General features: G+C 52.6%; 55 protein-coding genes, 1 pseudogene and 1 riboswitch (2 of these 57 cut by a window edge). Of the genes and pseudogenes, 20 read left to right on the forward strand and 36 right to left on the reverse strand.

Features of this window, described 5'->3' with window-relative positions:
* Together ftsI and rlmA are read left to right on the forward strand one after the other, a co-directional pair.
* A protein-coding gene (gene ftsI / locus QMN38_RS11195) for a peptidoglycan glycosyltransferase FtsI (RefSeq protein ID WP_271449216.1) crosses the window boundary here: on the forward strand, positions 1–71 show its 3' portion. 1675 nt of this gene lie to the left of the window's left edge; 71 of the gene's 1746 nt are visible here — the last part of the coding sequence; its start codon lies beyond the left edge, outside the window; it ends in the stop codon at positions 69–71.
* A gap of 63 nt (positions 72–134) precedes the next feature.
* On the forward strand, positions 135–944 hold the full coding sequence (rlmA, locus tag QMN38_RS11200) for a 23S rRNA (guanine(745)-N(1))-methyltransferase (protein WP_323605077.1): 810 nt from the start codon (positions 135–137) through the stop codon (positions 942–944).
* Here the strand turns inward: rlmA and mntP are convergent.
* The 5 genes from mntP to manX form a co-directional block, all read right to left on the reverse strand.
* Positions 941–1507, reverse strand: coding sequence for a manganese efflux pump MntP (mntP, locus tag QMN38_RS11205; protein WP_271455812.1), 567 nt, complete (start codon positions 1505–1507; stop codon positions 941–943). The two genes, rlmA and mntP, sit on opposite strands and share 4 nt — an antisense overlap.
* A gap of 131 nt (positions 1508–1638) precedes the next feature.
* A riboswitch (yybP-ykoY riboswitch) is annotated at positions 1639–1742 on the reverse strand.
* 197 nt (positions 1743–1939) lie between these two features.
* Positions 1940–2398 carry a DUF986 family protein gene (locus QMN38_RS11210; protein ID WP_271455104.1) on the reverse strand — a complete coding sequence of 153 codons (459 nt, stop codon included), beginning with the start codon at positions 2396–2398 and terminating at the stop codon, positions 1940–1942.
* 60 nt (positions 2399–2458) lie between these two features.
* Positions 2459–3310, reverse strand: a complete 852-nt coding sequence (locus tag QMN38_RS11215) for a PTS mannose transporter subunit IID (RefSeq protein ID WP_006684184.1) — start codon at positions 3308–3310, stop codon at positions 2459–2461.
* Between the two features lie 12 nt (positions 3311–3322).
* Positions 3323–4123, reverse strand: a complete 801-nt coding sequence (locus tag QMN38_RS11220; protein ID WP_005122174.1) for a PTS mannose/fructose/sorbose transporter subunit IIC — start codon at positions 4121–4123, stop codon at positions 3323–3325.
* 58 nt (positions 4124–4181) lie between these two features.
* Entirely contained in the window at positions 4182–5144 is a 963-nt protein-coding gene (manX, locus tag QMN38_RS11225; RefSeq protein WP_005122176.1) for a PTS mannose transporter subunit IIAB, read from the reverse strand.
* Between the two features lie 315 nt (positions 5145–5459).
* Here manX and QMN38_RS26990 point away from each other — a divergent pair, with 315 nt between their 5' ends.
* Both QMN38_RS26990 and yoaE read left to right on the forward strand, forming a co-directional pair.
* Positions 5460–5618 (forward strand): protein YoaL, encoded by a 159-nt coding sequence (locus tag QMN38_RS26990; protein ID WP_416348261.1) that lies wholly within the window; start codon positions 5460–5462, stop codon positions 5616–5618.
* The gene (gene yoaE, locus QMN38_RS11230; RefSeq protein ID WP_048211405.1) at positions 5606–7165 is read left to right on the forward strand and encodes a CNNM family cation transport protein YoaE; all 1560 of its coding nucleotides are present in this window, start codon (positions 5606–5608) and stop codon (positions 7163–7165) included. The genes QMN38_RS26990 and yoaE overlap by 13 nt, the downstream gene beginning before the upstream one ends.
* Before the next feature lie 6 nt (positions 7166–7171).
* On the opposite strand, the gene QMN38_RS11235 is transcribed toward yoaE, so the two are convergent.
* The 4 genes from QMN38_RS11235 to pabB all read right to left on the reverse strand — a co-directional run bounded on the left by QMN38_RS11235 (position 7172) and on the right by pabB (position 12395).
* Positions 7172–8773 carry an EAL domain-containing protein gene (locus QMN38_RS11235; RefSeq protein ID WP_323605078.1) on the reverse strand — a complete coding sequence of 534 codons (1602 nt, stop codon included), beginning with the start codon at positions 8771–8773 and terminating at the stop codon, positions 7172–7174.
* Between the two features lie 130 nt (positions 8774–8903).
* Positions 8904–10268 carry an L-serine ammonia-lyase gene (sdaA, locus tag QMN38_RS11240; RefSeq protein ID WP_271441525.1) on the reverse strand — a complete coding sequence of 455 codons (1365 nt, stop codon included), beginning with the start codon at positions 10266–10268 and terminating at the stop codon, positions 8904–8906.
* Between the two features lie 183 nt (positions 10269–10451).
* Positions 10452–11030 (reverse strand): CoA pyrophosphatase, encoded by a 579-nt coding sequence (locus QMN38_RS11245; RefSeq protein WP_137381634.1) that lies wholly within the window; start codon positions 11028–11030, stop codon positions 10452–10454.
* Positions 11031–11033: 3 nt separating this feature from the next.
* Complete coding sequence (gene pabB, locus QMN38_RS11250; RefSeq protein ID WP_323605079.1) at positions 11034–12395, reverse strand: aminodeoxychorismate synthase component 1; 1362 nt, start codon at positions 12393–12395, stop codon at positions 11034–11036.
* A gap of 83 nt (positions 12396–12478) precedes the next feature.
* On the opposite strand from pabB, the gene QMN38_RS11255 reads away from it, so the two are divergent.
* Positions 12479–12658 carry a YoaH family protein gene (locus QMN38_RS11255; protein ID WP_003020986.1) on the forward strand — a complete coding sequence of 60 codons (180 nt, stop codon included), beginning with the start codon at positions 12479–12481 and terminating at the stop codon, positions 12656–12658.
* A gap of 6 nt (positions 12659–12664) precedes the next feature.
* Here QMN38_RS11255 and QMN38_RS11260 read toward each other — a convergent pair whose 3' ends face one another.
* Positions 12665–13009 (reverse strand): RidA family protein, encoded by a 345-nt coding sequence (locus QMN38_RS11260; protein ID WP_042307863.1) that lies wholly within the window; start codon positions 13007–13009, stop codon positions 12665–12667.
* Positions 13010–13150: 141 nt separating this feature from the next.
* On the opposite strand from QMN38_RS11260, the gene QMN38_RS11265 reads away from it, so the two are divergent.
* The 5 genes from QMN38_RS11265 to rnd all read left to right on the forward strand — a co-directional run bounded on the left by QMN38_RS11265 (position 13151) and on the right by rnd (position 19585).
* Positions 13151–15061, forward strand: coding sequence for a DNA repair helicase YoaA (locus QMN38_RS11265; RefSeq protein ID WP_202038440.1), 1911 nt, complete (start codon positions 13151–13153; stop codon positions 15059–15061).
* Between the two features lie 58 nt (positions 15062–15119).
* Complete coding sequence (gene tsaB / locus QMN38_RS11270; protein WP_271449220.1) at positions 15120–15815, forward strand: tRNA (adenosine(37)-N6)-threonylcarbamoyltransferase complex dimerization subunit type 1 TsaB; 696 nt, start codon at positions 15120–15122, stop codon at positions 15813–15815.
* Between the two features lie 95 nt (positions 15816–15910).
* A complete protein-coding gene (locus QMN38_RS11275) occupies positions 15911–16495 on the forward strand; it encodes a Slp family lipoprotein (RefSeq protein WP_137381866.1) in 585 nt (194 codons plus the stop codon).
* 204 nt (positions 16496–16699) lie between these two features.
* Positions 16700–18385 carry a long-chain-fatty-acid--CoA ligase FadD gene (gene fadD, locus QMN38_RS11280; RefSeq protein ID WP_323605080.1) on the forward strand — a complete coding sequence of 562 codons (1686 nt, stop codon included), beginning with the start codon at positions 16700–16702 and terminating at the stop codon, positions 18383–18385.
* A gap of 84 nt (positions 18386–18469) precedes the next feature.
* Entirely contained in the window at positions 18470–19585 is a 1116-nt protein-coding gene (gene rnd, locus QMN38_RS11285) for a ribonuclease D (RefSeq protein ID WP_137381639.1), read from the forward strand.
* 48 nt (positions 19586–19633) lie between these two features.
* Here the strand turns inward: rnd and QMN38_RS11290 are convergent, their stop codons facing one another.
* The 5 genes from QMN38_RS11290 to QMN38_RS11310 form a co-directional block, all read right to left on the reverse strand.
* A complete protein-coding gene (locus tag QMN38_RS11290) occupies positions 19634–20599 on the reverse strand; it encodes a PDR/VanB family oxidoreductase (protein ID WP_271449222.1) in 966 nt (321 codons plus the stop codon).
* 59 nt (positions 20600–20658) lie between these two features.
* Complete coding sequence (locus tag QMN38_RS11295) at positions 20659–22107, reverse strand: NAD-dependent succinate-semialdehyde dehydrogenase (protein WP_323605081.1); 1449 nt, start codon at positions 22105–22107, stop codon at positions 20659–20661.
* Positions 22108–22125: 18 nt separating this feature from the next.
* A complete protein-coding gene (gene yeaW / locus QMN38_RS11300) occupies positions 22126–23250 on the reverse strand; it encodes a carnitine monooxygenase, oxygenase subunit YeaW (protein WP_271441520.1) in 1125 nt (374 codons plus the stop codon).
* A gap of 43 nt (positions 23251–23293) precedes the next feature.
* Positions 23294–24895, reverse strand: coding sequence for a BCCT family transporter (locus QMN38_RS11305; RefSeq protein ID WP_323605082.1), 1602 nt, complete (start codon positions 24893–24895; stop codon positions 23294–23296).
* Between the two features lie 257 nt (positions 24896–25152).
* Positions 25153–26235 carry a tartrate dehydrogenase gene (locus QMN38_RS11310; RefSeq protein ID WP_323605083.1) on the reverse strand — a complete coding sequence of 361 codons (1083 nt, stop codon included), beginning with the start codon at positions 26233–26235 and terminating at the stop codon, positions 25153–25155.
* 103 nt (positions 26236–26338) lie between these two features.
* Here QMN38_RS11310 and QMN38_RS11315 point away from each other — a divergent pair, with 103 nt between their 5' ends.
* Positions 26339–27256 carry a LysR family transcriptional regulator gene (locus tag QMN38_RS11315; RefSeq protein WP_137345949.1) on the forward strand — a complete coding sequence of 306 codons (918 nt, stop codon included), beginning with the start codon at positions 26339–26341 and terminating at the stop codon, positions 27254–27256.
* Between the two features lie 85 nt (positions 27257–27341).
* On the opposite strand, the gene minE is transcribed toward QMN38_RS11315, so the two are convergent.
* The 3 genes from minE to minC are packed head-to-tail and all read right to left on the reverse strand — an operon-like array spanning position 27342 to position 29155.
* Entirely contained in the window at positions 27342–27608 is a 267-nt protein-coding gene (minE, locus tag QMN38_RS11320) for a cell division topological specificity factor MinE (RefSeq protein WP_003833739.1), read from the reverse strand.
* Positions 27609–27611: 3 nt separating this feature from the next.
* On the reverse strand, positions 27612–28424 hold the full coding sequence (gene minD / locus QMN38_RS11325) for a septum site-determining protein MinD (RefSeq protein WP_005122235.1): 813 nt from the start codon (positions 28422–28424) through the stop codon (positions 27612–27614).
* 23 nt (positions 28425–28447) lie between these two features.
* Positions 28448–29155, reverse strand: a complete 708-nt coding sequence (gene minC, locus QMN38_RS11330; protein WP_323605084.1) for a septum site-determining protein MinC — start codon at positions 29153–29155, stop codon at positions 28448–28450.
* Positions 29156–29281: 126 nt separating this feature from the next.
* On the opposite strand from minC, the gene QMN38_RS11335 reads away from it, so the two are divergent.
* The 3 genes from QMN38_RS11335 to QMN38_RS11345 all read left to right on the forward strand — a co-directional run bounded on the left by QMN38_RS11335 (position 29282) and on the right by QMN38_RS11345 (position 30844).
* The gene (locus tag QMN38_RS11335) at positions 29282–29575 is read left to right on the forward strand and encodes a YcgL domain-containing protein (RefSeq protein ID WP_137381645.1); all 294 of its coding nucleotides are present in this window, start codon (positions 29282–29284) and stop codon (positions 29573–29575) included.
* Between the two features lie 69 nt (positions 29576–29644).
* On the forward strand, positions 29645–30304 hold the full coding sequence (locus QMN38_RS11340; RefSeq protein WP_271449225.1) for a fumarylacetoacetate hydrolase family protein: 660 nt from the start codon (positions 29645–29647) through the stop codon (positions 30302–30304).
* A gap of 93 nt (positions 30305–30397) precedes the next feature.
* The gene (locus QMN38_RS11345; protein WP_005122244.1) at positions 30398–30844 is read left to right on the forward strand and encodes a YcgN family cysteine cluster protein; all 447 of its coding nucleotides are present in this window, start codon (positions 30398–30400) and stop codon (positions 30842–30844) included.
* 29 nt (positions 30845–30873) lie between these two features.
* Here the strand turns inward: QMN38_RS11345 and QMN38_RS11350 are convergent, their stop codons facing one another.
* The 3 genes from QMN38_RS11350 to nhaB all read right to left on the reverse strand — a co-directional run bounded on the left by QMN38_RS11350 (position 30874) and on the right by nhaB (position 33542).
* Positions 30874–31215 (reverse strand): TehB family protein, encoded by a 342-nt coding sequence (locus tag QMN38_RS11350; RefSeq protein ID WP_016153372.1) that lies wholly within the window; start codon positions 31213–31215, stop codon positions 30874–30876.
* A gap of 110 nt (positions 31216–31325) precedes the next feature.
* Positions 31326–31856, reverse strand: coding sequence for a disulfide bond formation protein DsbB (dsbB, locus tag QMN38_RS11355; RefSeq protein ID WP_271441516.1), 531 nt, complete (start codon positions 31854–31856; stop codon positions 31326–31328).
* Between the two features lie 141 nt (positions 31857–31997).
* Positions 31998–33542, reverse strand: coding sequence for a Na(+)/H(+) antiporter NhaB (gene nhaB, locus QMN38_RS11360; RefSeq protein WP_271455575.1), 1545 nt, complete (start codon positions 33540–33542; stop codon positions 31998–32000).
* A 237-nt stretch (positions 33543–33779) separates the two neighbouring features.
* Here nhaB and fadR point away from each other — a divergent pair, with 237 nt between their 5' ends.
* A complete protein-coding gene (gene fadR / locus QMN38_RS11365) occupies positions 33780–34499 on the forward strand; it encodes a fatty acid metabolism transcriptional regulator FadR (protein ID WP_005122254.1) in 720 nt (239 codons plus the stop codon).
* A 103-nt stretch (positions 34500–34602) separates the two neighbouring features.
* Here fadR and QMN38_RS11370 read toward each other — a convergent pair whose 3' ends face one another.
* A complete protein-coding gene (locus tag QMN38_RS11370; RefSeq protein WP_271441514.1) occupies positions 34603–36135 on the reverse strand; it encodes a SpoVR family protein in 1533 nt (510 codons plus the stop codon).
* Between the two features lie 322 nt (positions 36136–36457).
* Between QMN38_RS11370 and QMN38_RS11375 the strand changes: the two genes are divergently transcribed.
* From QMN38_RS11375 to QMN38_RS27200, 3 genes and pseudogenes are all read left to right on the forward strand, one after another.
* Positions 36458–37756, forward strand: coding sequence for a D-amino acid dehydrogenase (locus QMN38_RS11375; RefSeq protein ID WP_271441513.1), 1299 nt, complete (start codon positions 36458–36460; stop codon positions 37754–37756).
* A 12-nt stretch (positions 37757–37768) separates the two neighbouring features.
* The gene (gene dadX, locus QMN38_RS11380) at positions 37769–38839 is read left to right on the forward strand and encodes a catabolic alanine racemase DadX (RefSeq protein WP_271441512.1); all 1071 of its coding nucleotides are present in this window, start codon (positions 37769–37771) and stop codon (positions 38837–38839) included.
* A gap of 15 nt (positions 38840–38854) precedes the next feature.
* A pseudogene (locus tag QMN38_RS27200) lies at positions 38855–39001 on the forward strand (hypothetical protein); the annotation flags it as partial.
* Here the strand turns inward: QMN38_RS27200 and QMN38_RS11385 are convergent.
* The gene (locus tag QMN38_RS11385; RefSeq protein WP_271441511.1) at positions 38942–40675 is read right to left on the reverse strand and encodes a potassium/proton antiporter; all 1734 of its coding nucleotides are present in this window, start codon (positions 40673–40675) and stop codon (positions 38942–38944) included. The pseudogene QMN38_RS27200 and the gene QMN38_RS11385 overlap by 60 nt on opposite strands.
* Positions 40676–40772: 97 nt before the next feature.
* Positions 40773–41687 (reverse strand): muramoyltetrapeptide carboxypeptidase, encoded by a 915-nt coding sequence (ldcA, locus tag QMN38_RS11390; RefSeq protein WP_323605085.1) that lies wholly within the window; start codon positions 41685–41687, stop codon positions 40773–40775.
* Positions 41688–41785: 98 nt separating this feature from the next.
* Between ldcA and emtA the strand changes: the two genes are divergently transcribed.
* Positions 41786–42397 carry a membrane-bound lytic murein transglycosylase EmtA gene (gene emtA, locus QMN38_RS11395; protein WP_040232326.1) on the forward strand — a complete coding sequence of 204 codons (612 nt, stop codon included), beginning with the start codon at positions 41786–41788 and terminating at the stop codon, positions 42395–42397.
* Positions 42398–42408: 11 nt separating this feature from the next.
* Here emtA and ycgR read toward each other — a convergent pair whose 3' ends face one another.
* Positions 42409–43143, reverse strand: a complete 735-nt coding sequence (gene ycgR / locus QMN38_RS11400; RefSeq protein ID WP_323605086.1) for a flagellar brake protein YcgR — start codon at positions 43141–43143, stop codon at positions 42409–42411.
* 201 nt (positions 43144–43344) lie between these two features.
* Here ycgR and QMN38_RS11405 point away from each other — a divergent pair, with 201 nt between their 5' ends.
* Positions 43345–43599: a GlsB/YeaQ/YmgE family stress response membrane protein gene (locus QMN38_RS11405; RefSeq protein ID WP_048212573.1), complete on the forward strand. Its 255-nt coding sequence runs from the start codon at positions 43345–43347 to the stop codon at positions 43597–43599.
* Positions 43600–43974: 375 nt separating this feature from the next.
* Here the strand turns inward: QMN38_RS11405 and QMN38_RS11410 are convergent, their stop codons facing one another.
* From QMN38_RS11410 to QMN38_RS11460, 11 genes are all read right to left on the reverse strand, one after another.
* Complete coding sequence (locus QMN38_RS11410; protein WP_271449229.1) at positions 43975–45945, reverse strand: TonB-dependent receptor plug domain-containing protein; 1971 nt, start codon at positions 45943–45945, stop codon at positions 43975–43977.
* A gap of 23 nt (positions 45946–45968) precedes the next feature.
* Positions 45969–46826, reverse strand: coding sequence for a ModD protein (gene modD, locus QMN38_RS11415; RefSeq protein ID WP_323605087.1), 858 nt, complete (start codon positions 46824–46826; stop codon positions 45969–45971).
* Positions 46823–47635, reverse strand: coding sequence for a class I SAM-dependent methyltransferase (locus QMN38_RS11420; protein WP_323605088.1), 813 nt, complete (start codon positions 47633–47635; stop codon positions 46823–46825). Before QMN38_RS11420 ends, modD begins: the two co-directional genes overlap by 4 nt.
* Before the next feature lie 9 nt (positions 47636–47644).
* On the reverse strand, positions 47645–48406 hold the full coding sequence (locus QMN38_RS11425; RefSeq protein ID WP_271456329.1) for an ABC transporter ATP-binding protein: 762 nt from the start codon (positions 48404–48406) through the stop codon (positions 47645–47647).
* On the reverse strand, positions 48403–49389 hold the full coding sequence (locus QMN38_RS11430) for a FecCD family ABC transporter permease (protein WP_271449264.1): 987 nt from the start codon (positions 49387–49389) through the stop codon (positions 48403–48405). The genes QMN38_RS11425 and QMN38_RS11430 overlap by 4 nt, the downstream gene beginning before the upstream one ends.
* Complete coding sequence (locus tag QMN38_RS11435; RefSeq protein WP_271449232.1) at positions 49389–50411, reverse strand: ABC transporter substrate-binding protein; 1023 nt, start codon at positions 50409–50411, stop codon at positions 49389–49391. The genes QMN38_RS11430 and QMN38_RS11435 overlap by 1 nt, the downstream gene beginning before the upstream one ends.
* A gap of 207 nt (positions 50412–50618) precedes the next feature.
* Entirely contained in the window at positions 50619–52331 is a 1713-nt protein-coding gene (locus QMN38_RS11440) for an alpha,alpha-trehalase (protein WP_323605089.1), read from the reverse strand.
* Between the two features lie 172 nt (positions 52332–52503).
* Entirely contained in the window at positions 52504–53934 is a 1431-nt protein-coding gene (gene dhaM, locus QMN38_RS11445) for a dihydroxyacetone kinase phosphoryl donor subunit DhaM (protein ID WP_323605090.1), read from the reverse strand.
* 10 nt (positions 53935–53944) lie between these two features.
* Complete coding sequence (dhaL, locus tag QMN38_RS11450) at positions 53945–54577, reverse strand: dihydroxyacetone kinase subunit DhaL (protein ID WP_271449265.1); 633 nt, start codon at positions 54575–54577, stop codon at positions 53945–53947.
* Positions 54578–54588: 11 nt separating this feature from the next.
* Entirely contained in the window at positions 54589–55659 is a 1071-nt protein-coding gene (gene dhaK, locus QMN38_RS11455; RefSeq protein ID WP_048211439.1) for a dihydroxyacetone kinase subunit DhaK, read from the reverse strand.
* 275 nt (positions 55660–55934) lie between these two features.
* On the reverse strand, positions 55935–57671 hold the 3' portion of the coding sequence (locus QMN38_RS11460) for a hypothetical protein (protein ID WP_323605091.1). It continues 375 nt past the right edge of the window; the window shows 1737 of its 2112 coding nt (coding positions 376–2112); its start codon lies beyond the right edge, outside the window; the stop codon is at positions 55935–55937.

A 57671-nucleotide genomic window follows, 5' to 3' on the forward strand; every position in this document is an offset into this window, starting at 1 on the left:
ACGGGATGCCAGCCGATTCTGACCATCTGCTGGTGATGCATGGTAGTAGCCTGGCCTCACCGTCGCTGTAAGTTATTTTCGCGGGGCGCGAATCGCGTTACACTTGCGCCCTTAAATCACCAGCCGGAGTTGTCATGTCGTTTTCCTGTCCCCTTTGTCATCAGCCTCTTACTCAAGCGAATAACAGTTTTGTGTGCCCTGGACGGCATCAGTTTGACGTGGCAAAAGAGGGGTATGTCAACCTGATGCCGGTTCAGCATAAGCGGTCGCGCGATCCGGGTGACAGTGCGGAAATGATGCAGGCTCGCCGGGCATTTCTGGATGCCGGGCACTATCAACCGCTGCGCGATGCGATTGTGAACGCGCTCAGCGAGAGGCTGGGAACAAGTCATGTGTCGATTCTGGATATCGGCTGTGGGGAAGGGTACTACACCCGCGCTTTCGCGGATGCGATAGCGAATGGCTCGACCTTTGGTCTGGACGTTTCGAAGGTGGCGATTAAGGCTGCAGCCCGGCGCTATCCACAAGTGACTTTTTGCGTTGCCTCAAGCCATCGTCTGCCGTTTGCCAATGCGTCAATGGACGCCATCATCAGGATCTACGCACCCTGCAAAGCGCAAGAGTTGGCTCGTGTGGTTAAACCGGGTGGGTGGGTGATTACGGCAACGCCAGGCCCACGGCATTTAATGGAGCTTAAGGGGCTGATTTATGATGAGGTGCGTCTGCATGCGCCTCATACAGAGCAGCTTGACGGCTTTGTCCTGCAACAGAGTATTGCACTGGGGTATCCGATGCAGCTCAATGGTAGTGAGGCGGTCGCATTACTGCAAATGACGCCGTTTGCCTGGCGAGCAAAACCGGAAGTCTGGGAGGCGTTGGCGGAGAAATCGGTATTTGACTGCCAGACAGACTTTAGTATTCATATCTGGCAACGTGTAGATTAACCGTGAAAGTGTGCCCAGAGAATCTGGGCACCGATACCAATCAGGACTACCCCACCCAGAATTTCCGCGCGTTTGCCCAACATCGGGCCAATAAAACGCCCGATCATCATCCCGAGAGTAGACATAATTAATGTGGCGCAGCCGATAGCAAGCGCAGTCGCGATGATGTTCACCTGAAGAAAGGCCAGACCTACGCCGACGGCCATTGCATCGAGACTGGTGGCGATTGCGGTGGTAACCAGTAGCCAAAAACCGTGGCGGCGCTGTGGCTCTTCGTCTTCATCGCCATTGTCGCGGAAACCTTCGATTATCATTCGGCCACCTAAAAAGATCAGCAGGATGAAGGCGATCCAGTGGTTCCACTCCAACACGAATTTGCTGGCAAGCATGCCCATTCCCCAGCCAATCAGCGGCGTAAGGGTCTCGACTGCGCCAAAAATAAGGCCGGTACGCAGGGCTTCAGAGAATTTAGGTTTATGTAAGGTGGCGCCTTTGCCAATTGATGCCGCGAAAGCATCCATCGACATGCCGAAAGCGAGAAAAACAGTTGCGGTGATATTCATAACAGCGTCCTGACCGGGGTATTCCATAAAACACATCACTGCCCCCAGTAACCATGCACACTGAGCGGACCCACTGTCTATACAGAGCCATTCAAATATGCATTGCAGTTGATGTGCCTATGGTCTCGCCTGACTAAACGTGATGTTCAGTCCGTACGTGCCACGTTTTTCAACGAGTATGTTGACACGTACATTTCCGGAGTCTGGAAATCGGCTACTCCCCAACGACGGGCGCAACCTTAACATATTTTTGGAATATAAAACAAGAAACGCAGAAATATTATTTGACTTCTAAATGAAAACAATTTTCATTTAGGTTTATTTATAGATAAAACGTTAAGTTAAATAACATATGGGCGGGGGGGATATAGCCTTAGCTATGTTTGTTTTTCACTGAGATATAAAAAACATAGTTCAGGCTATATTTGTAAGTTATTGGTTTGAAATGAGAAGTTTATATATCTTCTCCAGGTCGTCTATATTTCGTACGCGGATAAGCAATCGTCTCTGCTCTAATTGCATCACCAGTACACCATCTTCTGATAAATTCATCTCTTTAATCCGGTTATATTCAATCCAGACATTGGCGAAGAAAAAACCTTTTGGTTTGAAAATAATTTTGGGCGTACGGATCCAGAACAGATACAACCCCATTAACACCAGTGCACATAATAACCATGTGGTGAATTGTGCTCCGTGGCTGGTGATGTTGTTGTAGATCAGAATAACAATCAAGCCTATGAAGATAACGCTGTCGACTCGACTGCGTGGAAGCAGGGCAACAGTAAGTAGAGTGGGGCCATTACGGCGGGGCATGATGAACTGATCGTAAATGGCATACGCCAGCAGCGATAAGATAAAAAGAACCAGCACCAGGTCCGTGATAGTCATGAATCCTCAACCCTCTAAATAGAAAAACCGGGGGCAAGCCCCCGGTGATTTACAACAGTCTTACAGGCCGAGCAGGCCGACAGCGTAGCCCGCAATACCGATGATGAAGAAACCAACGATGATCCACAGCGGGTTTACTTTCTTACGCAGAAGCCACATACAGGCGAAGGTCAGCAGCAGAGGAACCAGGCCCGGCATCAGCTGGTCAAGGATTGTCTGCACGGTGGTCACACGCGTCTGGCCATCCTGACCGGTGATAGTGGAAACCACCAGTGGGATATTCACATGTGTCCACTTGTTAACCAAGGCCCCCATAACAAACAGACCGAGGATTGACGCCCCCTCAGTCAATTTCTGCAGGAAGCCGCCGCCCATATCTTTAACGATATCTACGCCTTTACGATAGCCGTATGCCACGCCGTAGTAACGGGTTGCCAGACGTACCAGGTTGAACAGGATAAAGAACAGCAGTGGCCCAAGCAGGCTACCGCTCATTGCGATGCCCGCGCCGAGTGCGGCGAATACCGGACGCACTGTACCCCAGAAAATCGGGTCACCTACGCCTGCCAGTGGCCCCATCAGACCAACTTTGATACCGTTGATAGCACCATCATCAATCTCTGCGCCATTCGCACGCTGTTCTTCCATTGCCAGTGTAACGCCCAAAACCGGTGCCGCTACATAAGGATGGGTGTTAAAGAATTCCAGGTGACGCTTAATAGCCTGCTTACGTGCGTCGTTGTTTTCCGGGTACAAGCGACGGATAGCCGGTACCATGGAGAAACAGAAGCCCAGCGCCTGCATACGTTCGAAGTTCCATGAACCCTGAAACAGGTTAGAACGAATGAACACGCCACGAATGTCACTCGGAGTGAGTTTTTTCTCGGTGGTAGTTTTAGTCATATCAACCATTTCGCTCACCTGCTAGTCCAGTTCGTTATCAAGATCGTTGTTACCCGCCGCCTGTACTGGCGCACCGGCTACGCGGTTATATTTCGGGCTCAGCTGAATGTAGAGGATGGCCATTACGGCACCAATCACACCCAGAGCAACCAGGTTGAAGTTAGTAAATGCCGCGGTGACGAAGCCAAGGTAGAAGAACGGCATCAGGTAGCCTGCGCGCATCATGTTGATGACCATCGCATAACCCACTACGACGATCATGCCACCAGCAATATTCAGGCCGCCGGTAACGACTTCCGGAATCGCGTTCAGCATGCTCTGAACTTCACTGGTACCGACAGAAATCGCTACGATTACCGCCGGGATAGCGATACGCATAGCCTGCAGGAACAGGGAGGAAACGTGCAGCCAGGAGAGCGCCGTCAGGTTGCCGTTTTCGGCCGCCTTATCCGCCGCGTGCTGGAAGGCTACGGTGATGGTACGAACGATAATGGTCAGAACCTGGCCTGCAGCTGCCAGCGGGATGGCCAGCGCGATACCTGCACCGATACTTTGGTGACCCGCAATAACCAGAACGGTAGAGATAATGGAAGCCAGTGCGGCATCAGGTGCAACCGCAGCACCGATGTTCATCCAGCCCAGAGCGATCATTTCCAGGGTACCACCGATGATAATACCGGTTTTCATATCCCCGAGAACGGCACCAATCAGCGTACAGGCCACCAATGGACGGTGGAACTGAAATTCATCGAGTACCGACTCCATACCCGCGATACATGCGACGATGAACACCAGCACAATCTGAAGAGTGGTAATCTCCATTGTACTTCTCCTATTGCTATACAGACTTAAGTGTGAAAACTAAGTAAATGCCAGGTGGTTATTTCGCCTTGGCAATCAAATCCATCATTTTCAGTTTCTGATCGGTAGAAACCTTACGGGCTTCGAGCTCAATACCGCGTTCGTTGAGTTTCTTGAAGGCTTCGATGTCTTTTTCATCCACCGAAATCGCGTTGTTTACCTGCGTTTTACCCTGGCGGAATGCCATGCCGCCAATGTTAACAGAGGTAATTTTTACGCCACCTTCGACGATGCGTTCTACATCGGTAGGGTTGGTGAACAGCAGCATTACACGCTCACCAGCGTATTTCGGGTTGTTATAGACGCGGATCATTTTCGCGACATCAACCACGTGTGCTGTAACACCTGGCGGTGCGACCTGAGTCAGCAACGTCTTACGCACGGTATCAGCAGCGACTTCATCGCTGACGACAATAATGCGCGTTACGTTTGTTTCTTTGGTCCAGCGGGTTGCCACCTGACCGTGGATTAAACGGTCATCAATACGCGCGAGGCCGATCTGCATATAGTCGTTCGGGCCCATCGGTTTCGCGGGTGCCGCTGCTTTAGGTGCTGCGACGGGGGCAGGTGCGGCTTTTTCAACAGGTTTTGCTTTCAGCGCTTTTACGCCTTCGCTACCCGTTTCAACCGCCAGTGCGACTAATTCGTCGAAGCTGGGGTTGTCATCACGCGCCATGAAGGTTTCTACCAGCATGGGAATGTTCACGCCTGCGATAACTTCGTAATGCTCTTTATCGACGACAATGCGGCTCGCAGCGTTAAACGGGCTGCCTCCCCATGTGTCAACGAGAAACAGCACGCCTTTACTGGTATCCAGTTTTGCTAACTGAGCGTTATACTTTTCAATCAGCGTTTCGGCATTTTCGCCTGGAACGAAATCGATCCAGCCGACGTTTTCCTGCTCGCCTAACAACATCTCTGCTGTTTTAAGTAACTGCTCTGCAGCCCAACCATGTGTGCCTATTACAATAGCAATGGTCACTTGCTACCTCCTTTATTATCGTTAACACATCAACGTGAAGATGCATTTTGAATCGCTCGTCCGCAATCGAATCGATTCAGATAAGGGTTACAAAGAAAAACCTATGATTTTCGTGAATTATTTTAGATATCGAAAAAAATATTTTATGTGATGAAGATCCGTAATTTAACTTCCGATCATAAGAAATTTCGAAGGGTGAAATATCTCCGAAACAACTTATTGCAAAGGAAGGTAAATCTTTGCTAAAAACCAGTTGTCTCTGTTATGTTTAGCATCTGTTTAATTACTCAGGAGTATAGGGCAGTAGCCCACCATATGGATCGTCACCGACGTCATTTCACCTTTAGGCTGTATCAAGCCTGTCAGTTTGGCACTTTTTGCCACAAACTTTATCTGCATATTGCTTTAACGCCTGAGATGTTCAGGGCGCAGTTTGATCATTCCTTAAGCAGGAGCTTGTCATGGAACTCTTAATGGACCCGCAGATTTGGGTGGGTTTGCTCACGCTTGTTGTTCTCGAAATTGTTCTGGGTATCGATAACCTGGTCTTCATTGCAATTCTTGCCGATAAGCTGCCACCGAAACAGCGAGATAAAGCGCGTCTCATTGGTTTGTCACTGGCGCTGATTATGCGTCTGGGCCTGCTGTCTGTTATTTCGTGGATGGTGACGCTGACAAAACCGCTGTTTACGGTCATGGACTACGCGTTTTCCGGGCGAGATTTGATTATGCTGCTGGGGGGTATCTTCCTCTTGTTCAAGGCTACGACAGAGCTGCATGAGCGGCTGGAAAACCGTGAACATGATACCGGGCAGTCAAAAGGCTATGCGAGTTTCTGGGTCGTGGTGACGCAGATTGTTATCCTGGATGCGGTGTTCTCACTGGATGCGGTCATTACTGCTGTCGGTATGGTCAACCATCTGCCGGTGATGATGGCGGCGGTGGTTATTGCGATGGCGGTGATGCTGCTGGCGTCGAAGCCGCTGACGCGATTTGTAAACCAACATCCGACGGTTGTGGTGCTGTGTCTGAGCTTCCTGCTGATGATCGGTTTGAGCCTGGTTGCCGAAGGGTTTGGCTTCCATATTCCGAAAGGTTATCTGTACGCGGCGATTGGCTTCTCAATTATTATCGAACTGTTTAACCAGATTGCCCGTCGTAACTTTATTCGCCACCAGTCGACACTGCCGCTTCGTGCGCGTACTGCGGATGCAATCTTGCGTCTGATGGGGGGTAAACGTCAGGCCAGCGTGCAGATGGAATCCGACAATCCGGTGCCCGTTCCGGTCCCGGAAGGCGCGTTTGTGGAAGAAGAACGCTATATGATCAACGGTGTTCTCTCACTGGCATCCCGTTCATTACGCGGCATCATGACACCTCGTGGTGAAATTAGTTGGGTCGACGCCGATCTGAGCGTAGCGGAAATTCGCGAACAGTTGCTTTCTTCTCCACACAGCCTGTTCCCGGTGTGTCGTGGCGAGCTTGATGAAATTATCGGTATCGTGCGTGCTAAAGAGCTGCTGGTGGCGCTGGAAGATGGTGTGGATGTTGCAGCGATTGCGTCTGCCTCGCCGGCAATTGTCGTCCCGGAAACGCTGGACCCGATTAATCTGCTAGGCGTGCTGCGTCGTGCCCGCGGTAGCTTTGTCATCGTTACTAACGAATTTGGTGTGGTGCAGGGGCTGGTAACACCGCTGGACGTATTAGAAGCGATCGCTGGTGAGTTCCCGGATGCTGATGAAACCCCTGAAATCATTGCTGACGCCGGTGGCTGGTTGGTGAAAGGGGGAACCGATCTGCACGCGCTGCAACAGGCGCTGGATGTGGATACGCTGGTGGATGAGGACGAAGACATCGCCACCGTAGCGGGGCTGGTGATTGCGGCTAACGGTCACATCCCGCGTGTCGGTGATGTTATTGAGGTCGCACCGCTGAGCATTACGATTGTCGAAGCCAATGACTATCGTGTGGATTTAGTTCGCATTGTTAAAGAACAACCCGCTCACGACGAAGACGAGTAAACGGAGTTAGCGAAACGGCATAATGGGCATGGTATGGCGCCCGTTATGTCTGGCGGGTGGTGGTGTACTGCCCGCCAGCCATTTGGGAAAATCACGAAGTGGCATCGGTTTCGCATACAAAAAACCCTGCAAGATATGTACACCATGACGGCGTAAATGCTGCGCCTGTGCCTGCGTTTCTACGCCTTCAGCCACCAGTTCGATATTCAGCCTTTTTCCCAGCGCGATAATGATGTCTGTGACGGTTGAATTCACGGCGTCGGTTCCAATCGCCGAAGTAAATGATTTATCAATTTTCAGCACATCCGGGCGCAATTTTTCCAGCCAGGAGAGCGAACTGTTTCCGGTACCAAAATCGTCAATCGCCAGCTTAACGCCGAGGCGATTCAACTCGCGCACGATCCGATAATCCACATCCAGTAAGGCATCGCGTTCGGTCAATTCAATAACCAGTTGCTGGATGGGATGCTGGCTGAACCAGTACTGATTGAGGTCTTTTAACAGCGTACCGTGGCGGAAATGGCTGGCGGCAACATTGATACCGATATGAAACTGACTACTCATCGGAAAAACGTGTCGTTGCTGAATGGTTTCTGCGATGACATGACGGGTAAGAGGGACGATCAGGTTGTGCTCTTCGGCGATAGGAATAAACACTTCCGGCGAAATCCAGCCCTGGCGCGGGTTGTTCCAGCGTAACAGAATTTCTACACCCATACATTGCTGAGTCTGTGCGTTCAGCAGTGGCTGACAAAACAACTCGAACTCGTGCGCCGCGAGAGCCAGATTAATCTCCCAGGAAAAACTCATCCTGCTGGCGGTTGCCAGCCAGGCAAGATATCCCACCAACAGGCTCAGGATCACTGCCAGCGGTAGTTGTGTCGGCAGATGTTTGATCGCCAATTCACTGGCACCTGGGCCGGTGACGCTGATCGTGAAGGGAAAATGTTGCGATGAAAGCTGATAACGTTTTTCATCGTTCAGTGCAGGCAAGGTCTCGACAACACCTTGTCCGTAGAGCAGGTGGCGGTTACCGACGGTTAAACTGGCGTTGGTGATTTGCGGTGGTTGGGGTTCCAGCAACATGGTCGACAATAAATCAATATTGACGATTTCCACCACTCCATTTTCGCCATCCGCGGAGGCCGGATACCACTGCGTCAGAATAGGACTACCTTTAATTAGCGAATGGTCGGTGGACAACAGCAGTTGTGCCTCCCGGCTTGGTAATTCAGGTTGAATTTGTCGGATAGGCACATTGCGATAGCCAAAGATACTGGAGCAATAAAGAATCCCCCCCTGAATCAGACTGATGGAGCGCACTGTTTGTAGTCTGGCAGCATGCTTGCTCAAGGGTAAACGCGCCACAGAACAGGGAAGACCAATCAACGGGAGCAGCATATCGCGCCCGGCCTGCAGTGGGAGCAGCACATCATCCAGTGCTTCAACGGCATGATTAGCAAAAGTGACGGTGTAACGGTGATTTATATTACGCTCCGAAATAAATCGGACCGTTAATGTGAGTATGAGCGTCAGTAGTGCACATATTGTGCAGACGATTAAGCGATTACGGCGATAGTTTTGAATGATCCGTTGTGCTGTTTGCATGCGGGCCGCCCGATAAGCCGTTGGTCCCAGAAGCCAACAGCAACAGAGCAAGTGTAGTGGGGAAAATTACAGTAGACGAGCGAGAAGGGGTAAATTCGCCCATCCGTCGCAGATGGGCGAAAATTAAGTATTAGTCACACTGGACTTTGATTGCCAGGCCACCGCGTGATGTTTCGCGGTATTTGGCATTCATATCTTTGCCTGTTTCGTACATTGTTTCGATGACTTTATCCAGCGAGACGCGCGGTGCGCTGGTACGACGCATTGCCATACGTGCGGCGTTAATCGCCTTCACGGACGCAATAGCGTTACGTTCAATGCACGGAACCTGCACCTGTCCGGCAACCGGATCGCAGGTTAAGCCCAGGTTGTGCTCCATACCAATCTCGGCAGCCACACAAACTTGTTCCGGACTCGCGCCCAGTAGCTCAGCCAGACCAGCAGCAGCCATGGAACATGCCACACCGACTTCACCCTGACAGCCTACTTCGGCGCCAGAGATAGAGGCGTTCATCTTGTACAACGCACCAATTGCCCCCGCCGCCAGGAAATAACGGGTGTAGATATCCGGGCTGACAGATTCAATAAAGTGATCGTAGTAAGCCAGAACGGCAGGCACGATCCCGCAGGCACCGTTAGTGGGTGCTGTTACTACGCGGCCACCCGCAGCGTTTTCTTCGTTAACGGCCAGCGCAAACATGTTCACCCAGTCGATCACGTTCATCGGATCGTTGGAGAGCTTGTCGCTGGAGACCAACATACGACGCAGGGCGGAGGCACGACGAGGAACGCGCAGCGGTCCAGGCAGAACGCCTTCGGTGTTCATCCCACGATCGATACAGGCCTGCATGGTTTGCCAGACGTTGCCGAAGTAATCTTCAATCTCTTTCTTGCTGTGCAGTGCGAGTTCGTTCTGCATCACCATGCCAGAGAGAGACAGACCGGTGCTGTTGCAGTATTCCAGCATTTCGGTCGCGGATTTGAACGGATAAGGTACGCTGACCTCATTCGCTGCATCCTGGCCAAAATGTTCTTCATCAACGATGAACCCACCGCCAATGGAATAGTACGTTTTGCTGTAAATGACGGTTTCGCCGTTGTACGCATGGATCTGCATTCCGTTTTCATGCAACGGCAAATTGCCGTTGTGAAAACGCATGCCGTCATTCTGTGGGAAATCCACTTCGTGTTGACCCTGCGCAAGCAGCAGGCGTCCACGCGCTTCTACATCGCGGATAAATCCGGGGATGCTGTCAATGTCAACGGTAGCAGGCTCATTGCCCGCCAGACCCATAATAATGGCGATATCGGTGTGGTGACCTTTACCCGTGAGCGACAGTGAACCATACACGTCGACGGCAACACGGGTAACGCTGTCCAGTAATCCTTTTTCGACCAGGTCATCGACGAACTGTTTACCCGCCTTCATAGGCCCTACGGTATGGGAAGATGAGGGACCAATCCCCACCTTAAACATGTCGAATAGACTAATCACGATAATACTCCTACAGGGCGACTGGGCTTTCCAGTAACGATGTTATAACTGCGCATAGTGTAAGAGGGAACGCGGCGATCGGCTTAACTATTCACATGAATTAAACTAATAGATAACCGCGGTTTTACTAATGTTGTGACTTGAGTTTCAAGTTGTCTATGGCGTGAGTAAAGATAAGTATAGTCAGGGCTTCACGCCAATTTGCAGCGCCAGCTCACGAATTATTCCGGCGGTCATTCCCCAGACGAAATAGTGTTCATACCAGGAAAGCCACACACGATGTGAATCGCCACGACGGTAGATATCGAGGGGATGGTAACGACCTAAATGCAGGGCTTGCGCCAACGGCATTTCAAACACCGCTGAAACCTCATCTTCACTGGCTCGATACGGTAAATTGGGAGGGATGATGCCCACCACCGGTGTGACCTGGAACCCGGTCACACTATCAACCGGCGGTAGTACGCCAATGACCTCAACGGATGAAGGCGGAATTGCCACTTCTTCCTGGGCTTCACGCAGTGCGGCGGCAATCAGCGAAGCATCGCTGCTGTCCACCGCGCCCCCAGGAAAGGCGACCTGCCCGGCATGTTTTCGCAAATGAACGGAGCGCTGGGTCAATAGCAACCCCGGCTGTGGGCGACGGACGATAGGGATCAGTACGGCGGCCTGGCGTTGGTTTAGCGCATCATGATTTACCTGCGGGCGCAGGAGTTGAAAACGTGATAAAAAATCATCAAGCGTCAGGCTGCTGTTTTCCACGTGTCAGTTCTCCAGTTGATGCAAAATACGATTCACTTTATCAAATGTTTCCTGATATTCCGCGTCTTCCTGACTGTCCGCTACAATGCCGCCGCCAGCTGAACAGTACAACTGCCCGCCGGTCGCTGTCAGGGTGCGAATGGTGATACTGGTATCCATATTGCCGCAAAAGCTCAGATAACCGATGCTACCGCACCAGGCGTTACGACGTTGTGGCTCCAGCTCATCAATAATTTCCATTGCCCGCACTTTTGGTGCGCCTGTAATGGAGCCACCAGGGAAGGCTGCACGTAATAGATCGGTCGCGTGCAGCGTCTGTGGCAAACGTGCGGTGATGGTACTGACCAGATGATGTACGGCCGGGAAGGGTTCAACCACAAACAGTTCCGGAACCTTAACCGAGCCTGGAACGGCGACGCGTCCGATATCGTTACGCATCAAATCGACGATCATCAGGTTTTCCGCCCGATCCTTTGGCGAATTTGCCAGCTTGTCGGCTTGCTGGCGATCGGCATCAGGATCGTCCAGTCTGGGTAGCGTGCCTTTGATGGGGCGCGTCTGGATATGCTGATTTTCCAGTTGGATAAAGCGCTCCGGTGACAGGCTGAGGATCGCCCCGTCTTCCAGGCGTATAAACGCACTGAATGGCGCGCGGTTGGCGCGATTGAGCTGCACAAACGCTTGCCATTCATCGCCCTGATACTGCGCCTGAAAACGTTGGGCCAGGTTGACCTGATAGCAGTCGCCGCTGTGCAGATAGTGCTGCACCTGACGAAACTTTTCGCCGTATTGCGCACGGCTCATATTCGAGCGCCATACCGACGTTAATGTAAAGGGCTCGCGTACCGGCGGCAGTTGATTTTCAAGCCAGGCCAGACGGGCATGTACATCGCTATGGCTAAGCAGTGATACAGTTTGTAGCTGGTGATCGACAATCAACGCCCAGTCATAGATACCGACGGCCATATCCGGCAGGGCGATATCGCATTCGGCGATATTCGGCAGCGATTCAAAGCGGCGGCCCAGATCGTAGCCAAACAGACCCAGTGCGCCGCCCTGGAACGGTAAGTCGGGATGATATTCAGGCTGAATAGCCAGGGCGGTTAGCGTTGAATGTAATACTGTCATCGGGTCATCAGGCGTGCGCAAAATGCCTTGCCTGTCCTTGACCACAGTCTCCTGAGCACGCGTGACCAGCGTCGCTAAGGGGTCGGCGACCAGAATATCAAAACGGTTATGCGGATGATCGGCATGACCTGAATGTAACAGCATCGCCCACGGATGCTGGCTTAAGGTCGAAAAATAGCGTTCAGCGGCGTCCTGACACCAGGGTAATGTGATTACTGCGGGAGATAACGTCTTCATCAGTCCTGACTCGTTGCTACTCTACTGGCTAACTGCCCGGTAGCATGAAATAATTAGCGCAGACAATTTAGCAGGAGTTAACAATGTTTGCAGGTTTACCTTCACTCAGTCATGAGCAGCAGCAAAAAGCAGTAGAGCGTATTCAGGAACTGATGTCGCAGGGGATGAGCAGCGGACAAGCGATTGCTCTGGTTGCTGAAGAGCTACGCGCCAGCCATACCGGTGAACGGATCGTGGCGCGTTTTGAAGATGAAGACGAGTAACGCTGCTTAAACCGCAGCGATAATCTTGATCTCGACTTTGTATTTCGGGTTCATCAACCCGGCCTGTACCGTACAACGTACCGGCGCGTGACCGGCAACGACCCACGCATCCCAGGCTTTATTCATTGCGGCAAAATCACTTTTGTCTGCCAGAAAAAGGGTGGCATCAAGGATTCGTGACTTGTTGCTACCCTGTTTTTCCAGCACTGCATCAATTTGTGCCAGCGTATTTGCAGTTTGTTCAAAGGCATCTGCATCCAGGTTCTCCGGTACGCCGGTGTAGTACAACGTGTTGTTATGGATAACCACGTCAGACCAACGTGCTTCGGCATCAATGCGCACAATCGTCATAAATCATTCCTTATTTACATTTTTCTTCATGGGCTTCAGATTGCGCCAAGACTGCCATAATGTTGCGCCCGCGTCACCTCTTCAACTGGCGAAAGACCCGCCGGCCTGACATAATCCCTGTTCAAATGAACAGGGGGCAGTGTGACGGACGATTTTGCAGCAGACGGTCAATTGGCTAAAGCGATACCGGGTTTTAAACCGCGTGAACCACAGCGACAGATGGCGATTGCTGTCAGTCATGCCATTGAAAAATCACAACCGCTTGTTGTAGAAGCCGGCACTGGCACAGGTAAAACATACGCTTATCTCGCCCCGGCGCTTCGCGCTGGAAAGAAAGTGATCGTGTCGACGGGATCGAAAGCGTTGCAGGATCAGCTCTACAGTCGCGATCTTCCCACCGTTGCCAAAGCACTGAAATTCACCGGTAAGCTGGCGTTGCTAAAAGGGCGCTCCAACTACCTGTGTCTGGAACGCCTCGAACAGCAGGCGCTGGCGGGGGGTGATCTGCCGGTACAAACGTTAAGCGATGTCATACTGCTGCGCTCATGGTCAAATCAAACGCTTGATGGGGATATCAGCACCTGTGTCAGCGTGGCGGAAGATTCACAGGCCTGGCCACTGGTGACCAGCACTAACGATAACTGCCTTGGCAGCGACTGCCCGCTGTATAAAGAGTGCTTCGTCGTCAAAGCCCGTAAAAAAGCAATGGATGCAGATGTGGTGGTGGTCAACCACCATCTGTTTCTCGCCGATATGGTGGTGAAAGAGAGTGGATTTGGTGAATTAATCCCCGAGGCAGATGTGATGATCTTCGATGAAGCCCATCAGCTACCGGATATCGCCAGCCAGTACTTTGGTCAATCACTTTCCAGCCGGCAACTACTCGACCTGGCGAAAGACATTACGATTGCGTATCGCACAGAATTGAAAGACACACAACAGCTACAAAAATGCGCCGATCGTCTGGCGCAAAGCGCGCAGGACTTTCGCTTACAGCTCGGCGAGCCCGGCTATCGCGGAAACCTCCGAGAGCTGTTGGCTGACCAACGTGTGCAACGGGCGTTTCTACTTCTTGATGACACCCTTGAGCTGTGCTACGACGTGGCGAAATTGTCCCTCGGGCGCTCTGCGCTGCTGGATGCCGCGTTTGAGCGCGCCACGCTGTACCGTGCCCGATTAAAACGCCTGAAAGAGATCAATCAGCCAGGATTCAGTTACTGGTATGAATGTACGTCCCGGCATTTTACGCTCGCATTGACGCCGCTTACTGTGGCCGACAAATTCAAAGAAGTGATGGAACAAAAGCCGGGGTGCTGGATATTCACCTCCGCGACATTGTCGGTAAACGACGATCTTCACCATTTTACGGCGCGGTTAGGCATTGATGAAGCAGAGTCGATGTTGTTGCCGAGCCCCTTTGATTACACGCGTCAGGCACTGCTGTGCGTACCACGCAATCTGCCGCAAACCAACCAGCCTGGCGCGGCGCGTCAACTGGCTGCTATGTTGCGCCCTATTATTGAAGCGAACAACGGGCGCTGCTTTATGCTGTGTACCTCGCATGCAATGATGCGCGATCTGGCGGAGCAATTCCGTGCCACCATGACGCTTCCCGTACTTTTACAGGGCGAAACCAGTAAAGGGCAACTGCTGCAACAGTTTGTCAGCGCAGGGAATGCCTTGCTGGTTGCCACCAGTAGTTTCTGGGAAGGGGTAGACGTGCGTGGCGATACGCTGTCGCTGGTGATTATCGATAAATTGCCGTTTACCTCCCCGGACGATCCGCTGTTAAAAGCACGGATGGAAGACTGCCGCCTGCGCGGCGGCGATCCTTTCGAAGAGGTTCAGCTCCCGGATGCGGTGATCACGCTGAAACAGGGGGTAGGGCGACTGATCCGTGATGCTGACGATCGCGGTGTGCTGGTGATTTGTGATAACCGCCTGGTGATGCGACCTTATGGCGCGACCTTCCTGGCAAGCCTTCCGCCTGCGCCACGCACGCGTGATATTGCGCGTGCTGTTCGCTTTCTTGCGATACCATCGGCTGAGTAATTTGTTACGGAGTGTGGTAAGATGCGCGCCAAATTTATTGATCTGATCACAAATACCCATGCGAATTCTGGCTATCGATACCGCCACAGAGGCGTGCTCTGTTGCCCTGTGGAATGACGGTACTATCAAGGCTCACTTCGAGCTTTGCCCACGAGAACATACCCAACGAATTTTGCCGATGGTCCAGGATATCCTGGCCGCTGGCGATTTAACGCTCACCGATATTGATGCCCTGGCATTTGGTCGCGGCCCCGGCAGTTTCACTGGTGTACGCATCGGTATTGGTATCGCTCAGGGGCTGGCGCTAGGGGCGAATTTACCGATGATCGGGGTTTCTACTCTGATGACAATGGCACAGGGTGCCTGGCGTAAATCCGGTGCGACACGCGTGCTGGCAGCGATTGATGCTCGTATGGGTGAAGTTTACTGGGCTGAATACCAGCGTGATGATGATGGCATCTGGCACGGCGAAGAGACAGAAGCGGTGCTAACGCCGGAGCAGGTACACGATCGCCTGCTGCAGCTTTCTGGCGACTGGCTAACCGTTGGCACGGGCTGGCCAGCCTGGCCTGAACTCGGCAAAGACAGTGGTCTGACGCTGAACGATGGCGACGTATTGCTTCCAGCGGCAGAAGATATGCTGCCTGTCGCGACGCAAATGCTGGCATGTGGCAAGACCGTGGCTGTTGAACATGCTGAACCGGTTTATTTACGTAACACCGTGGCGTGGAAGAAACTTCCTGGTAAAGAATGAATCTTAGTAGTAAATCCCCCGGTTAATACGAACAGCCACCGATGTGCTGTTGTCTGAACGTGCCGGGGCAGGCGCTAAGAAAAGGGAGTCGCAACATGGTGGTCCAAAAGCAGTTAATGAAAGGTGTACTGGCAGGCGTATTGGCGTTATCGCTAAGCGGCTGTGTCACCATCCCGGATGCGATTAAAGGTTCGAGCCCGACACCGCAGCAGGATCTGGTGCGAGTGATGAATGCGCCGCAGTTGTACGTCGGACAAGAAGCACGTTTTGGCGGTAAGGTGGTGGATATTCAAAACCAGCAGGGGAAATCCCGACTGGAGATCGCCACTATGCCGCTCGATAGCGGGGCACGACCGATTCTGGGCGAAGCGTCACGCGGGCGGATTTATGCCGATGTTAACGGCTTCCTCGACCCGGTAGATTTTCGTGGTCAACTGGTCACTGTAGTCGGACCCATTAGCGGAACAGTGGACGGAAAAATTGGTAGTACACCGTATAAGTTCATGCTGATGCAGGTAACTGGTTATAAACGCTGGCATATTACCCAGCAGATTGTGATGCCTCCGCAGCCGATTGACCCCTGGTTCTACGGTGCGCGTGGCTGGCCTTACGGTGGCTACGGCGGATGGGGATGGTACAATCCCGGCCCCGCACAGGTTCAGACGATAGTAACAGAGTAACTCTTTGTTTTAATGGTAAAAGAAACAGCGGCTCGTCCGCTGTTTCTGCATTAACGTGGATATAAGAAAAATAAATAGTGACGTGCTTCGCAACCTTGTCGTTGTGTAATAAACAAACTGGTACGCTGAGTTAATATTATGTTAACAGTTTGTTTATTGTCTGGGGTTGTGATGACGACGAATACGCATTTTAGAGGTGATGTATTGAAAAAGGTTTGGCTTAACCGTTATCCCGCAGGTGTTCCCGCGGAGATCAATCCTGACCGTTATCAATCCCTGGTGGAACTCTTCGAACACTCAGTAAGGCGCTATGCCGATCAGCCTGCGTTTATGAACATGGGGGAGGTGATGACCTTCCGCAAGCTCGAAGAGCGCAGTCGGGCATTTGCGGCTTATTTGCAACAAGGACTTGGACTGAAAAAGGGCGATCGCGTGGCACTGATGATGCCCAACCTGTTGCAATATCCTGTTGCACTGTTTGGGATTTTACGTGCCGGCATGATTGTGGTGAACGTTAACCCGCTGTACACACCTCGCGAGCTGGAGCATCAGCTCAACGATAGCGGTGCGTCGGCGATCGTCATTGTCTCTAACTTTGCACACACGCTGGAGAAAGTGGTCGATAAGACCTCGGTTCAACACGTGATTCTGACGCGTATGGGCGATCAGTTGTCGACCGCGAAAGGGACGCTGGTTAACTTCGTCGTGAAGTATATCAAGCGTCTGGTGCCAAAATATCACCTGCCGGATGCCATCTCATTTCGCAGTGCGCTGCAAAACGGCTACCGCATGCAGTATGTAAAGCCGGAAGTCGTGTCTGAAGATTTGGCTTTTCTGCAGTATACCGGTGGTACCACCGGCGTGGCGAAAGGCGCAATGCTTACGCACCGTAACATGCTGGCTAACCTGGAGCAGGTTAACGCCACTTACGGGCCATTGCTGCATCCGGGTAAAGAGCTGGTGGTGACGGCGCTACCGCTGTATCACATTTTCGCGCTCACCATGAACTGCCTGCTGTTTATTGAACTGGGTGGACAAAACCTGCTGATCACTAACCCGCGTGATATTCCGGGGCTGGTGAAAGAGCTGGCAAAATACCCGTTTACCGCGATGACCGGCGTCAATACGTTGTTTAACGCGTTGCTGAATAACAAAGAGTTCCAGCAACTGGACTTTTCGTCGTTGCACCTGTCTGCAGGGGGCGGAATGCCCGTTCAGCAGGCGGTGGCAGAACGCTGGGTGAAGCTGACCGGCCAATATCTGCTGGAAGGTTATGGTCTGACCGAATGTGCTCCACTGGTAAGCGTTAACCCGCACGATATCGACTATCATAGCGGCAGTATCGGGTTACCGGTTCCGTCTACCGAGGTCAAACTGGTGGATGATGACGACAATGAGGTTCCGCCGGGAGAGCCGGGCGAACTGTGTGTTAAAGGACCGCAGGTGATGTTAGGCTACTGGCAGCGCCCGGATGCGACCGATGAAATTGTCAAAAATGGCTGGTTGCACACGGGTGATATCGCAGTAATGGACGACGAAGGCTTCCTGCGTATTGTCGATCGTAAGAAAGATATGATTCTGGTGTCGGGTTTTAACGTTTATCCGAACGAAATTGAAGACGTAGTCATGCAGCACCCTGGCGTTCAGGAAGTGGCCGCTGTCGGCGTACCGTCGGGCAGCAGTGGTGAGGCGGTAAAAATCTTTGTGGTGAAGAAGGATGCTGCGTTAACCGATGAAGCGCTGGTTACTTTTTGCCGTCGTCATCTGACAGGCTACAAAGTTCCGAAACTGGTGGAATTCCGTGATGAGTTGCCGAAATCTAACGTCGGTAAAATTTTGCGACGAGAATTACGTGACGAAGCCCGCAGCAAAGTGGACAATAAAGGCTGAGCGTTAAGACAGCCAGCAGAAAACGCCGGATAATCCGGCGTTTTTTTTGGCGAAAACCTAAGAGAGCACGATTTGAATTATCAAATGATCACTACGGACGACGCGTTAGCCACGCTGTGCGAAGCCGTCCGTGAATTTCCGGCGATAGCCCTGGATACAGAATTTGTTCGCACGCGTACCTACTACCCGCAGTTGGGGCTGATCCAGCTGTTTGATGGCAAACACGTTGCTCTGATTGACCCGCTAGGGATCACCGACTGGTCGCCGCTGCGCGATATCCTGCGTGACACTGCGATTACTAAATTTCTGCATGCCGGAAGTGAAGACCTGGAAGTGTTTCTCAACACGTTTGGTGAACTCCCGCAACCACTGATCGATACACAGATTCTGGCCGCCTTTTGTGGACGCCCGCTGTCGTGGGGCTTTGCTGCAATGGTGGAAGAATTCACCGGGGTGGCTCTGGATAAAAGTGAATCACGCACCGACTGGCTGGCCAGACCGCTGACTGAACGGCAGTGCGAGTATGCGGCGGCAGATGTCTGGTATTTATTACCGATCACCACAAAACTGATGGCAGAAACGGATGCGTCCGGCTGGTTGCCCGCAGCGCTGGACGAATGTCGTTTGATGCAACAGCGTCGTCAGGAAATTCTGGCGCCTGAAGATGCGTGGCGAGAAATTACCAATGCCTGGCAGCTGCGTACCCGTCAACTCGCTTGCCTGCAACTCCTGGCCGACTGGCGGTTACGCAAAGCGCGTGAGCGTGATCTGGCAGTGAACTTCGTGGTGCGCGAAGAACATCTGTGGGCGGTTGCCCGCTATATGCCGGGAAGTCTGGGAGAACTGGATAGCCTGGGCCTCTCAGGCAGTGAAATTCGCTTCCATGGCAAGACGCTGATTTCACTGGTCGAGAAAGCGCAGGCAATGCCGGAGGAAGCATTGCCGCAACCGTTGCTGAATCTGATGGATATGCCGGGTTATCGCAAGGCATTCAAAGCCATTAAAGCCCTGGTGGCCGACGTGAGTGCGGAGCAGAATCTTAGCGTGGAACTCCTTGCTTCGCGTCGTCAAATCAACCAGTTGCTAAACTGGCACTGGAAATTAAAGCCGCAGGCGTCCCTGCCGGAGCTGATTTCCGGTTGGCGTGGCGAACTGATGGCCGACCGCCTCAAGGCGCTGCTGCTGGACTATCCGCAGTAAGCGATCAGGCCGATCGGGTAGGCCATCGCTTATCCGGTCGGTAAAATTCTACAAATCTAGCACCAGGCGTTTGCCTTTGGCGCGTGAACAGCAGATAAGCATGCTCTGCTGGCTGGCTTTTTCGTCGTCGCTAAAGTATTGATCGCGGTGATCCGCTTCCCCTTCAAGAATCGCCGTCTCGCAGGTACCGCACACGCCTTCACGGCACAGACACTCGACTCTGGCAGCTTTGTTATTTTCGATAACCTGCAGAATAGTCATCTCTTGCGGAACGACAAACTCACGTCCGGAACGTGCCAGCACGAGGGTGAACGCATCACCGCTCTTATTCTCTACCGCAAATTGCTCAAAATGCAGCGTATTGTTATCCAGACCGTGGCGTGCGGCCTCGCTTCTTACGGCATCGTTAAGCACGGCCGGGCCGCAGGTATAAATGTGGGTGCCGGGTTCTACATCGGCAAGCAGACGTGCCAGGTCGAGGCGTGTGCCTTCGCTCGAAAGATGCAGATGAATGCGATCGGCCTGGTGGTGCTGTTTCAGTTCATCATGAAACGCGCAGTTTTCCGGGCTGGGTGAGCAGTAATGTAGCTGCCACTCTGCCTGGGCATTTTCGAGTTCCGGGATCTGCGACAGGAAGGGCGTAATACCAATGCCACCAGCAATTAACAGATGCTTTTGCGCCTGCGGTTCGAGGGCGAAAAGATTATTGGGCGTGGAAATCGTCAGCGTATCGCCGGGTTTGACCTGCTGATGCAGGTATCGTGAACCGCCTTTGGAATTCTCCTCCAGGCGCACAGCAATTTGCCAGGTGCGGGTATCTAACGGTGAGCTCATCAACGAGTACGCGTTGCTATAGAGATTTTCGCCATCGCGCATTTGCACGATAATATGGCTGCCTCCCTGGAACGCAGGCAACAGATCGCCTGAGGCAGCCGTTAAGGTGAAGCGCTTTACATGCGCGGTAATCGTTTCAATCTGACTGACCTGAACTTCTCGCATTTGATATTCAGACATTGCGGCACTCCCTAAAAAATCTGTCCGGCGCGGGTTACCCGCCACGCCGGAATCTGTCGTTACAGCCCCTGGCAGAGATATTTCATTTCCAGGTAATCTTCGATACCGTGTTCGGAACCTTCTCGCCCCAACCCTGACTGCTTCACACCCCCGAACGGGGCGACTTCATTCGAGATCAGTCCGGTATTAATCCCGACCATGCCATACTCCAGTTGCTCAGAAACACGCCAGATGCGCGCGGCATCATTGCTGTAGAAGTAGGATGCCAGTCCATAAATGGTGTCATTTGCCTGGCGTATCACATCCTGTTCATCTTCAAATTTCACCAGCGCGGCGACCGGTCCGAATATCTCTTCCTGGAGCAACTGCGTGCCCGACTGCACGTTGCCGATGACGGTGGGCGTAAAATAGTGTCCTCCCAGCGCATGGCGCTGACCTCCGGTTAACAACGTGGCGCCCCGCGTCAACGCGTCATCGAGAAGCGACTGCACTTTGTCTACGGCAGCGGTATTGATTAGCGGACCGATTTGTACGCCGGGTTGCTCACCGTTGCCGACTTTCAGAGCGTCGACCCGGGCCACGAATTTCTCACAAAACGCGTCATAAACAGCCTGATGAATGTAAAAACGGTTCACGCAAACGCAGGTTTGTCCGGCATTGCGGAATTTAGCCACCAGCGCGCCTTCAACGGCTTTGTCGAGATCCGCGTCCTCAAATACGATAAACGGCGCGTTGCCGCCCAGCTCCAGTGAGACCTTTTTGATAGAATCGGAACACTGACGCATCAGTACTCGCCCTACCTCGGTAGAGCCGGTAAACGACAGTTTGCGTACGCGCTCGTCAGCGGTGAACACTGCACCAATTTCGCGAGACTTTCCGGTCACGACATTGATAACACCCGCCGGAATACCGGCCTGACGTGCGAGTTCTGCCAGCGCCAGAGCGGTAAACGGTGTTTCGTTGGCCGGTTTTACTACCATCGTACAACCTGCGGCCAGCGCGGGGCCGGCTTTGCGGGTGATCATTGCCGCAGGGAAGTTCCATGGCGTAATTGCCGCGCAGACTCCGATACCCTGACGGATTACCATCAACCGCTTATCCGCCGTAGGCGAGGGGATTATCTCGCCATTAGTACGTTTAGCCTGCTCGGCAAACCACTCAATAAACGACGCGGCATAGACAATCTCTCCTTCCGCCTCAGCCAGCGGCTTGCCCTGCTCGGCGGTCATGATTTGCGCCAGCGCCGTTTTGTTGTCGAGAATTAAATGATGCCAGGCTTTAAGCAACGTGGAACGTTGGGCTGCGGTCATTGCCCGCCAGGCCGGTAGCGCCTGAGATGCGGCATCAATGGCGCGTTGCGCCTCCGATGTTCCCATGTTGGGAATCTGCCCCAGAACGGCCCCTGTTGCCGGGTTGCTGACCGACAACGTGTTACTGTCATCGGCATCACACCAGTGTCCGGCGATAAACGCCTGCTGGCGAAAAAGTGAAGTCTGAAAAACAGTCATAACGAACTCCTTCGCGGATTAATCCTTAAACACCTGAGCGACCAGATTATGGAAATGGGCAATGCCATGTTCGGAGATTCCGCTACCGCTGGTATCCGCCATAATGCGTCCCTGTCCACGATAGCCACGTGATTTCAGACCTTTTTGTACGCTCTCAACCAGGCGTAAATCCTCAGGGCGGAAGACATTGCGATACCATTCGATCAGCGCTTTTTGCTCTTCGGTCAGCTCTTCATTAGTGAAATAGATGTCGTAGTTTTGCAGTGTGGTTTCTGCATCCACCGGGAATTCATAAATAACGGTCATCATACCTTTGATTGGCGTGACGTTGAGCATGGTGCACGGCCACAACCAGAAGCCGTGGAACGCGGCATCAACCCCTTCTTCGAACTTAAACGACTGCTCAGAGGGTTTGGCAAAACCGTATTGCAGCGTCCAGTTACCGTGCATGGTATGCCAGTAACGGTCAACCTGTACTGAGTCGGAAAAACCAGGGTGGGCCGGACCGCAGTGGTAGCACTCCAGATAGTTATCAACGATATTTTTCCAGTTGGCCGGCGTGCGGGTAGTGAAACGCGCGGCGAGCTTTAGATCGTGCACGTCAGGGCAGGCCTCGACGACTTTGGCTGCCAGTCCCGGAAGCTGATCTTCAACGCTACCGGCGTTCGGGTCCATATTGATGAAGACAAAACCGGCATATTCTTCGAGTCGTACTGGTGTCAGATGAGCCTTCTCACTGTCAAAGTTAGCGACGTTTTCACAGTTACGGGCATGCGCCAGATTGCCATCAAGTTTGAACGCCCACGCGTGGTAGGGGCAGGTAATCACGTTTTTGGCTTTCCCTTCGCCGCTCAGCAGTTGATGACCACGATGCGGGCAGACATTGTAGAAAGCGCGCAGTACATTATCGCGACCACGTACCAGCACGATGTTCTCACCAATCACTTCACGTGTGACATAGTCATTTGGCTTCGCCAGTTCGCTGCTGTGGGCAACACAAATCCAGCTTTTGGCAAACACGTTCTCTTGCTCGTGTTCAAAAGCCTGCTGGTCGGTATAGAACCGTGCCGGGATAGTCCAGGCGTCCTGCGGATTGGCACAAAAATTTTGCGGCAGAATAAACTCAGGGCTCAGATTGCTCATTGGATTACCTTTAATTTGTGAGTAAGAGGTTTTTTACTGGCGCTTAATTGCCGCCTTTGAGTAGTGTCCCGGCCTGTGGCGTGACAGGCGCGTCGACCGGTGCTTCGGGAAGATGACTTTCAATTTGGTGAGCAGGAACATGGGCATAGTCCTGCCGTACCCAGCGAAGAAAACCGCCGACCTTCACCAACAGGATGGCGAGGAAGGGAAGGGCGGTCAGAACCACCGTGGTCTTCATTGTTTCCAGAGACGCGCCGGTGAATAAAATGGATAATGGAATCAATGTGATAACCACACACCAGAACAGACGTAAACCTCGTTCAGGATCTTCCCCTTCCTGTAGGTTACGTGTGCTGGTGGCGGCCATGGTGTAGGCCACAGCATCCATATGCGAGGCAAGGAAAATAATCATGATGGCCAGATACGCGACCAGGAACAGCTTCCCGGCTGGCAATGACATCAGTACCTGCTGCACCGCCGTTTCGCCGCCCTGCGTTGCCATGATCTGCGGGATATCAATCACGCCATTGACAAACTGGTGGATAGAGTAGCTCTCCATCACCCCGAAGAAGAACCAACAGCCGACGGTACTGCCAAGGATTAATGCCCAGATAACTTCTTTGATTTTGCGCCCGCGAGAAACGCGCGTCACAAACATAGCGACGCCTGGGGTGTAGGAGATCCACCACAGCCAGTAGAACACTGTCCAGTTGCGGGTAAACTCACCGTTACCGAGCGGGTCGGTAAACAGGCTCATTTGCAAAAAGTTTTGTGTCGTCAGGCCGATAGCGTTGATGATGTTATTGGTGATGAACTCGGTTGGGCCGACAATCAGTACGACCAATGGCAGTAAAAATGCCCCCCAGCCCACCATCTTGCTCAGACGTTGCAGACCATTGTTGATGCCAATCCAGGAGCTGAGACAGAAGATGCCGCCAGAGAACAGAATCACAAAGGCTTGCACTGTAAAGTTATCCGGTAAACCGGTAAGCGCTGATAAACCACGGGTGAAGGTTGCAGCGGTAACGACCAGGGAGATGGTTAACGCGCCGACGGTGGCGATCAGGAACATCAAATCGACCAGTCTTCCCCATACGCCCTGTGGATGAACGCCGGTGATAGCAGCAATTATCCCGGACAGGCTCAACCCTTTGTTTTTACGCACATGGAAATGGTAGGCCATGGTTAACGAGGCCAGTGTATAGGTCGCCCACGCGCTGATCCCCCAATGGAAAAAGGAATAGGGCAGACTGAATTCCAGCGCTTTTTGTGAGTGTGGGGCGATGTTCAGACCCGGTGTTTGGTAGTAATAGGCCCATTCAGCAACACCCCAGTAGAGCGTGGAGGAGCCTAATCCAGCGCAAATAAACATAAACAGCCAGGAAAGCGTACTGTATTCTGCTTTACCTTCACCGAGGCGAATATTGCCGTATTTGCTGGTGGCCAGATAGACAACCAGCCCCATAGCCATGAGGACCAGGATCTGAACGGCAGAACCCAGCATGCGAGTGACACCGTTAAAAATGGTATTCGCTACTTGTGCAGACTGCTGAGGGAAGAGACTGAGTGTGGCGGCGATAAAAAGAATAGCCACCAGGCTGATGGCTATCAGTGGCACATCTTTTTTCTTTACGTTGCTCAACATGGATGATCTCCTGGGCATAGTCGCCCGCGTTTGGCATTAGCCTGTCGTTGTTATCATGCTGTAGGGTAAGATTTTGTCGCTTCGTATTTAACAATTTTATTATTTGTTCTTTACATGAATTAAACAATTGCCTGATGCGTGAAGCAATAAAACACGGAACGGAAATAATAAAAAGTGAATTCACGCAGGTTATTTGACGTACAGAACACATAAAAAAACCGCGTCAGTGACGCGGCTCATATTTCGTGGTTTGACCTCTAACGCAGTGCCTGGCAGATAGCGTCACCTACCTGTTGAGTGCTGGCATTGCCTTTCATATCCGGCGTTTTAGGGCCGCTGGCAATAACCTGTTCAATCGCGGCCAGAATGCCATCGTGGGCGGCCTGATAATTCGCATCGCCGTTGCCAAGGAAATCCAGCATCATCGCACCAGCCCAGATGGTGGCAATTGGGTTCGCAATATTCTTGCCGTAGATATCCGGGGCCGAACCGTGGACCGGTTCGAACAACGATGGGAAGGTCCGTTCCGGATTTAAGTTTGCCGAGGGGGCAATGCCAATCGTGCCAGTACAGGCTGGACCTAAATCGGACAGGATGTCGCCAAACAGGTTAGAGGCGACCACCACGTCAAAACGCTCCGGTTGCATGACAAAACGGGCGCACAGAATGTCGATATGCTGTTTATCCCAGCGGATTTCAGGGTACTGGGCAGCCATTGCTTCAACACGCTCATCCCAGTAAGGCATGCTAATGGCAAGGCCGTTTGATTTAGTGGCCGAGGTCAGTGTCTTACGCGGACGGCTCTGTGCCAGTTCAAACGCGTAACGCAAAATGCGATCAACGCCACGACGCGTGAAGACCGACTCCTGAATGACCACTTCATGTTCGGTACCCTCGCTTACGCGCCCGCCCAGTGAAGAATATTCGCCTTCGGTGTTTTCACGCACAACGTAGAAATCAATGTCGCCGGGTTTCTTACCCGCCAATGGGCAAGGAACACCAGGAAACAGGCGTACCGGACGCAGGTTGACGTATTGATCGAACTCCCGACGAAACTTGAGCAACGAGCCCCATAGTGAGATGTGATCCGGTACAGTATCCGGCCAGCCGACGGCACCAAAGTAGATAGCATCGAAGGATTTCAACTGTTCATGCCAGTCATCCGGCATCATCTTGCCGTGATGCGTATAGTACTCGCAACTGGCCCATTCCATTTGCTCAAAGCTGAGCGACAGGTCCCAGCGTTCGGCGGCTGCCTGTAACACATGAATGCCTTCAGGCAGGACTTCTTTACCAATGCCATCTCCGGGGATAGCGGCAATACGACAGGTTTTCTTCATAGCAGCTCTCACTTGTACGCCATCAAAATTGACTTTCCCCTTATCCTATAATTGACTGATTAATAGTTAATCCCTCCAACTGGTGAAACATAAAACACAGATCATGAATAATCTGCCGCTGTTAAATGATTTACGCGTCTTTATGCTGGTTGCCCGTCGTGCGGGTTTTGCCGCCGTTGCCGAGGAGCTGGGCGTTTCACCGGCTTTTATCAGCAAGCGTGTTGCGTTGCTGGAACAGACACTGAACGTGGTGTTGTTACACCGTACAACACGGCGTGTCACCATCACGGAGGAAGGGGAACGGATCTACGAATGGGCCCAGCGGATCCTGCAGGATGTGGATCAGATGATGGATGAGCTGTCTGATGTCCGGCAGATCCCGCAGGGGATGTTACGTATTATCAGCAGCTTTGGTTTTGGTCGCCGTGTCGTGGCTCCAGCGTTGTCAGCGCTGGCAAAAGAGTATCCGCAACTGGAGTTGCGGTTTGATGTTGAGGATCGGTTAGTCGATCTGGTTAATGAAGGTGTCGATCTTGATATCCGCATCGGGGATGATATTGCACCCAATTTGATCGCACGTAAGCTGGCGACCAATTATCGAATATTGTGCGCATCACCTGAGTTTGTGGCGCAGCACGGTACACCGAAACAACTGAACGATCTGTCCACGTTGCCCTGTCTGGTGATTAAAGAGCGCGATCATCCATTTGGCATCTGGCAAATGCGCAACAAAGAGGGCGTGCACTCGATTAAGGTGACGGGGCCGCTCTCCTCCAATCATGGTGAAGTTGTTCACCAATGGTGTGTGGATGGTCAGGGGATTGCGCTACGTTCATGGTGGGATGTCTGCGATAACATCGCCAGTGGGCATCTGGTTCATATATTGCCTGACTATTATCAACCAGCAAATATTTGGGCTGTTTATGTGTCACGTCTGGCGACGTCGGCAAAAATCCGTATTACCGTGGAGTATTTACGTCGCTATTTTGCTGAGAACTACCCGAAGTTCAGTTTGGAATAAATGGGGGTCAGCCCGGACTATGATCAGAAATAAAAAAGGCAGAATAATCTGCCTTTTTTCAACCATGACTTATTTACAAAAAACGTTATTTAGACTCTTCTGCTTCAGGTAAAGTCACGTTAAGTTCAAGGATAGAAATATCGCCGTCTTTTTGTTCAAGCTGTACGGTGACCATTTCAGGATCAATTTGTACATACTTACAGATAACGTCGAGAATATCTTTCCTCAACTGCGGTAAATAATGCGGCTCGGCGTCGCTACGACGACGTTCCGCAACAATAATCTGCAGTCGCTCTTTAGCGATGTTCGCTGTGCTCTTTTTCCGCGAGAGAAAAAAATCCAGTAATGCCATAACTTATCCTCCGAACAGGCGTTTGAGGAAACCTTTCTTCTCTTCTTCAATGAAGCGGAAAGGACGTTCTTCTCCCAACAGACGGTCTACGGTATCAGCATAGGCTTTGCCGGCATCAGCATTGATGTCGAGAATAACCGGCTCACCCTGGTTAGACGCGCGCAGGACTGACTGATCTTCAGGAATCACGCCAACCAGCTTGATTCGCAGAATTTCCAGTACGTCTTCCATGCTGAGCATGTCACCTTTATTTACGCGGCCAGGGTTATAGCGCGTAAGCAGCAGATGCTCTTTAATCGGATCTTCACCATTTTCAGCGCGACGAGATTTCGACGCCAGAATACCCAGAATACGGTCAGAGTCACGTACAGAAGACACTTCCGGGTTGGTGGTAATAATGGCTTCGTCGGCAAAATACAGGGCCATCAACGCACCGGTCTCAATACCTGCCGGAGAGTCGCAGACGATGAAGTCAAAATCCATCGCTTTCAGATCGTCCAGAACTTTCGCGACGCCTTCACGGGTCAGCGCGTCTTTATCACGAGTCTGTGAGGCCGGAAGAATAAAGAGATTTTCGGTACGTTTATCTTTGATCAACGCCTGATTTAACGACGCATCGCCCTGAATAACGTTGACGAAGTCATAAACGACGCGACGTTCACAACCCATAATTAAATCAAGGTTACGCAGGCCGATATCAAAATCAATAACGACAGTTTTCTTTCCCTTCTGGGCCAAACCTGTAGCGATGGCCGCGCTGGAGGTGGTTTTGCCAACGCCCCCTTTACCCGAAGTAACAACAATAATGCGTGCCATAGAAATTCCTTGTTAAAAAGGGATCAATTCAACGGTTGAACTGTCAAAGCGTTCTCTGCCAATTGCAGACGTGCCGCTTTGCCATAAAATTCTGCTGGGATTTTATCACTCAGCCAATAAACACCTGCGATAGACACCAGTTCTGCCGTCAGGTGGGTACAGAAAATTTGCGCTTCCCGATCGCCGCTTGCGCCCGCCAGAGCACGGCCTCTCATCATGCCATAAACGTGAATATTGCCATCAGCGATAAGCTCTGCGCCCGCACTGACGTGACTTGTAACAATCAGATCACATTGTGGAGCATAAATACGCTGACCGGAACGAACCGGTACATTTATTAATCGTGTTTTTGTGATGGGAGTAACGTTTTGTGGCGGTGCGGCAGGTGCCGGAGCGTCAACAGGTGCGGAACGAATGGCTTTTTCTTTACCTTCTGTCAGTAAAGGAAGACCCATTTCGTCGATTTCTGCCTTAAGTTTTGCATCCTTGCATCCGCTAACACCAATAATGCGCAGACCCGTGGACGTGATGACTTTTTGCAGCGCCGACCAGTTCACCGGGCTTTCAAGGCCACCCACGTTGATCACCACGGGAGCATGTTTTAAAAATGCAGGTGCCTGCGCGATTTTGTCTTCCAACGCCTGACGAATAACCTCGGGTTCTGCTTCATGTAAGTGAACCACTGATAAGGTGAAGCTACTGCCTTTAAGCTCGATTGGCGTGTTTGACATCCTGGCCTTACTCAATTTGCTATTTATCATCCCCAGTGCGGGGTGATATTCCGAAGACTATAAGGCATGTTATAGTCAGTATTATATTGAGGCAAGCCACCATTCCGTGAATTCAGAGTAAAAGATATGTTTTGTGTGATCTACCGAAGCAGCAAACGTGACCAGACCTATTTATATGTCGAAAAAAAAGACGATTTCTCGCGTGTTCCTGAAGAACTGATGAAAGGATTTGGTCAGCCAAAGCTGGCAATGATTTTACCGCTTGATGGTCGTAAAAAACTGGTTAATGCCGATCTTGAAAAAGTAAAACAGGCACTAACCGAGCAGGGCTATTATTTACAAATACCACCGCCGCCTGAGGATTTACTCAAACAGCATTTATCTGCGGTAAAACAAAATACACCAGACGCTAAACGTTAAACTGCATCCGGCAGCAGCATGTCGCATCGATGCAGTACCTGAAATCTATGACTACGTTAGGGGAAAGTAATGTATCAACATCATAACTGGCATGGTGCTCTGCTGGATTACCCGGTGAGCAAAGTGGTTTGCGTAGGTAGCAATTATGCAAACCATATTAAAGAAATGGGGGGAACAACGCCGGAAGAGCCGGTGTTGTTTATTAAACCTGAAACTGCGCTGTGCGATTTGCGCCAACCGCTGGTCATTCCGGCGGATATGGGTTCCGTTCATCACGAAGTTGAACTGGCCGTGCTGATCGGCGCAAACCTGCGCCAGGCGACAGAAGAGCATGTACGCAAAGCCATCGCTGGCTATGGTGTGGCGCTGGACCTGACCCTGCGCGATATCCAGGGAAAAATGAAAAAAGCGGGTCAGCCGTGGGAAAAAGCGAAGGGTTTTGACAACTCTTGCCCGCTGTCTGGGTTTATTCCGGTCGCGGAATTTAACGGTGATCCGCAGGATACTCAGCTCGGATTAACGGTGAACGGCGAAGTGCGCCAGCAGGGCACTACGGCGGATATGATCCATCATATTGTTCCATTGATTGCTTACATGAGCCGATTCTTCACGCTTAGAGCCGGTGATGTGGTACTGACCGGGACGCCAGCAGGCGTTGGGCCGTTACACAGCGGTGATGAGCTGGCTATCCGTTTCCATGGTCAGACACTAACCACCCGGGTGCTGTAATCTCTGCTTGCCGCCTATTTCGGGCGGCAAAACTTGCATCAACGTGCCAGACTGGTTATAAGGTGCAGCTTTAGTGAAATAGCGGATACCCTGATGAGCGACATACCTTTCTGGCAAAGTAAAACCCTTGATGAAATGACCGATGCCGAGTGGGAGTCATTATGTGATGGGTGCGGCCAATGTTGTCTGCATAAGCTTATGGATGAAGACACTGACGAAATCTACTTTACCAACGTCGCGTGTAAGCAACTCAATATCAAAACCTGCCAGTGCCGTAATTATGAACGTCGATTCGAATACGAGCCCGATTGCATCAAACTCACGCGTGATAACCTGCCAACCTTTGAATGGTTGCCGATGACCTGCGCCTATCGTTTGTTAGCGGAAGGGAAAGGGTTACCGGACTGGCACCCATTGCTGACGGGTTCAAAGGCGGCAATGCACGGTGAGCGCATTTCAGTACGCCATATCGCGGTGAAAGAATCAGAAGTGCGTGACTGGCAGGACCACATCCTGAACAAACCTTCATGGGCGGATTAATCCGCCCATCGATTAACAGGCGTAAAGGATTAAGACTTTTTCGCCTGATACATCTCATCACTATGGTTGTCATCTTCAACCCAGAAATTAATGTTGAATTGCGCATCGTCGCTTAATTCAACGCGATGCCAGTACTGCGGTGGGCTGGTCGCGAACTGTCCGGCATTAATGACCACTTTTACTTCAGGTTCTTTTGCGTCTTCATTGGCAAAACCGTAATACGTTACAGTGCCTTCCATCACGCAGAGTTGTCCAAAAACGCCCGCTGCAGTGTTGTGGTGAGAAAGCAGAGCGGCCGGGACATTGTCTTTCGTAAAGAAGGGAGTGGAGCGTTTAACTTTCCAGTTTGCCGGGATGCGTAAATGGGACATAAGACATCTCCTTTGAGTGGCACCTATAAGATGTATTTAATATACATCTTATAGGTGCCCGCAGGCAATGACATTATGGCAAAAAAAAACGCTCCCGAAGGAGCGTTCTGTTAGCGACCGAAGAGGTCACGTTTTTTCGGTTTAAAGGGCTGGGCAATCAGCACCAACACGGCAACGACCAGATAGGCGGCAAAAATCCCCAGCAGCCACTGCGGCATCTCCAGGGTTAAAAATGACCACTGACGCTCAGCACAGTCACCGGAAGCCATAAATACCTGCGGCAGCCATTTATCCAGCGGTAACCAACTCGGGAAGCGCGCGGCAAAATCACAGGTCATGAACGGTGACGGGTGAAGCTGAATCATCGTGTGTTCATACGCTAACTGAAGCCCGCGCCAGGCGCTGTAAATCCAGATAATCATCGCCACATAACGCAGTGGTGTTTTTGGGGCGATGGCGCCCACCAGACCAGCACCCATCACGCCAAATAATGCGCTACGTTCGTAAATACACAACACGCAAGGTTTAAGCAGCATGACATGCTGAAACCACAAGGCAACAAGTTCCAACGCCAGGGCGGTGAGCGCCAGCAATAACCATGCTCCACGCCCACGGGAGCACTGGTTTAAAAATCGCAACATAATAATTTCCCTGCAACATGCGTAGAGACCGCAGTTTAAACCAATTCAATTTATGCGCCACTAGCGGCAATTGAAATATTGTGTAATCGGATAATTATCATGCAAAAAGTCAAACCGGGCAGTGATTTACCCGGTTTATTGTTATGAAAGTGTAGCTAACCAGCCTGTTTGCGTCATCCATTCGGTCACGGGGACCAGCGTGAACTCTACGCACAACAGACCTACCAGCGTCAGGACGATCGTATACGGCAATGCCATCCACACCATACGGCCGTAGGAGAGACGAATCAGTGGTGCCAGTGCGGAGGTAAGCAGGAACAAGAATGCCGCCTGACCATTTGGCGTAGCCACGGAAGGCAGGTTGGTTCCGGTATTAATCGCCACCGCTAACAGTTCATATTGATTCAGGCTAATCGTCCCGTGCTCCAGCGCCGCTTTCGCTTCGTTGATGTAAATGGTGCCAACAAAGACGTTGTCTGAAATTGACGACAACAGGCCGTTGAAAAGATAGAACAGGGTCAGTTGTGCATGTTCAGAAGACTGCAAAACAAACTGAATAATCGGCGCAAAGAGTTGCTGATCGATAATCACCGCAACCACGGAGAAAAATACGGTAAGCAGCGCGGTGAAGGGCAGCGATTCGGTGAAGGCTTTACCAATAGCGTGTTCGTCAGTGACACCGGTTAACGAAGTCGCCAGAATAATCACCGACAAACCAATTAATCCGACTTCTGCCAGATGCAGCGCGAGGGCAACGACCAGCCATACGCCGATAACAGCCTGAATAATCAGCTTGATTTTATCCTGGCGGGTACGTTGTTGACGGCTTTCATCGTCAAACTGTTGCAGAACGCCACGGACAGCTTCCGGTAATGTTTCACCGTAGCCAAACCAACGTAACTTTTCAACCAGCAGGCAGGTGAGCAGACCGCAAATCAACACCGGAACGGTGACCGGCGACATGCGCAGGAAAAAATCACCAAAATGCCAGCCAGCCGCTTTGGCGATAATCAGGTTCTGCGGTTCGCCAACCATGGTCATCACACCGCCTAACGCGGTGCCGACTCCCGCGTGCATCATCAGGCTGCGCAGAAAACCACGGAACTGCTCAAGTACGGCTTTATTGTGCTGGTCGATATGGCTGTCATCCAGCAAATTGTTATCTTCCGGACGGGAAGAGGCGACGCGATGGTAGATGCCGTAAAAACCGACCGCCACGCTGATCACGACTGCGACCACGGTCAATGCGTCGAGGAACGCAGAAAGGAAGGCAGCGGCAACACAAAAGGCCAGCGACAGCAGCATCTTGGAGCGAATACTGAGCAGCAGTCGGGTAAAAATAAACAGCAGCAGTTGCTTCATAAAGTAGATGCCCGCCACCATAAACATCAGCAGCAAGAGCACTTCAAGGTTGGCGGCAACTTCTTCACGAACATGAGTGGCGCTGGTCATGCCGATGACGACAGCTTCGATGGCTAACAGCCCGCCTGGCAGCAGTGGATAACACTTAAGCGCCATTGCCAGCGTAAAAATGAATTCGGCCACCAGCAACCAACCCGCGATAAAGGGATTGATGAAAAAAATAAGCGGGTTAATGATTAAGAAGACGAGCAGTGCAAGTTTATACCAGTCCGGCGACTGGCCTAAAAAATTGCGCCACATAGCGCGGCCCCATGATAGCTCCATGGCAGTTTCCCTTACCTGTAAAAATGAAATCATGTTTTTATGTTTGACCGCAAAGCTTAGCGGCACGAGTGAATGCAGGCAAGCTCTTCACGTGGCTTATCGTACTGACTGCGTATCAGCGTTATCTGGAAAATGAAGCCTTGATCCACTTTTTCTTCGTTGCGTCAGCTATCAGCTAAGAAACCCGTCTGGTATGATGTGTGTAACTATGTTTTGCTGTGTAATGGAATTATCACTATGGTCATTAAGGCGCAAAGCCCTGCTGGGTTCGCGGAAGAGTACATCATTGAGAGTATCTGGAATAACCGCTTCCCACCTGGCACTATTTTGCCCGCTGAACGTGAACTCTCCGAACTTATTGGAGTAACACGTACCACGTTACGCGAAGTATTGCAGCGTTTGGCGCGGGACGGCTGGTTGACCATTCAACACGGCAAACCGACGAAAGTGAATAACTTCTGGGAAACCTCCGGGCTGAATATCCTGGAAACGTTGGCGCGTCTCGATCACGAAAGCGTTCCGCAGTTGATTGATAATCTGCTGTCTGTGCGTACCAACATCTCGACGATCTTTATTCGCACTGCATTCCGCCAACATCCTGATAAAGCCCAGGACGTTTTGGCAACGGCGAATCAGGTTGCTGACCATGCTGACGCGTTTGCCGATCTGGACTACAACATTTTCCGCGGTCTGGCATTTGCGTCGGGCAATCCGATTTACGGTTTGATCCTCAACGGTATGAAAGGACTTTATACGCGTATTGGCCGTCATTACTTTGCTAACCCGGAAGCACGCGGCCTGGCGCTGAACTTCTACCGTAAGCTGTCAGAGCTGTGTGAGCAGGGCGCTCATGATTTGGTCTATGAAACGGTGCGCCGCTATGGTCACGACAGTGGTGAGATTTGGCACCGTATGCAGAAGAATTTGCCGGGCGATTTAGCTATTCAGGGACGTTAATCGCGCAATGCCGGATGGTGACGCCAAAGCGTCTTATCCGGCCTACAATGCGTCTACATCGTAGGCCGGATAAGGTGTATTACACCACCTCCGGCAATCAATTTTACAGGCCGTTCATCCTTGGCGGGCAACGCTCCAGCAGTTCAACGCTGCCATCTTCATTTTGCTGCTCCAGCATCACATCAAATCCCCATAGCCGATGAACATGCTTCAACACTTCTTTGCGTCCTTTATCCAACGGCGCGCGGTTATGTGGGATGTAACGCAAGGTCAGTGAACGGTCGCCGCGCAGATCGACATTCCAGATTTGAATATTCGGCTCCAGATTGCTCAGGTTATATTGCGATGACAGTCTGTTACGAATCTCGCGATACCCCTCCTCATTGTGAATCGCTGAAATTTCCAGGTAATTATGGCGGTCATCATCCAGCACCGTGAACAGGCGGAAATCGCGCATCACTTTTGGTGACAGGAACTGGCTGATAAAGCTCTCATCTTTAAAATCACGCATCGCGAAATGCAGCGTTTCCAGCCAGTCGGAACCCGCAATATTTGGGAACCAGTATTTGTCCTCCTCGGTGGGCGACTGACAAATACGTTTGATATCCTGGAACATAGCAAAACCCAGCGCATAAGGGTTTATCCCGCTATACCATGGACTGTTATACGGTGGCTGGAATACCACGTTGGTATGGCTATGCAGAAACTCCAGCATAAAGCGCTCGGTGACTTTGCCTTCATCATAAAGGTGATTGAGGATGGTGTAGTGCCAGAAGGTTGCCCATCCCTCGTTCATAACCTGAGTCTGTTTCTGGGGATAAAAATACTGGCTTACCTTACGCACAATACGCAGGACCTCTCGCTGCCAGGACTCAAGCAGTGGGGCGTTTTTCTCCATAAAATACAGCAGGTTTTCCTGCGGCTCAGAAGGATAACGCCGTGCGGTAGAGATCGTCTTCTCTTCCTCTTTCTTCGGCAACGTACGCCACAGCATATTCACCTGGCTTTGCAGATACTCTTCACGGCTTTTCTGCCGGGCCTTCTCTTCCTGTAGTGAGATTTTTTGCGGGCGTTTATAACGGTCAACGCCGTAATTCATCAGCGCATGGCAGGAGTCGAGGAGTTTCTCAACTTCATCAACACCGTAACGCTCTTCACACTGGGTAATGTAGTTTCGCGCAAAGATCAGGTAATCGACGATGGAGCTGGCGTCTGTCCAACTGCGGAACAGGTAGTTATTCTTGAAGAAAGAGTTATGTCCATAGCAGGCATGCGCCATGACCAGTGCCTGCATGGTGATGGTGTTCTCTTCCATCAGGTACGCGATACACGGGTTGGAGTTAATAACAATCTCATAGGCCAGTCCTTGCTGACCATGCTTGTACAAGCGTTCGGTTTCAATAAACTTTTTACCAAACGACCAGTGCGGATAGTTGATTGGCATCCCTACGCTGGAATAGGCGTCCATCATTTGTTCAGAAGTGATCACCTCGATTTGGTGCGGGTAGGTATCCAGTTTGTAGAGTTTCGCCACGCGGTCTATCTCCGCCAGATAGACATCCAGCAGATCAAACGTCCAGTCGGGTCCATCGCTTAACCGTGTGCTGTCCTTGTTCATGGAATCAATCGTAGCCATTCGCGCACCCTCATTGTTGGCGGCACTCTCTGTCTGGAGTACCTCATTTCAAGCATAGATCATGGTGTTAAAAAGCGTGCTGCAGGAGAAATTTTTTCTTTGCGATTTCACGTTAGCGAAGCGTCGAAAAACGTCGAGGTAACAAAATTTTATGCTGGATAAAATTTACGCGCAGCAGGAGATGCCAAAGCAGAGACTTCCCTGCAATCACTGCTATGTGTGAGATACATCACCATAAAAAAGCCATATGTTGAATAATATTTTCAACTGAGTTATCAAGATGTAATTAGAAGATTGTTCTTTTACTGTTAACGGAGTGGCTATGCGAGTTGTCATACTGGGAAGTGGCGTCGTTGGCGTGACCAGCGCCTGGTATTTAAGTCAGGCTGGACACGATGTCACCGTCATCGATCGTGAGCCGGGTCCGGCACTGGAAACCAGTGCGGCGAATGCCGGGCAAATCTCTCCTGGTTATGCCGCGCCGTGGGCGGCGCCAGGCGTACCGCTAAAAGCGATAAAATGGATGTTTCAGCGCCACGCTCCGTTGGCTGTACGCCTCGACGGCACGCAGTTCCAACTGAAGTGGATGTGGCAAATGCTGCGCAACTGCGACACCAGCCACTACATGGAAAACAAAGGGCGCATGGTGCGTCTGGCGGAGTACAGCCGTGATTGTCTGAAGGCGCTGCGAGCCACCACGGGGATCGAGTATGAGGGTCGTCAGGGCGGTACGTTACAACTGTTTAGAACCGCTCAACAGTATGAGAACGCCACGCGTGATATTGCCGTGCTGGAAGATGCCGGTGTGCCGTACCAACTTCTGGAGGCAAATCGTCTGGCGGAAGTCGAACCTGCGCTGGCAGAGGTCGCGCACAAACTGACTGGGGGATTACGGTTGCCGAATGACGAAACCGGTGACTGTCAGTTGTTTACCCAGCGTCTGGCGAAAATGGCCGAGCAGGCGGGGGTAAAATTCCGTTTTAACACCCCCGTCGATAAGCTACTCAGCGAAGGCGAGCAAATCTATGGTGTCCAGTGTGGCGACGAAGTTATCAAAGCCGATGCCTATGTTATGGCCTTTGGCTCGTATTCCACAGCGATGCTCAAAGGGATCGTTGATATTCCGGTGTATCCGCTCAAAGGCTACTCATTAACCATACCGGTGGCAGAAGATGATGGTGCGCCGGTTTCCACTATTCTTGATGAAACCTACAAAATCGCTATTACCCGTTTTGATGAGCGAATTCGTGTTGGCGGTATGGCAGAAATTGTTGGTTTTAATACCGAGCTACTACAACCACGTCGTGAAACGCTGGAGATGGTGGTGCGCGATCTCTTTCCGCGCGGCGGTCATGTTGAACAAGCCACCTTCTGGACCGGGCTGCGTCCGATGACGCCAGACGGAACGCCAGTGGTGGGGCGTACCCGCTTTAAGAATCTGCTGCTCAATACGGGGCATGGCACACTGGGCTGGACGATGGCGTGTGGATCGGGTCAGTTGCTGAGCGATATTCTCTCTGGTCGCACGCCAGCCATACCGTATGACGATCTGAGCGTGGCGCGTTACAGTCCGGGATTTACCCCGTCTCGCCCACGGCATTTACATGGCGTACATAACTAATAAGGACGCGAGATGACCCGCCCGATACTGGCCAGCATTGACCTGCAGGCGTTGAAACAAAACCTGACCATTACGCGTCAGGCTGCGCCGGACTCCCGCGTCTGGTCGGTCGTAAAAGCCAATGCCTACGGACACGGTATAGAACGCGTCTGGACGGCACTGGGAACGACCGATGGTTTCGCTATGCTCAACCTCGAGGAGGCGATCACCCTGCGGGAGCGGGGATGGAAAGGACCGATTTTAATGCTGGAGGGGTTTTTCCATGCCGAAGACCTGACGGTGTATGACACATATCGTCTGACCACCTGTGTCCACAGTAACTGGCAGCTCAAAGCGTTGCAAAATGCCCGGCTGAACGCGCCGCTGGATATTTACCTGAAAGTGAATAGCGGCATGAACCGGCTGGGTTTCTTACCAGAGCGAGTAGCGACCGTCTGGCAACAGTTGCGGGCAATGCCTAACGTGGGTGAGATGACGCTAATGTCGCATTTTGCTGATGCTGAACATCCGGATGGCATCAAGGACGCGATGGCGCGTATTGCGCAGGCAACGGAAGGACTGGAGTGTAGACGTTCGCTGTCGAATTCTGCTGCGACGCTGTGGCACCCACAAGCGCATTATGACTGGGTTCGTCCGGGCATTATTCTGTACGGCGCGTCGCCGTCGGGACAATGGCGGGACATTGCCAACACCGGACTTAAGCCAGTGATGACGCTGAGCAGTGAGATTATCGGTGTGCAAACGCTGAAAGCAGGCGACCGGGTTGGTTACGGTGGCCGTTACACTGCCAGCGGTGATCAGCGCATTGGAATTGTGGCAACAGGCTATGCCGATGGTTATCCGCGCCATGCTCCGAGTGGGACACCTGTCCTGGTGGACGGTGTACGTACCGGGACGGTCGGCACGGTATCCATGGATATGCTGGCGGTTGACCTGACACCATGTCCACAGGCGGGGATAGGAACGCCTGTGGAACTGTGGGGCAAAGAGATTAAAATCGACGATGTGGCGACAGCGGCGGGCACGGTGGGCTATGAATTAATGTGCTCTCTGGCGCTGCGCGTACCGGTAGTGACGATGTAACTTTTGTAGAGTTGCCTGACGGCGCGCAGCTTTCAGGCCTACAGAAGCAGTACATTTGTAGGCCGGGTAAGGCGCAGCCGTCACCCGGCCAAAACAACTGCGTTATTCATCCTCATCTTCTGCCACGCGGACACCCACTTTCAGCACGGCATTATCTTCTTTTTCGGCTACCGTCCAGATCATACCGGCAAATTCCACCTGGTCACCGACAACCGGTGCAGCACCCAACAGTTGCTGAACAATTTCACCCAGCGTTTGCTGCTTATCACGATACTCGGTGCCATCTTCCAGACCATAAATCAGTGCCACATCGGCATATTTCGCGCTGGCTTCGAGAATAAAATCACCAAAGAAACGCTGGTCTAACGACACTGGCGGTGACTGACTGAACAGCTTGCCTAAGGCGGGCAGGTCGCGTTCGCGACCAATGACGCACAGCACATCGCCTTCACGCAGGCGGGTACTGCCTGATGGGTGAAACAGCACGTTGTCACGAAACAGTGCGGCAATACGCGTTTCCTCTGGCATATGCAAGTCACGCAATGCGGCCCCTACGCACCATTTATCGGCACTCAACTGGTAAACGAACTGCTCCCAGGGATTATCCGGGTGAATATCGAGACCAATACGTGAAACTGGCCAGCCAACAGGAGGTACCACGACTTTGGCTTTTTTAGCGGCCCACGACAGCGACGTCCCCTGGAACAGCAGCGAGATCAGTACCACAAAGAATGCGACGTTAAAGAACAAACGCGCATTTTCCAGACCCGCCATCATCGGGAAGACGGCAAGGATGATGGGTACCGCACCGCGTAAGCCAACCCAGCTAATGAAAATGCGCTCACGCAGATTGAAACCACGAAATGGCAGCAATCCGGCGAACACCGACAACGGACGCGCGAAGAAAATCATCCAGGCAGACAAAATCAACGCCGGAATCGCGATCGGCAACAGGTCGGATGGCGTCACCAGCAATCCCAGCACCAGGAACATGGCAATTTGCGCCAGCCAGGCCAGACCGTCAAAGTTTTGCAGAATACCGAATCGGTTGCGGATCGGGCGATTTCCCAGCAGGAAGCCACACAGATAAACCGCCAGAATGCCGCTGCCTTCAAGTGCGGTAGTCAGGGCAAAAATCAGGATTCCACCGCTTAAGGCCAGCAGCGGATACAGCCCGGCAGGCAGAGAAATACGGTTAATCATCTGCTGGAGCAGGTACCCACCGCCGAGACCGATAGCGATACCTAAGCCAAACTGCTGGATAATATGCACGGCGAACATCCAGCTTAAACCGGTCTCGTGGTTCTGGATCATTTCGATAAGCGTAATGGTCAGAAATACGGCCATTGGGTCATTACTACCTGACTCAATTTCCAGCGTCGAGCCCACACGTTCGTTAAGTCCTTTACCGCCGAGCAGGGAAAATACCGCCGCGGCATCGGTTGAGCCGACAATCGCGCCAATCAGCAGTCCTTCGATGAGATCCAGATGAAACAGCCATGCCGCCATCATGCCGGTTAAACCAGAGGTAATCAGCACGCCCACGGTCGCCAACGATAATGCCGGGCCTAGCGCAACACGAAAGGAGCTGGCCTGAGTGCGCATCCCGCCGTCAAGCAGGATCACGGCCAACGCCAGGTTACTGACCATGTAGGCAAAAGGGTAGTTATCAAAAGGAATGCCGCCAACACCGTCCACGCCCGCTAACATGCCAATAGCGAGGAAAATCACCAGAATCGGGATACCAAGACGTGATGAGAATGAACTTAGCAAGATACTGCAGGTGACGAGAACGGAACCCAAAATAAAAAGGCTAATGATTGCTGCGGCATCCAACGTTCGGTTACTCCTGAATTACGCTGTTTCGTATTAATAAACCCTAACATAATAACGACAGAAACAGCGTTTTACTTAGCCCTGAGGCAGGCTTTTTTTACGATTTAAGCACCGGATGACCGGAGATTGTGAGTTGACTGCCGTTTTTATCATTTTTCAGCACGGCTTTGGCCCCTAAAGGTAAGGTGACGGTGCGTTGTTCATGGCCAAAATCGAGGCCGCTTAACAGTGGAACCGATAATTTGGCACGCAAAAACGCGCAGACTGAATCAAGACTGTAACCGGCATCATAATCATTAGGCGCACTGCCGCTAAAACTGCCGAGAATGATGGCGTTCTGGCGGGCGAGGATCCCAGCATGATAAAGTTGTAGCAGCATGCGCTCGATGCGAAACGGGTGCTCGTTGATGTCTTCCAGCACCAGAATACCGTTCTCAATGGCGGGCATCCACGGCGTCCCCATCAGCGAAATGAGCATCGCCAGATTTCCGCCCCACAGCGTGCCTTCGGTAGCGCAATCCGGGCCATGCCCTTGCCAGTCGAGGGTAAATTCGGCATTGCGCAAAGCCTGCCAAAAATGGTGATCGGTAAAGGCGTTCATTTCCTCGGCACCGAAGTTAGCTGCCAGCATCGGGCCACTAAACGAGATGACATGACTCTTCGCCAGCAGCCCGCATTGAATAGCCGTGAAATCGCTGTGACCACACAGCAGGAGTGGGTTCTGTTGCTGGCGAACGGCCAGCGCCTGCCAGTCAATCTCTGCCAGCAAACGGCTCGCACCGTAGCCGCCGCGCACCGCCATCACAATAGTATCAGGCGTTTTTAGCTCAACGAGTGAATTCACATCCGCCAGACGCTCGGCTTCGGTACCGGCAAAACGCTGACAGCGGCGGGCGATGACGGCAGTGTTATCGACCTGATGACCGGCCTCAGTAAGACGCGCAAGCCCACGTAATGCAGCCTGCTGGTTGATACAGTAGCCCGACGGGGCAATTAAGTGAAACCGGGACATGGCATTTCCTTGCTACAACTAAAACCAAATGTATATCATGCCGCGTAGGTATGTCGTTGTCACCTCAGCGACAGGTTCCGGCTATAAGGATAGATGACGTGAAATTGAGATGGTTTGCTTTTTTGGTTGTAATACTTGCGGGCTGTAGTTCAAAACAGGATTACAAAAACCCGCCATGGAACGCAGAAGTTCCGGTTAAACGCGCGATGCAATGGATGCCTATCAGTGAAAAAGCCGGCGCGGCCTGGGGCGTTAGCCCACAATTGATTACGGCGATTATCGCTATTGAATCAGGGGGGAACCCCAATGCAGTCAGTAAATCTAATGCCATCGGTCTGATGCAGCTTAAAGCCTCCACCTCCGGGCGGGACGTTTATCGTCGCATGGGATGGAGCGGGGAGCCGTCGACCAGTGAGCTGAAAAATCCAGAGCGTAATATCTCCATGGGGGCGGCGTATCTGAGCATTCTTGAAACCGGTCCGCTGGCGGGAATTGAAGACCCACAGGTGATGCAATATGCGCTGGTGGTGTCATATGCGAACGGTGCCGGGGCGCTGCTGCGGACGTTCTCCTCTGACAGGAAAAAAGCCATCAGCAAAATCAACGATCTGAGCGCGGATGAGTTTTTTGAACATGTTGTCGATAACCATCCTGCGCCGCAGGCTCCACGTTATATTTGGAAGCTTCAGCGAGCGCTGGATGCGATGTAACGCGCGTGATATTACTCGCGTACTTTATTCGACTTTTCCCGAGCCTCGCGCTCAAGCGAAAAAATAATCCGCTGTAAATTCCGCTCCACCGCCGGGCCGACGTTGAGAAAACGAAAGCTCAGGCGGGGAGTGGTGATGGTCTCATTTTTCCCGTCGATCACTTTTCGCTCGGTAATCGAGATGAGCTGGGCATCAACGTGGTACACACCCCATTGTTCCATATTCAGTTCAACCTGCGAGAAGCGCATACCTTCAACCAGCCCCTCCGGTGTAGTCCCTTCTAATAGCGCGCCCATGCCGCCAAGAGACAAATCGAATAAGCGAAAATGCAGGATACTGTTGTCCGGCATTTTCGCCTTGCAGTGATAGGGCGGGTGTAACGGTGCACCGATACGGAAGTATTCCCGGCGCTGGACGAACCACAGCGAAGGTGGCAACGATGAGATAAAGGCTGGCAATCGTTGATACTCGCCTTTTGTCAGTTGCGGGAGGGTAAACTCCACCTTGGCACCCTGCGTTTCGGCGATAATTGAGATCTGGCTGGCGCGTTGCACGGCCTGGTTTTCATATTCCTGACTGCCAAAATCCATGATCAATTCGTCCGGGCTGACAGCAAGAATTTTGCTGATGAACTGACCTCCTGACCAGGAGATACGCAGTGGAACCTGCTGTGAATTTAAGTCCCGGAGTACCCCTAATACTGCGAGCGGGTTTTGCTTCAGGAACTGCTCATTGTAGTTACTCACACCTAATGACTCCTGGATACCTGGCTTATCGTTGGGTTATCGGCATCGCGAGACGGAACTTAATACAAATGGATGAAATTTTTTACCCAAGCCAATGAATTAAGTCTGAGTGCAAACAGCAGGTAGCGATGACTTGCCTATACTTAACGTGCTGGCGCAGGAGTGTCTTGCGTGTGCGTTCACTGGAAAGAGGGCCTGAAAATGGGAATTATTGCCTGGATTATTTTTGGTCTGATTGCGGGGGTTATCGCCAAGCTGATTATGCCGGGGCGTGATGGCGGTGGGTTTATTCTGACCTGCATTCTCGGTATTGTCGGCGCTGTGGTCGGTGGGTGGCTGGCAACGATGTTTGGTATCGGCGGCGATGTCAGTGGGTTTAATCTCCACAGCTTCCTGGTGGCCGTGGTCGGCGCGATTGTAGTACTGGGTGTTTTCCGACTGGTACGACGAGATTAATCAAACGGCCCCCGAGCAGTAATGCCGTTCAGTTAAGCATGTCTGGTGAACATGTGATTCTTGCTCAGAGTTCCGTTCACCTTAGTTGTGTCATTTCTCTGAAGCGCAGATACCCGTGAACGTGCAAGGGAGGCTCACCGCCGCCTCCCTTGCATCCCAGGCTCCCGGCGGGATTGTAAAGGGCGTGGCGGAGAACGCCCTTTACACGTTCACAGGAGCCGGCGTTTCAGAGAAGCGATGAACATGAGGTGAACGGAACCCTTTCTCTGAGAGTGCATATTCATAACTTCTACCCTCACAGGCGATACTTTCTGAAACTGAGGCGTTAACTGAACAGCATTACCCTGAACGGGGCCGTTTCTCTGTATCGCTAAGTCAGAACTGATACTCAACCCCGGCCCAGTAATTTCGACCTTCTTCGATAAACCCTTCGCTGTAGACGTACTGTGTATCAAACAGGTTGTTGACCGAAGCGTTAACGCTAAAGCCATGTCCGAGGGTGTAATCTGCCCGGAGGTGGGTAATGGCGAACCCAGCCGCTTTTTGTGAGCCATCAGAATTGCTATAGCTTGAAGAGCGGGCTTCTTCGGACAGCGTAATGCTGAGTGGGTCCCACGGCTTCAGCGTCATCCAGGCGGTTAGCGTTTGTGTTGGCAGATCGGTAATTTTACCGATGTCGCTGCGTTTAACGTCAGCATGGATAAGGCCGTAGCTCAGCCCCACATCCAGCATGTCAAAGACCTTACCTTTGACGCCTGCATCCAGGCCGGTGTAATCCACCCGACCACTGTTTTGGTTCTGAATCGTGTCGGCATCAATATTGTGGGACAGAATCGCATCGGTAATGCGGTTGTAATACACGCTGGCTTCGAATCCCCAGTTCTGGGTGAACGAACCGTTCCACGTGAGATCGACGCTACGGGCGCGTTCCGGTTTTAGCTGCGGGTTGACCAGCGCTATCTGGTTATAAGCCGGTTTTGACGTGGTGTAGCGTTCTTTCAGTGTGGGGAAGCGCGTTCTGTCAGAGTAGGAGAGCGCTAACGTGTCAGAATTTTCAAAGTGGTATTTGGTCATTACCTGCCAGTTAAAGGCGGACTGGTTGTTGTCATCATAATGGGTAACACTGCCGTTTTTCTCGTGCTTCATCCCCTCTACGCTGTCACGCCAGTCGTAGCTGATACCTGCCACCACATCGACATTATCCGCAGCCGCCCATTGATATTCACTGGCGACAGACCAGGTACGATCTTCGTAGCGGTCATAAGCGGCATTCGGAGCCCCTTTTTCGCGATGAACATCGTCTTTCCAGTTCACGGCGAAAGAGAGCAGGTCGTTTTCCCGCATATCAGCGGAAAGCTGCAAACCTGCGCCGTCGCTATAGTCAGAATAATGGCTGTAGCTGCCTTTCTTATTTTTCAGATCGGCAAGGGAATTGTACATCATCAGTGTATTTTCAAAGGTGTCGCGATACAGGCGGCTTTTCAATGTAAAGCGATCGCCCAAATGCGTGGTGCCCTGATAGTAATAACTTTCTTTATCATATTGCGGCCATTGCCAATAACGCGATTTCTGGCTGCTGGTTCCGGCATACGGCGGGTTATCTTTTTCGCCGTCCTGATTAATGTAGGTCAGAACATACTCATCATCGCCGCGTGGCGTGAAACCCAGTTTCACGATGCCGCGTTTATCATCGGCTGATGAGTTAATCATCTTGCCATTGCTGCCCGCTACCGGGTTATCAACACCATGAGGTAATCCGAGGAAATCCTGTTTTAGCTGGCTACCACTGAGCTGGATATATCCGAGATCGTTGCTGGCACCGAACGACGCGTGCATATCATGGGCATTGTCTTTGCTCCGGCTCCAGCCCTGACGATACCCCAGAGAGCCCTCAATCGGTTTGGTGGGTTTTTTGGTCGTGATGTTGATAGCGCCACCCATCTGGTTCGGCCCCTGTAGCAAAGATGAGTAGCCTTTAGAGACTTCGACAGACGCGATATCGGATGTCAGAAAACGACCTAAATCAAGGTTGCCATCGTAGGGAATGTACACCGGAACACCGTCGAAAAAGACCGGGACCTGACGGCTGTCAAAACCGCGGACTTTCACTTGTTGCTCATTACGGTTACCGGATTTTTGCAGCACGACGCCGGGAACGACGCTTAGCGCCTGCGCCACGTTTTGTTTATCCAGTTGCTGCATCGTTTCCTGGCCCAAAACCGTCGTGGTTGCGGCGGAGGCCGGACTAGACCAGACGGTCATGGTTTCGCTTTCCTGCCCAGCAAAAGCACCTTGCGCGAAAGCAAACGACAGGGCTGTGTAAAGACAACTTTTGTTGAAATTCATTATTTATAGTCCATTTATAAATGTTATATGCCACGTGCGTCCGGGCTCAGGCTGACTTTGATATCCGCCGGTGGGGCGTAGTAAGGCGCGGAGGTGATAAAGAGTCTGATGCCACAGTCGAGATAACTCGCCAGTGAGGCGAGGGTAATGCCGCCAGTCAGCGCCAGCGTGCAATGGGGGGCCAGAGAAGGAGCCAGGCGAGCGATGTCTGCTGCCTGCTCAGGGGTAAACTTATCGAGTTGCAGCACATCAGGCGCAGCATGTAGCGCGGCCAGTGCCTCATCGGGGGTATCGGCTTCGACCACAATCTTTTTTTCTGGCGCATGGGCGCGGAGTTGCGCGATTGCCGCAGTCCAGCCGTGCGGATCGGCAAGAAAGCGGCGATGATTCGCAAATAGCAGAACGGTTTCGGCGCACCCGCCCCGGTGGATAATGCCCCCGGCGGCAAGGATCGCCTGAGTCGCCAACAAACGCGTGCCGGGAATGGCTTTGCGGGTACAGGCAATCTGGCCATCAGGATAGCGTTGGCGTAGCACGTTCAGCATCTCGTCGAGATAGCGTGAGACACCGCAACTCCACTCCAGCACGTTCTGTACCGCTTTCCAGCCCTGGTGTAGTGCCGCCGCGTTACCGTGTGCGCGCAGAAGTAACTGTCCGGTGTTCGCCCGTTCGCCATCTGCCACAAGGTCGGTAACGGTCAAACCCAGTGATGTCAGCATTTGTCTGGCAACAGCGGTTCCGCCCACGCACCCGCCCTGGCGGTGATAAAAACTCATACTTCCTGGCTGTGCGCCGATACCCAACGCGCGGGTTGTTAAATCGCCGCCCTGAATATCCTCCAGCAGCAGCGCATCGACTTGTGCCTGTGAGAAGTAGATCATTGCAGCGCCTCCCGCGGTACGCTGTCCCACCAGATAAGCGCCCAGTCGCGACTGGCGGGAGCGATGGTGCGAGGGTCCTGCTGATGGTACCAGTGCTCCAGACGCTCAATTTCGTCTGTGCTCAGTTCCCCCATGCTCCAGCGCACGTTTTCCAGAAAACGTGTCCAGGTGCTGTTGTCCTGCTGGCAGTTGGGTCCACGGATAAAATCAACATGTGCGTGAATGCCCATCTGATACAAAACATTCAGTGCATAGATATAGTTGGGAAGCTCAATCACCTCGCGGCCCAACGCACGCTGAATCGTGGGTGATACAAATGAGGAACTGACGAGATGGGTGGTGTAAACCCGTAGCCGTGCCTGATTATTCAGTTTGGTCATGGCCTGGCGCATATCGGCAACCAGCGTCGAACGTGAGGCAACGGCAATATCACATTGGGGTAGGTCGTCCCAGTGCGCTTCCCATGCGCGCTGCACCCACTGTACGTGGCGCGCGCCCATCTGCCCGGCACGGCGAGCGGCAACGCTCAGCATTCCCGGGCTGTAGTCTACGCCGTAAACAATCGGCATTTTTTTTGCCAGCGCCAGCGCAACCGTACCGGGTCCGCAACCCATATCAAACAGTGATTCAGCACCTTTCAGGTCAATCTTGCTCAATAACTGGAGCAGGTAGCTGTCGGTTAATGAGGCGCAATTCTCTGCCATTTTTTCCGCGCGTTTGTCCCAGTGCTCTGGTTTTTTCTCGGTTCGCTTCGCCAGAAGTAACTGTTTGCGGTACAGGTCGGCAAAATCAATGTCGTCAATGAGCATCGTGATTCCTTAATCGTGTGAGCCAAAGAGGTGATGGGCTATTTGTGAGGGGGTGACCCGATACAGGGTGGCCAGACGTTCAGCAGCCAGTTGGTGCTCAGGCCCCCCCTGAGACACCAGACCATCTGGCTCGACGCGCACCACGCTGTCGGCAATGGCGCGCGCATGCAACGGATGGTGGGTCGACATCAGCAGCGCCATGCCAGAATCTTTTAGCGTGACCAGTGTGTCGAGCAGTCGGATCTGGTGACCAAAATCGAGGCTGGAAGCGGGTTCATCCAGCAGTAAAAGACGTGGACGTTGTGCCAGCGCACGGGCAATCAACACCAGTTGACGTTCACCACCGCTGAGTGTGTTCCAGCGCCGGGGCGCGAGATGTGGGATTGCCAGCACGTCCAGTTGTTCAAGGGCGATATCGCGCTCTTTGATGCCGGGAACGGCAAATGCCGCCATTTGCGGGGCCAGTCCCATCATCACCATATCCAGAGCCGTGAAGGCAAACGCACCGTCATGTGCCTGAGGAACCCAGGCGATGGCGGCGGCGCGTTCACGGTCGCTGAGATGATTCACCGCGATACCATCAAGCGTAATGTGGCCAGCAAGCGGTTGAAGAACGCCAAGAATGGTACGCATCAGGGTGGTTTTCCCGCTGCCATTGGCGCCAATCAGGCAACAGATTGACCCTGGTGCGACGCTAAACGAGACATCGCGCAATACAGGGTGTCGGGAATGGTAGCCGAGAGACGCATGTTGTACGGTCAGCAGCGTCATTGTCGGCCTCCCCGGAGCAGAAGCAACAGGAAGAAGGGGGCACCAATAAACGCGGTCAGGATCCCCAGCGGGATTTCCGTGCTGCTCAGGGTACGGGCAAGGGTATCTGTCAGCAGCAGTAAAATAGCGCCGATCCCCATTGAAACGGGCAGTAGCCGTTGGTGGTTGTTCCCACAAAGCAGTCTGCCTATGTGTGGCACCACCAGCCCAATCCAGCCAATAATTCCGGCAATCGCCACAGTACAGGCGGTGATAAGCGTGGCGCAGATAATCAGCCAGAGCCGTAGCCGGGATACGTTGATACCCAGAGAACGGGCTTCATCATCCGAGAGGGTGAGCAAATTCATACGCCAGCGTAGCAGCAACAGCGGCACCAAACCGGCCACAATCAGCGGTGCGGACAACCACAGGTCATGGGCGGTGATGGTCGACAGACCACCGAGTAGCCAGAAGGTAATCGACGGTAGTTGGGTATACGGGTCAGCCAGCGTTTTGATGAGCGAAATCCCTGCGCCGCACACCGTACCCAACGCAATGCCGACCAGTACAAGGGTGAGTACCGGATCGTGGCGTTTTACCCGCTGGGTGATGAGCCACACGCCCGCCACCACGAACAGACCGCCGACAAACGCATACAGTTGAATAAACAGGATCGGTAAACCCAGCAGGATGGCGGTACAGGCCCCTAAACCCGCCCCGGCCGCCACACCGAGAATATCCGGCGACACCAGTGGGTTACGGAACATACCCTGATAAGTGGTCCCTGCGCCCGCCAGTGCCGCGCCCAGCAGCAATGCAGCCAGAATGCGCGGCAATCGAATCTGCCAGAAGACGATTTTGTCCTGGGACGGCACGCCTGGATGGCCAGCAATGAGGTTCATCACCTGCTGGGCATCCAGGCGGTATGCACCTGAAACCGTTGCGACGATGACGCACGCGGCAATGGCTGCGATCATCAGGATACTCAGCGTTGTCATTCTCATCACAGTGTCACCAGCTTCTGAAACTGTGCATCGCTTAATGAGGTGTGCCAGAACAACTCTGCGTAGCGCTGCATATCGGTCTTAAAGTGGATTTCAATTTTGGGGTCAAGCCAGGCGTGCAGGCGACGTAATCCGAGTAACCGGTTGATGCCCGGCGGGGCGTCCAGCCAGCCAAACGGCAGTCCGCTGAGAAACAGAATACGTTGCTCAGCAACGGCTTTGACCCCTTGCCAGACGGGATCTTCTCGCAGGTACTGTGCGGTGACTGCATCCTGAACCAGAATAATATCGGGCTGCCAGCTCAACAGATTTTCCATGGATACCTGGGTCAATCCATGTCGTCCCGGGATTTGCGCGACATTGTGTAATCCCAGTAACTCTGGTGCCTCGGTATGCAGTGAACCCTGCAAACCGGTTTCCAGCCCTCTGGCACCGCGTGCGGCATAAAAGCGCAGTTTTGCTGCGGGGGAGTGCGAAAACGCATCTGCGTCATCAATAAACCGACGGGCCAGTGCGGCCTGTGCAGAGGCCCGTGTTGCCACACCCAGCGCGGCCCCTGCGGCTTGCAGTTGCGCCGGGGTTTGTCGGAGCTCGCCGTTAATCAGTAGCCACGGAACGTGCGTTTGCGCGTTGACCTGCCGGGCTTGGGAAAGCCAGGTTTCATCAGCATTGCCGCAGTCAACCACCAGATCGGGTTTCAGTGCTAACAAGGCCTCCAGTGACAGGGTGCTGGCGCGTCCTGCCAGTCTTCCCAACTTCGGTAACGCCAAAATGTCATGATGGAATGGCACTGCGGCCTGGTGAGAAAAATCAAAGGATGAAAATCCCACCAGTTTTTCCGGTGCGACGGCCAGCAATAGCATATCGGCAGGTGCTCCGGCACTGACGACGCGCTGGATTGCGTCGGGTGACGGCGGAGAACCGACCGCAACGGTAAGCGGTGTTTGGGCAAGGGCCGGAAAATGGCGTAACAGCAGCGCAGATGCCACGAGTTGGGCAAACATCCTTCTTGTCAGTGGCATTATGTTGGTCCTGAACAGTGATAAAATCGCTATATATTTACATATACAGCGAATAAAAACATGTTCAGAATCAATTTCACACGGATGAAAACAGGGGCTACCCCATAAGGGCTAGATGCAATGGATACACCTGAAATGGAGATTTATGGCACCAAAAAATCCGCGACCAGGCGCGGATTTAGAGGACGCTTAAGACACCCGAGAAGATTAGGATGTCGGTTGAGTCTGCTTTTTGGCCTCGGAAGGCGTGTTACTGGCGGGGGCGGGGCGCGTTGCCGGTACGCTGTCGCAGGGTTTATCTTTCGCACATATCAGGTCGAGCATTTTTAACGTTACGCCGTTGGTCCAGCCGAAACCATCCTGTAGCGGGTATTCGCCACCACCGCCACCGGTTCCTGTGCTGCTCACGTCATACTTCTCAACCAGTTTTTTCTCACGATCGTAGGTGTGCTGCACATTGGTGAGGAATCGCCAGGTGACATCCATGGCGACATCATTTTGGCCATAGTTCTGTAATCCCGATGCAGCGACCCACTGTAACGGCGCCCAGCCGTTGGGGGCATCCCACTGCTGGCCGCTTTTCACCGACGTGGTGGCAAGGCCGCCAGGTTGCAACAGATGCGCCTGAGTTGCTGCTGCCACCTTGCTGGCGCGATCTTTCGCTGCCGCATTCACAAATAAGGGGAACAGCGCGGCGGCAGTTAACTGATTACGGACTTTGTGGCTCTTCAGATCATAGTCGGCATACCAGCCTTCTTTGTCATTCCACAACCAGGTTTCAATCCCTTTTTGGCGGGCATTGGCAAAGCCCTCGTACTGCGCTGCTTTGGCATCGTCACCTGCGGCTTTGCTGGCGAGAGCGATCATTTTCTCCATCTTGTATAACAATGCATTGAGGTCGACAGGCACGATGCTGGTGGTGCGCAGGGTACTGAGCTGGTTGGGGTTATCCATCCAGCGCGAACTAAAGTCCCATCCGGATGCGGCGGCTGAGCGCAGGTCGCGATAAATTTCAGTGGCAGGGCGGTTCGGGTTGCTTTTCGCGGTGGCAATATCTTCAACCCAGGATTCAGGTCTTGGCGTATCGCGGTCATCCCAGTAGCGGTTTAAAAGGGTGCCATCAGCCAGCTTGACCACACGTTTATGCTGTTGACCGGGCTGAAGTGCTTCGCCTCCTTCCATCCAGTAGCTGTATTCTTTTTGCATCTGCGGGAGATATTTTTTCAGCGCGTCGTTACCGTCATGCTGCGCCAGCAGTTCAACCATAAAGGCAAAGAACGGCGGCTGCGAACGACTCAGGTAGTAGCTGCGGTTGCCGTTAGGAATGTGCCCCCACGAATCAATTTCATAAGCGAAGTTGGCCACCATATCAGAGACCTTGTCCCAGCGATCGCTCTCGGCCAGCCCCAGCATGGTAAAATAGCTATCCCAGTAATAAATCTCACGAAAACGCCCACCCGGCACTACATAGGGTTCTGGTAGCGGCAGCAGAGAGTCCCATTTTTCGACATCGGTGGTTGAGCGAGTGAGTACCGGCCACAGTCCGTCAATGTGCTCGCGGAGTGATTGCCCGGCCGGGGGTACGTATTTCTCACCCTCTTTTGGCAACGTGAAATTCACTTCCACAAAATGGCGTAAATCAAAGCCAGACTGATTTTTCTGCATCCGATAATCGGCAAGGATCATCAGCGGATCGCTGTTGGGCACTGCGTCGGCAAAGGTTTTCTGATCGGGAAATAGCTTTGCTGTCTGTACATCATTGAACAACGGACCAAGCAGAATATCAGGAGGAGAAGGCGTAGCGGCAGGTGAATCCTCAGCGTGCGCAGTAAAAGAGGCCAGAGCAAAAAAGGTGCTTGCGAGCGTCAGTTTTATCGCCACTGAGAGCAGGCCTGGGTGGCGAATGGCGGGCGTTATCATCGGTTAATCTCCTTAGCGGCGTGCCGAAGTTGCGGCATTTACCATGAGAAAACCTTAGTTCAGGATCGACCGTTGCGCGTGATCGGCCCCCCATTTTGCGAATAAACAGACATTTCCTGTCGGGGGAAGTGAAATAGCCCACCTTTTACAGATAAAGGGTGGGCTGTGGGTATCAGCCAGCGAGGATCACCCGATTTGCTATGCCGTCCAGAGTCAGAGTGTCACCCATCTTGATAGCATCGAGGGTTTCGCCTTGTTGGCATACCCAGCACAAGCCCATCTCGCGGGCGATAATCGCCGAGTGGGAGGCTTCACTACCGGCTCGCAGGCAGATCCCTTTAATCGTGAGCGGGTCGAGTTGCAGCACGGTAGACGGATAGATGACATCGGCGACCAGAATGGTCGGTCGAATAAACGCGGGGATATGTGCACTTTCGCCGGTTAAATGTTGCAGCGTACGGGACAGCAAATCCTCAATATCAATGTATCGCGCCTGTAAATAAGGATCATCGAGTTGCAGATACTGCTGACTCAGATCGCTCAGTACGTTATGCCAGGCGTAGGCTGCGCTACACTGCTCTTCGCGCATCAAATCACAGGCCATATCGAAAAGCTCAGGATCGTCGAGCAGCGTGTGATGACCAGAGAAAATGGCGGCGATATCAGCGGAATATTTCTCCTCTGCCAGCGCGGTTAAATCACTCAGGTCGTCGAGTGTGCGTTGAATGGCCGCTTTTAGCCGCTGCTGCTCGTCCTGCACATCCGCGGCGGGGCGATGGGTGACTTCCGGTGAGAACGGCGTATAGAAAAAGGCCGTGCCCGTTGCCAGCGCAGGCACCGGTACTGAGATACTTTCAGTGCATGCTTCTTCGACGGACTCGCCAAAATTCTCAGCCGCCAGTTGTTTAAATGCAGCCAGAGCCGCGTCTGCCTGTTCACCTTTGGCAATCAGGCGCAGTGTGTCATTACAACGCACCTGCAGCAGCGCTATCTGATTCAGGCTGTCAGGGACGACGCACTTGCCGTTTTTTTCCAGCCACATGTCGGCATTAAAGCCAGACAATGTGGAGACCAGCCGTGATGCCGGGCGAACATGTATACCGTTGGGGTTTTTTACGGTCACGGCAATCGAACGGGCATCCGTGTCGGGTGACAATTCAGCAGGTGCGGTCTTCGCGACAGAAGACGAAGGTAAACCCAGTTGCTCACGCTTGGCGTCGAGGGCATTCATGGCATCATTGATGACCCGATCGATATCAGCGCCCGCTGCAGCACTGACGGTTGCCGCCAGTGTACCTTCAACCAGCGGGGCTGCGCATAGACGCACCTTGGCGGCGATTGTCGGGTCGAGCAGATCCAACGCGGTTTCCGCACTCAGTAGCGCGCTGCCGATATCCATCATCACCAGCACGTGATCCGTGTCTGCCACTGACTCAATGGCCTCCATCACTTTGATGGGGTCGGTGCCAATGGGGTTCTCAGGATCGTCAATGCCTGCGGCAATAGCGAGTTTACAACCATCACCCATTAACATCTGTCGGGCTAACGCACCGACGCCTTCGCCCAGTTGGGCGCTGTGAGACACAATAACCAGGTTTACCATCGTTTTATCCTTACTCTCTGGAAGCCTGCGCCAACATTTGCATCATAAACATAACGGACGTTGCGCCGGGGTCCTGATGCCCAATGCTGCGCTCACCAAGGTAACTGGCGCGGCCTTTGCGCGCCTGCATCGTGATGGTACTTTGCGCCGCAGTTTCTGCCTGGGCGCTTGCCTCCTCCAGTGCGGCCTGTACGCTCAGCTTTTGTTCGCTGGACTGGCGCAAAGATTCGACGACGGGCACCCAAACGTCGCACATGGTTTTGTCACCCGGTTCGGCTTTTCCGCGGCTAATGACCCCTTCCGCGCCATCACGCATCATCTGATACAACTCGTCAACCGTCAGGCTTTGATGGGCCTGAGTGACCTGCGCCGCGCGGATGAAAAAGGTGCCGAACAGCGGGCCACTGGCACCACCGACGCTTGAGAGCAGTACCATCCCGGTATTTTTCAAAATAAAGCCGATGTCTTTATCCGCAATGGACGGGAGCTTTTCGACCACTTTACTGAAGCCGCGGTGCATATTCAGACCGTGGTCGGCATCGCCGATTTCCCGGTCAAGGCCGGTAAGAAAATCGCTTTCGGTGGTGAATATTTCGCCGCAGCGATAGAGCCAGTTAACAATTTGTGTTCTGGTGAGGGACATCATGAATCTCCTTATTTACCCCAGTTGAGTGCAGGGGTGTGAACCGGTGCATCCCATAAGCTCAGCGTTTCGTCATCCACTTGTAGCAGGGTGATTGAGAAACCGGTCATATCCAGAGAGGTGCAGTAAGAGCCTATCAGGTTACGTTCGATGACAATACCGGCATCCTGGCAACGGCTTTCAAGGCGGTTATACACGCCGAAGAGTTCAGACAGCGGTGTCGCACCGAGATTATTGACCAGCGCAATCACGCGATCGCCGCTCTGTAGCGCGCGTTTGCTTTCTTTCCCTTCCTGCCAGGCGCCCTGAAGGTGATCCCAGTGACGCAGCGTACGACTGTAGTTGCCGTTTTCCAGCAGGGTGTCAAACATTTCATCCACCGTTTGATCAAGCGAAGAGAATGGACGGCGGTCAATGCCGGGTTCGCCGTGGATACCGACGCCAAACTCCATTTCGTTGTCCTGCAGGGTGAATGACGGTTGACCGGCCGCCGGCACGGTACAGGCGCCAATGGCAATCCCGATGGAATGCCCCTGGTTGTTTAACTGGCGTCCCAGCGCTGCGCAGGCATCCAGTGAGTCTCCACGTTCTGCGGCCGCACCGACCAGTTTTTCAATCAATACCGTATTTGCCACACCGCGACGACCGGCTGTGTACAGACTGTCTTTCACCGCCACGTCATCATCCACGACCATCGTGGTGACTTTGACGCCGCTTTCATGCAACAACTCGGTTGCCGTTTCGAAGTTAAGAATGTCGCCGGTGTAATTTTTGATTATCAGCAGTACGCCTTCGCCGCCGTCAATTTGCATGGCGCATTCAAACATTTTATCCGGCGTTGGCGAGGTGAAAATTTCACCCGGACAGGCACCGGAGAGCATACCCTGGCCAATGTAACCGCAGTGCATTGGTTCATGTCCGCTACCGCCACCGGAAAGCAGCGCCACTTTGCCCATCACTGGCGCATCCGCGCGAGTGACATACACCGGGTCCTGATGCAGTGCCAGAGAAGGGTAGGCTTTTGCCAGCCCGGCGAGTTGTTCGTTCAGTACGTCTTCAACACGGTTGATCAATTTTTTCATTGTTTATGCTCCGCAGACAGTCCTGAGATGGCTGCACATTCAGGCAGACATCTGATGTAGGGTATCGGTTTGTACAGCGCCACGGCGACCTCTCGCTGCCGATAAGGTAATTTTGCACACGGGTAGTCAAAAGAAAATTGATGTGAATGGTGTTTCAATACGGAACATTAGCATCTGGTGATGTTCCGTATTGAAACGTATTGGTGCATAAAACAGCGGAAGTGAGAGATGCGGCAAGGTTTATGCTAACGGCATCGTGAATAAAACGTTATTCCTTACTCTTCTTTGCCATTAAAATCGAAAAACCAGAACAAGATAAAACCAATAAAACCAAAAATGAGCAGAATAGCCAGGGTATAGACTTCATATCGTGCGGCATCTGCAGCAATCGCCTGTAATTTGTCCATTGCCGGGGCTGGCTGCTCTTTGAATAGCATGAGTTGCCATTCATAAAGGTTTGTTGTTTTTATCTCTTTAATCGGTTCCCAAATATGGTTAGCCGCCGCGCCGAGTGCTAAAGCGGAAAACAGGGCGCCGTAAATACGTTGACGTTTTTCCTGACGCTGACTAATCGCCTGGCGCATGAGCTGATCCAATTGCTCTATCTGCGCCATGAGCTCCTGGCGTTGCTCAGACAATCCCCACTGCCGCGAGAGATCGTCACTCAGCTGGTTATGTAGGGCATCGTTGCCGACTAAAGCACCTTTATTCATGGCTTTTAGCGCCCGGGCCTTGGTTTCCAGCATCATTTCGGACCAGTCAGATAGACGACGAATTTTTCCCTTTCGGTTGTGCATTTGCTGCGATTCGAGCAGATCCTTGAGCCACTGTTCAATCTGTTGGCCAGAGTTCGCCAGAAAATCTTCATACTCATGGCTGACATCCGCGACTGAAATGGCCGCTTTAATCAGTATCGCCAGATGTTTATCCTCTTCTTCGCGACAGAAGAACGTGACGCCATGACGGTGAGCGACGACCAGAATATTGCTGTACCACTGGCTGCTGTACTCACTGGCGGGAGGCAGATCCGCAGGACTCCGGACGACGCGCGTGCTATCGCTCTGTGCTGCCAGCCAGGCATGGAAGGTGGGGGTATCGATCATACGCATCAGCGGCACTATCGTAATATCACCGCCCTCCGGGATGCGATGCTGATAGACACGAATGCATTTACCCTTTGTGCGGCAATCCAGTTCGGGTAAAACTATTGGCACAATGGCGTTATCAAGGTAACGGGTAAAATAATTCTCCCAGATTGCGGGCAAAACGTCTTGTTGCCAGGTCAGTTTCGAGCCGGGCTCTCCGGGCGCAAGCTGCTTCGGTGCCGCAATGAGCGTCATTCTGCCTTGATCGTCGTACCAGGGTTGGTTCGGTGCTCCAGGGATTAATTTATCGCTTCCGGCCAGGCGATAGCTTTCGAGAAAACGCGGCGTATCGTGCGGGCGTAACCCTTGCCAGGCCGCATCTTCACGTTGTTCCAGAGCGGACCACAGGGCATCAAGGCGCGTCCCCTGAATGGGGTTGAGCGAAATAACGATATCATTGCCTGTGCCCACTTCTCGCGGGCGATAAATGGCCAGCAACCCAAATCCATTGTGCGTCCAACTGCGTTCTTTATCGCAGCGCGCGAGAATTTTCAGCATCCCGGAAGGGAGCGTTTCGGTGATAAACAGTGCATCAACCACCGTTTGCCGCCGGCCTGTGCCGAGGTCCAGCAGGAGCTGGCAGGTCACCGAACGCTTGAGAACGTGTTGGTAAATCTGTTGCTCATACGCCAGACTTGCGACCGCACTTGCATAACATTGCGTGTGCATGGGCATAATGCCTGCGGTGGGGTCTGGGTTGGCTATTATCATATCGCTCAACAGGCGCAGGCAGGCCAACATGTTGTGGCGAACAACGGCAGTATCATCCATGGGTTGTTCGCACAGGCTGCTATGCGCGAGTGCGGATAACAAGCACGCGGCAGAACGCGTCGTATCATCACCGTCCAGGTAAATACCGCTTTCCCA

Origin of the sequence: Citrobacter sp. R-1.5.2 (assembly GCF_035064245.1) — a bacterium.
In the GTDB taxonomy this organism is placed as follows: Bacteria; Pseudomonadota; Gammaproteobacteria; order Enterobacterales; family Enterobacteriaceae; genus Citrobacter.

Bases quoted from the DNA above. Each gene is read 5' to 3' on its own strand.
- QMN38_RS11350 (WP_016153372.1), bottom strand. From the start codon at position 31,215: ATGTCCCATTTACGCATCCCGGCAAACTGGAAAGTTAAACGCTCCACT.
- minE (WP_003833739.1), bottom strand. From the start codon at position 27,608: ATGGCATTACTGGATTTTTTTCTCTCGCGGAAAAAGAGCACAGCGAAC.
- QMN38_RS26990 (WP_416348261.1), top strand. From the start codon at position 5,460: ATGGATCGTCACCGACGTCATTTCACCTTTAGGCTGTATCAAGCCTGT.
- QMN38_RS11345 (WP_005122244.1), top strand. From the start codon at position 30,398: ATGAGCGACATACCTTTCTGGCAAAGTAAAACCCTTGATGAAATGACC.
- minD (WP_005122235.1), bottom strand. From the start codon at position 28,424: ATGGCACGCATTATTGTTGTTACTTCGGGTAAAGGGGGCGTTGGCAAA.
- mntP (WP_271455812.1), bottom strand. From the start codon at position 1,507: ATGAATATCACCGCAACTGTTTTTCTCGCTTTCGGCATGTCGATGGAT.
- QMN38_RS11295 (WP_323605081.1), bottom strand. From the start codon at position 22,107: ATGACTGTTTTTCAGACTTCACTTTTTCGCCAGCAGGCGTTTATCGCC.
- minC (WP_323605084.1), bottom strand. From the start codon at position 29,155: ATGTCAAACACGCCAATCGAGCTTAAAGGCAGTAGCTTCACCTTATCA.
- QMN38_RS11260 (WP_042307863.1), bottom strand. From the start codon at position 13,009: ATGACGATTGTGCGCATTGATGCCGAAGCACGTTGGTCTGACGTGGTT.
- QMN38_RS11335 (WP_137381645.1), top strand. From the start codon at position 29,282: ATGTTTTGTGTGATCTACCGAAGCAGCAAACGTGACCAGACCTATTTA.
- QMN38_RS11220 (WP_005122174.1), bottom strand. From the start codon at position 4,123: ATGGAGATTACCACTCTTCAGATTGTGCTGGTGTTCATCGTCGCATGT.
- dhaM (WP_323605090.1), bottom strand. From the start codon at position 53,934: ATGGTAAACCTGGTTATTGTGTCTCACAGCGCCCAACTGGGCGAAGGC.
- QMN38_RS11410 (WP_271449229.1), bottom strand. From the start codon at position 45,945: ATGAATTTCAACAAAAGTTGTCTTTACACAGCCCTGTCGTTTGCTTTC.
- QMN38_RS11290 (WP_271449222.1), bottom strand. From the start codon at position 20,599: ATGTCTGAATATCAAATGCGAGAAGTTCAGGTCAGTCAGATTGAAACG.
- dhaL (WP_271449265.1), bottom strand. From the start codon at position 54,577: ATGTCCCTCACCAGAACACAAATTGTTAACTGGCTCTATCGCTGCGGC.
- QMN38_RS11435 (WP_271449232.1), bottom strand. From the start codon at position 50,411: ATGCCACTGACAAGAAGGATGTTTGCCCAACTCGTGGCATCTGCGCTG.
- QMN38_RS11375 (WP_271441513.1), top strand. From the start codon at position 36,458: ATGCGAGTTGTCATACTGGGAAGTGGCGTCGTTGGCGTGACCAGCGCC.
- tsaB (WP_271449220.1), top strand. From the start codon at position 15,120: ATGCGAATTCTGGCTATCGATACCGCCACAGAGGCGTGCTCTGTTGCC.
- QMN38_RS11275 (WP_137381866.1), top strand. From the start codon at position 15,911: ATGGTGGTCCAAAAGCAGTTAATGAAAGGTGTACTGGCAGGCGTATTG.
- QMN38_RS11405 (WP_048212573.1), top strand. From the start codon at position 43,345: ATGGGAATTATTGCCTGGATTATTTTTGGTCTGATTGCGGGGGTTATC.
- yoaE (WP_048211405.1), top strand. From the start codon at position 5,606: ATGGAACTCTTAATGGACCCGCAGATTTGGGTGGGTTTGCTCACGCTT.
- dhaK (WP_048211439.1), bottom strand. From the start codon at position 55,659: ATGAAAAAATTGATCAACCGTGTTGAAGACGTACTGAACGAACAACTC.
- QMN38_RS11235 (WP_323605078.1), bottom strand. From the start codon at position 8,773: ATGCAAACAGCACAACGGATCATTCAAAACTATCGCCGTAATCGCTTA.
- QMN38_RS11215 (WP_006684184.1), bottom strand. From the start codon at position 3,310: ATGGTTGATATGACTAAAACTACCACCGAGAAAAAACTCACTCCGAGT.
- rlmA (WP_323605077.1), top strand. From the start codon at position 135: ATGTCGTTTTCCTGTCCCCTTTGTCATCAGCCTCTTACTCAAGCGAAT.
- fadR (WP_005122254.1), top strand. From the start codon at position 33,780: ATGGTCATTAAGGCGCAAAGCCCTGCTGGGTTCGCGGAAGAGTACATC.
- pabB (WP_323605079.1), bottom strand. From the start codon at position 12,395: ATGAAGACGTTATCTCCCGCAGTAATCACATTACCCTGGTGTCAGGAC.
- QMN38_RS11425 (WP_271456329.1), bottom strand. From the start codon at position 48,406: ATGACGCTGCTGACCGTACAACATGCGTCTCTCGGCTACCATTCCCGA.
- QMN38_RS11340 (WP_271449225.1), top strand. From the start codon at position 29,645: ATGTATCAACATCATAACTGGCATGGTGCTCTGCTGGATTACCCGGTG.
- ldcA (WP_323605085.1), bottom strand. From the start codon at position 41,687: ATGTCCCGGTTTCACTTAATTGCCCCGTCGGGCTACTGTATCAACCAG.
- modD (WP_323605087.1), bottom strand. From the start codon at position 46,826: ATGATCTACTTCTCACAGGCACAAGTCGATGCGCTGCTGCTGGAGGAT.
- dsbB (WP_271441516.1), bottom strand. From the start codon at position 31,856: ATGTTGCGATTTTTAAACCAGTGCTCCCGTGGGCGTGGAGCATGGTTA.
- QMN38_RS11430 (WP_271449264.1), bottom strand. From the start codon at position 49,389: ATGAGAATGACAACGCTGAGTATCCTGATGATCGCAGCCATTGCCGCG.
- yeaW (WP_271441520.1), bottom strand. From the start codon at position 23,250: ATGAGCAATCTGAGCCCTGAGTTTATTCTGCCGCAAAATTTTTGTGCC.
- QMN38_RS11255 (WP_003020986.1), top strand. From the start codon at position 12,479: ATGTTTGCAGGTTTACCTTCACTCAGTCATGAGCAGCAGCAAAAAGCA.
- QMN38_RS11210 (WP_271455104.1), bottom strand. From the start codon at position 2,398: ATGACTATCACGGACCTGGTGCTGGTTCTTTTTATCTTATCGCTGCTG.
- QMN38_RS11305 (WP_323605082.1), bottom strand. From the start codon at position 24,895: ATGTTGAGCAACGTAAAGAAAAAAGATGTGCCACTGATAGCCATCAGC.
- nhaB (WP_271455575.1), bottom strand. From the start codon at position 33,542: ATGGAGCTATCATGGGGCCGCGCTATGTGGCGCAATTTTTTAGGCCAG.
- QMN38_RS11440 (WP_323605089.1), bottom strand. From the start codon at position 52,331: ATGATAACGCCCGCCATTCGCCACCCAGGCCTGCTCTCAGTGGCGATA.
- QMN38_RS11420 (WP_323605088.1), bottom strand. From the start codon at position 47,635: ATGCTCATTGACGACATTGATTTTGCCGACCTGTACCGCAAACAGTTA.
- rnd (WP_137381639.1), top strand. From the start codon at position 18,470: ATGATCACTACGGACGACGCGTTAGCCACGCTGTGCGAAGCCGTCCGT.
- dadX (WP_271441512.1), top strand. From the start codon at position 37,769: ATGACCCGCCCGATACTGGCCAGCATTGACCTGCAGGCGTTGAAACAA.
- QMN38_RS11315 (WP_137345949.1), top strand. From the start codon at position 26,339: ATGAATAATCTGCCGCTGTTAAATGATTTACGCGTCTTTATGCTGGTT.
- QMN38_RS11310 (WP_323605083.1), bottom strand. From the start codon at position 26,235: ATGAAGAAAACCTGTCGTATTGCCGCTATCCCCGGAGATGGCATTGGT.
- QMN38_RS11370 (WP_271441514.1), bottom strand. From the start codon at position 36,135: ATGGCTACGATTGATTCCATGAACAAGGACAGCACACGGTTAAGCGAT.